We start from the raw sequence: 57,671 nt of genomic DNA, 5'->3' as shown, positions 1-57,671 counted from the left end.
CCTCATCGTCACTGGCATCACGCGCTTCTTGGCTGATAAGATCCTTTTCATCGATTTCAAGTGAACGAACGGCCTTTTGAATTGCCTCTTCGGCATTACGACCGATTGCCATGACTTCGCCTGTAGCCTTCATCTGTGTTCCTAAGCGACGATCGGCACGCGGAAACTTGTCAAACGGCCAGCGCGGAATTTTGGCAACCACATAGTCAAGTGCCGGTTCAAATTCCGCATATGTCGTTCCGGTAACCGGGTTGATGATTTCATCCAAAGTCAAACCAACGGCAATTTTGGCAGCCATCTTTGCAATCGGATATCCGGTAGCCTTTGAAGCAAGCGCACTGGAACGCGAAACGCGTGGATTGACTTCAATAACGTTGTATTCATAACTGTTCGGATCAAGCGCCAATTGAACGTTGCAGCCGCCTTCAATCTTCAAAGCACGAATCAGTTTCAGCGCACAATCGCGCAGCATTTGATATTCGCGATCGGTCAGAGTCTGCGTTGGTGCGAGCACGATCGAGTCTCCGGTATGAATCCCGACAGGATCGAAGTTTTCCATTGAGCAGACAACCATTGCGTTGTTTGCTGAATCGCGCATGACTTCATATTCGACTTCTTTATAGCCTTTGATTGATTTTTCAATCAGACATTGCGTTGCGGGAGAAAGGTCAAGTCCGTTTGCACAAATTTCTTGCAGCTGCTGCTTGTTGTCGCACATGCCGCCGCCTGTTCCGCCCATGGTAAATGCAGGGCGCACGATTACAGGATATCCGATCTCATCGGCAAATTTCAAAGCCTCTTCAACGGTATTGACAGTTTTTGAGGCTGGAATCGGCTCGTTTAAATCCTGCATCAACTCTTTGAATTTTTCGCGATCTTCAGCCTGATCGATTGCTTCAAGCTTCGTGCCTAAAAGTTCAATATGCAGTTCATCCAAGATGCCTGTCTTGGCAAGTGCAATTGCCAAGTTGAGTCCGATTTGTCCTCCGAGAGTCGGAAGCAGGGCATCCGGATATTCTTGACGCAAAATCCGTGAAACGGATTCCGTCGTCAAGGGCTCAATGTAGACTTTGTCCGCAATCTTCGTATCCGTCATGATCGTTGCCGGGTTGGAATTGACCAAAACGACTTCATAGCCTTCTTCACGCAATGCCATGCAAGCCTGCGTTCCGGAATAATCAAATTCGGCAGCTTGTCCGATGATGATTGGGCCGGATCCGATCACCATGATTTTATGAATATCTGTTCTCTTAGGCATTGCTCTTTCCTTCCTTTCTATGGTCAATCATATGCATGAAATCGTCAAACAAATCGTCTGCATCATGCGGACCAGGAGCCGCATCCGGGTGAAACTGAACGGTAAATGCCGGGTAGCGCTTGTGACGCAGACCTTCGACCGTATTGTCGTTGATTTCACGGTGAGTAATGATGAGTTCATTCGTATCGACTGATTCAGGCTTGACCGCATAACCATGGTTTTGCGAAGTGAAATTGATGCGGCCGGTCGCAATTTCTCTTACCGGATGGTTGAATCCGCGATGACCGAATTTCATCTTGTAGGTATCGGCACCGTTTGCCAAAGCAAAAATCTGATGTCCGAGACAAATGCCAAAAAGAGGCAGGTGCTTTTCGATTTCTTTGACCATTTCGATTGCAGAAGGCACGCTCTTCGGATCTCCAGGCCCGTTAGACAGCATCACGCCATCCGGCTTGAGAGCCAAAATTTGTTCTGCCGTCGTATTGTAAGGAACGACGATCGTATTGCAGTCACGTTTTGCAAGTTCGCGCAAAATGCTGTGCTTTGCGCCAAAATCTACCAAAACGATGTTGCGATTGCTGCCAGGGTTTGGATAAGGACGCTTGGTCGAAACCTGTGCCACGACCCGATCGCTGATTACGGTAGCATGAAGCTGGTCGAATGCATGCTTCAAATCATCAACAGGATCAATCAAACTGCCCTTCATTGTCCCATGAACACGCAGCTTTTTGGTCAATGCGCGCGTATCGATTCCTTTTATTCCAGGGATATTCATCTGTTTCAAGAAATTATCGAACGTATCCTGCTTGCGCCAGCTATCGGAAACGCGTGCGACTTCGCGACAAACGACGCCGCGACAGTTGGGCTGAAGCGATTCGTAATCATCAAGGTTGACGCCGTAGTTTCCAATCAGCGGATTAGTGAAAACCAAAATCTGGTTTGCAAACGATTGATCCGTCACTGCTTCTTGATAACCGGTCATCCCGGTCGTAAATACGACTTCGCCTGTCGTTTGGCAATCGGCTCCAAATGCCTCGCCTTTATAGACCGTGCCGTCTTCTAGAACCAAATAACGTTTCATCGGTTAATTCCCCCTCTTGTAAGCAATTTTGCCGTCAACCAAGGTCATTGCGGTCGAAGCATGAACGGTTTCTCCCGTAAACGGAGTATTGATTCCTTTGGATAAATATTCTGATTCTTTGATCGTCGTTTCGTGATTAAGATCGAACAAAGCCAGATCGGCTGGCTTGCCGGGCAGAATTTCGCCGGCTTTTTCAATCTTGAAAATTTCAGCCGGATTGATGCTCATCCAATTAAGCAGCTGTTCCAACGTAAATACGCCGGTTCTGACATAACGTGTATACAGCATGCTGAAAGCTGTTTCGCTCCCTGTAATGCCAAATGAAGCATTACGCATGTCGCCTGTTTTTTCGTCAACGCTGTGCGGAGCATGATCCGTAGCAATAACGTCGATTGTTCCGTCCAAAAGGCCATTAATCAAAGCCTGCTGATCATTTTTTGTTCTAAGCGGAGGATTCATCTTGTAGTAGCCGTCATTTCCGGGGATGTCCTCTTCATTTAAGAGCAAGTGGTGCGGTGCGACTTCGCAAGTCACATTGATTCCATGCTGTTTTGCCAAGCGAACGAGCTCGACGCTTTCGACGGTCGAAACGTGACAGACGTGATAATGAACACCGGTTTCTTTTGCCAACAAAAGGTCGCGCGCGATCTGCGATGATTCACTGATCCCCAAAATTCCGGGCAAGCCAAGTTCTTCGGCACGTTTGCCGGCATTCATCACGCCACCGAACAACAATGAGTTGTCCTCAACGTGCGCAACGATCGGCATGTCGATTTCAGCGGCAGCTTTCATCGCAAGATACATCGTGCCAGCCGTTTGAACGCCGCATCCGTCATTGCTGAAGCCGAATGCGCCGGTTTCTTTCAAAGCTTCATAATCAACGCGTTCTTCTGATTTCAATCCTTTTGTGATTGAAGCGTATTGCAAAACATGAACCGCACCGTCTTTTTCGTTCAAATCCAGCATGTGCTGAAGCTTTTCGGGCGTATCCGGAACGGGATCGAGGTTTGGCATTGCGCAAACAGTCGTATATCCGCCATGCGCAGCTGCCATGCTGCCCGTTTTAATCGTTTCCTTGTACGTGAAACCAGGTTCGCGATAATGAACGTGAACGTCTACCAAACCTGGGGCAACCAAAAGTCCTGATGCATCAACAGTTTCATCGATGTTATCCGTCAAATCTGCCAAATCTTTACCAAGAGCTTTGATCTTGCCGTTTTCAATCAAAATATCCTCATCAGTAAATTTGCCGGCTTGATAAACCGTACCGTTCTTAATAAGCATTTTCATTATTCCAAACCTCCCAGCTTGCGTCCGCGCATCACTGCCTCAATCATTGCCATTCTCATAAAAACGCCGTTTTGCATCTGAACTTTGAAACGAGACTTATCTGATTCGACAAGTTCTGACGCAAGTTCGACGCCACGGTTGATTGGACCGGGATGCATGATAATTGCATCGTCTTTCATTTTTTCATAACGTTCTTCGTTAATGCCGTATTTCTTATGATATTCTTCAGGATTAAAGGAACCCTCGTTTGAATCTCCGTCATGACGTTCATGCTGAACTCTAAGAAGCATCATCACGTCCATTTTTTCAACTAATTCATCGACAGGAAGATATTTGCCATATTTTCCGAATTCATCAGAATACCAGTATTCAGGGCCTGAAAAATACACTTCTGCGCCAAGCTGCGTCAAAAGCTCCATATTGCTTCTTGCAACACGGGAATTTGTCAAGTCGCCGATAATCGCAACTTTCAATCCTTCAATTCTTCCAAAATGGTCATGAATGGTCATCATATCGAGCAGACATTGAGAAGGATGCTGTCCGCTTCCGTCACCAGCGTTTACGATTCCGATATCAAGCGTTTGATTATCGGATGTTTCAACCAAATCGTTGTAATAATTATTTTCCTTATGGCGAATAACTGCTAAGTCCAATCCAATCGCGTCCATTGTCAAAAGCGTATCGTAAAGCGTTTCTCCCTTCTTGACCGAACTGTGTGCCGGATCAAAAGGAATAACGGTTAAGCCAAGTTTTCTTTCGGCCATCTCAAAACTCGTATGAGTTCTTGTCGAATCTTCAAAAAACATATTGACCGAATACACCGGATTCGTCAACGTCTCAGGAGTTCCGCCGTGCTTGAAATATTCAGCTCTTTCGATCAATGCTGAAACATCATCGTTGCTCAAATTTTCAATCGTTACAAAATGCGGTAATCTAACAGCTTTCTTTTCGATATTCATTCTTGTCTGTCCTTTATCTTTAATTTAATTTAAAAAAAGACCTGAATCCGCAATCAGATCCAGATCTGCAAAGGTTCGTCAAAACATACGCACTTGTGCATACACCAAGTGTTTCAACCTTTTTGCCCTCTCTGGAGTCAGTTAAATGGTTGCTGCTTAACTATTCTGAGTATCACGCAATTCAATGCCGTCTTTTCCGTCGATTTCCTCAACATAAACTGCGATTTCTTCATCAAGCGAAGTCGGAATGTTCTTGCCGACAAAATCTGCACGAATAGGAAGTTCGCGATGACCGCGGTCAACGAGCACCGCCAAGTTAATCGTTTTAGGACGTCCTTGATCCATCAAAGCATCAAGAGCCGCTCTGATCGTGCGTCCTGTAAACAAAACGTCGTCAACCAAGATCACGTGTTTGCCCGCAATGTCTTGGCCAAGTTCGCTGTCGTTAACGACAGGTTCTTTGAGATGCCCGTCTTTATGGCTGACATCATCACGATATAAGGAAATATCAATTGCACCGACAGGAATATCGGCACCTTCAAGCTGTTTCAATCGTGAAGCGATGCGTTGCGCAAGATAAACGCCTCTTGTCTTGATGCCGACAAGGACGATTCCTTCAATTCCCTTGTTTTTTTCAATAATTTCATATGTCATGCGCGTCAAGGCACGCTTCATTGCCATTGCATCGCAGATCTCTTTTGTCATGTCAGGATCCTCCTTAAGATTTCAGTCCAATAAAAAACCACTCAGCCTAAAACGTACTGTTTAAGGCTAAGTGGTAAACGAATTTCATCAGTACCGACACACTGATTCCATTGCTCAATCCGCACCTTCTTAGCCTCTCTGGACTAATTTTAAAGGACTTATCATTAACATACAAGTTACACTAAACGATTGTTTTTGTCAAGTTTTTCCAGGCATTCTTGAAAAATTTTCGGCAAAGGAGCTTCAAATACCAACAATTTTCCAGTCGTCGGATGAACGAAACCGAGCTTTCCCGCGTGAAGGAACTGACCGTTTCCCTTAATGGTCTTTTTCGGACCATATAGTGGATCACCGACAAGCGGATGGCCGATGTATTTCATATGAACCCTGATCTGATGGGTTCTGCCAGTTTCAAGAATGCACTTTACAAACGTATAATCGCGATATCTTTTCAAAACCTCAAAGTGCGTCACTGCATTTCGCCCATCTTTGACAACGGCCTGTTTCTTTCGATCTTTTAAACTTCTGCCGATTGGAGCATTTATCGTTCCCTCGTCTTCAGCAATTCTTCCGTGCACCAAAGCAACGTACTCGCGAATATTCGTTTTATCCTTAAGCTGTTTTGCAAGAGATCGATGCGCCTTGTCATTTTTAGCAACCATCAGCAAACCTGAAGTGTCCTTGTCGATTCGGTGGACGATTCCTGGTCGAAAGGTTCCGTTGATTGTCGACAACGGACAATGATATAACAAAGCGTTGACCAACGTATGCTCATCGTGTCCCGGAGCCGGATGAACAACCATACCTTGAGGCTTGTTGATGACGATTACGTCGTCATCTTCGTAGACGATATCTAACGGAATATTTTCTGGTCTTAATTCAAGCGTCTTAGTTTCAGGTTCTTCAAGTCTGATCACATCGCCTGACTTAACCTTGTACTTTGCTTTTTCGGTTTTGCCGTTAACGGTAATGTTTCCACCATCGATCAGCTGCTTGATTTGCGAACGCGAATAATCCGAAAAGATTTCGCTGCAGGCCTTGTCCAGGCGTCCGTTTTGCATTTCAACAACTGTTTCCTTCATAATTCATCATCCTTCAGCATTGCAATCAAAATCACTGCCACGCCGATTGTCAATGCGCAATCGGCGACGTTGAAAACCGGAAAATTGATAAAGTCAAGCTGGAACATGTCGACGACGTATCCTAAACGCAAACGATCGATAAAATTTCCAATTGTCCCGCCAATCATTAAGGACAGTCCCGTTAAATACAGAGGCCTGTTACGAAACTTCCAAAAAAAGAAAGCCATCACTGCCAAAGAAACGATCGAAATGATTACGAAAAACCAAATTTGTCCAAGCAGCATGCTCCAAGCCGCACCATAATTTCTGATGTGAGCAAGCGATAAAATTCCGTCTACTATGCTGATGCTGGCATTAAGTTTGATCGATCCGACAATCAGATGTTTGACCGTCTGATCCAATATGACGATTGCTGCTATTATTACAAAATATAGAGGCATCTTTTTCTTACCTTTCTGTTGAATGTCACTTAACACAGTATACACTAAAAAAACGGGGAATTAAATCCCCCTGTTTGTTAAGTGTTTTTTCATTTAAGTTAAAGTAACATAATATAATTTCTTAAGACGGATTCGGCAGCAAAAAAAGACCGAAAATAATCTGCTTTAGAGTCAAACACCACCGACTGGCGCATTAAAAAAACGGATTTTTTCGTATGAATAACAACCGCCTGCAATGATGGAAATAAAGCCGAAAAAAGTCTGTCGGCAAATTTGAATGAGATATTGGCTGAAATAGTTGAGCAGCGCTTCTCTTTAAAAAGATAGTTTTTTTCACATATAAAAATCAAAGAAAAGCCGGACAAATTCAATCGCAAATCGACCGCCTTTGTCCGACTTTTCATTTATTTCAAGAGGAAAAGGAGAATTTTCCCCCCAAGCCTCTTCAATAGAAATTTTTACTTTTGTCAGGCCCTATCAGTATAAGCCTTCAATTACGCCTTCGTCCGTCAGATTTATCCCCATGGCGGCCGGAACTTTAGGCAGGCCAGGCATCGTTAAAACATTGCCTGTCAACGCAACCAAAAATCCCGCTCCGAGCTTCGGCACGAACTCGCGAACATGAATCGTAAATCCTGTCGGTGCTCCAAGAAGGCTGGCATCATCCGACAATGAGAATTGGGTTTTGGCCATGCAGACAGGCAACTTGTCCCAACCTAATTTGTGGAACTGCACAAGCTGTTTTTTCGCTTTTGGTCCGAATTCGACTCCGTCTCCACCATAAATTTCCCTAACGATTTTTTCAATCTTGACTTCAACCTCATCATCTGAACCGTACAAAGGCTTGAATTCCGTTTTCTTGTCGCATGCTTCGACAACGGCGTCCGCAAGTTCCAAAGCCCCGTTTCCGCCTTTGGCCCAAACGTCGCAAACAAAAGCTTTGGTTCCGTCTTGTTCGCAAAGCTCTTGAATTTTTTGAAGTTCAGCGTCAGTATCTTGAACGAAACGGTTGAGCGCAACGAGAACCGGCAAGCCGTAGCGCTGCATGTTTTGCACGTGCTTTCTAAGATTTGCATAGCCTTGCTCGACTGCTGCAACGTTTTCAGCATCCAGCTCTTTTTTTGAAACCCCACCGTTCATCTTAAGCGCACGGACCGTCGCAACGATTACTACGGCATCTGGCGTCTTGCCCAAAACCGGTGCTTTGATGTCCAAGAATTTTTCTGCCCCTAAGTCGGCACCGAACCCGGCCTCGGTAATCGTATAATCTGCCAGATCAAGGCAAGTCTTCGTTGCAAATACGCTGTTGCATCCATGAGCGATATTGGCAAACGGGCCGCCATGAATGACAGCTGGCGTATGTGCCAACGTCTGAACGAGGTTCGGCTTGATTGCGTCCTTCAAAAGAACGGCAATCGCACCGGTCACTCCAAGCTGGTCAACCGTAACCGGCTGCCTGTCAAAAGTATATCCGATGACGATGCGTCCAATGCGATTTTTAAGATCGGCAATGTCTTTTGCAAGACAGATGATGGCCATCAGTTCGGATGCCACCGTAATGTCGAAACCGTCTTCTCTCGGAACCCCCGAAGTCGGGCCGCCAAGACCGACAACGACATGGCGCAGGGCACGATCATTGATGTCAACCACGCGTTTCCAAATAACACGTCTTTGATCAATGCCAAGCTGATTGCCTTGATGAATATGATTATCGATCAAAGCAGCCAAAGTGTTGTTGGCAGCCGTCAAGGCATGCATGTCGCCGGTAAAATGAAGATTGATGTCTTCCATCGGAACGACTTGAGAATATCCGCCGCCGGTTGCACCGCCCTTCATGCCCATCACGGGTCCAAGCGACGGCTCGCGCAAGGCAATCATCGTTTTCTTATTCCTGAGCTGCATCGCATCCGCCAATCCGACCGTGACCGTCGACTTGCCTTCGCCGGCAGGAGTCGGGTTGATTGCCGTCACCAAAACAAGTTTGCGTTTGGTCGGTTCGTGATCTTTAAGCGGCAATGAAATTTTTGCCTTGTACTTGCCGTATTGATCAATTTCGTCCTCCGTCAGACCGGCACGTTTTGCAACCTCGCCAATCGGTTCCATCGTGCATTTTTGTGCAATTTCAATATCTTTCAACGCTGAACTTCCTTCCTTGTCATGAATGATTTAAGTATATCTCATATGACGGCAATTGTCAGCAAAATCTTCTTTTTTTAGTCATTTTATAATTATTTTTGCATTTAAAACGTCTTAAACACGAACTTTTTCGGGATTATTTAAAATTTTGTACAGTTTTTTGGCATTCTTGCATTTCATCATGACCGATAATTTCTGATATTTGGTCGTGAAAGCAAGGCCATGTTTTTCAACTTCAACATTTAAAATGTCGTCATATGAAATCTTTTTTGCATTCATGGAAAATACAGTCTTTATGGCCACACCGTCATTCTCAAGCACAATTTTTCTTCGCGCAATCTGCAAAATTGCGGCAATCAAAAAAATCACAAAAACAATGGCAGTGTAGACTTGGAAGACGGTGATTTCAAGCCACAAAAGCATACTGAATAAGAAAGCCATCCCAGTGTACGACCAACACGTAATTGAGGTCGGCAAATCAGGTTGATAATAAAAACGTTTTTCCACAAAAAACATCCTTTCAATAATAACTGTCGGTTACATTATATCAAAAAAACAACGGCGATATGCTATAGTATATTTAATAATAAGTTAAGAAGAGGTCCAAAATGATCAAACTGTATACCGATGCCGCATTCAAAAACGGAAAAAGCGCGGCAGGAATCCTTATCGTCAAAAACGGACAGCAGTTCCAGCAAAAGTTTGCGTTGAATGAAAAAGACAATCACGCAGCCGAATTTGCCGCTGCAGCCAAAGGTTTTGAGCAAATAAAAAAGATTGCTCAAGAAGACGAAGCAATCTTTTTTTATACCGACAGCAAAATCGTTTTTGACAGTTTGAGCAAGCATTACAGCAAATCCTACCAAGAACAGCTTACCCGTTTGGAAGAAACGATTCGTCCGTTTTCTTTGATGATTCCGAACCAGATTTCGGATAAGGAAAACCGCGGAGCTCATGAGCTCGCGCTGCAAGCTCTGCATTAGGCGCGCGGTTTGCGCTTGCCCCAATACTGAAACAAATCAGTTCTCAATGACCCGTTATAAAGCTTGCGTTTCTTTGTCGCTTTTTGACCATACCATTCTTCAAATTTAAGGTCGCTCGTCAAAATGTACTTGCCCCACGTTTCAAGCGGGCGATAAATCTCTCCCATTTGCCGATAAAGCTTGTGAACTTCGTCTCTGCTGCTCAAACGTTCCCCGTACGGAGGGTTGGCAACGATTACGCCATATTCCTTATCGGTTTTAAAATCTTTCAGAGCCATCTGCTTTAAATTAATGCTTGAACGAACTCCGGCTGCAGCAGAATTCCTTCTGGCAATTTCGACCATTCGTCCGTCAATGTCATAGCCCCAAATGTCGAGTTCGCGTGACATATCAGCCCTTGACCGTGCTTCTTCGCGAATTTTTTCTTCAATACCCGTTTCGGCAAGTTCCCATTTTCCGCAAGCAAATTGTCGATTCAAGCCGGGCGCAATGTTATGACCGATCAAAGCTGCCTCGATTGGAATCGTCCCAGACCCACAGACAGGATCGACGAAGGTATGTTCAGGATACCAGTGAGAAATCAGAACCAACGCTGCAGCCATGTTTTCCTTAAGCGGCGCCCCGCCCTTTTCGGTCCGATATCCGCGCTTGAACAGGCTGCTTCCGGTCGTATCAAGCGTAAGCATGACATTATCCTTGTTGATTGCGCATTCAATCGGATAAAGCGCCCCCGTTTCAGGAAGCTGCGTCCGTCTAAAATAAACGGTACACATTTTATCAACAATCGCCTTCTTGACGATAGACTGTACGCTCGGAACATTGTGCAATTTTGATTTTTGAGATTTTCCTGAAACCGGAAACTCTGCGTCAAGCGGAAGAAACTCATCCCACGGCAATGCCTTGGTTTTTTCGAACAGCTCGTCGAAAGTCCTCGCCTCAAACTCCGCCACAACAATTTTGATTCTGTCAGCCGTTCTTAACCATAAGTTTGTTTCAAAAACATCTTTCATCGTCCCCGAAAAACGAACTCTGCCGTTTTCAGTCTGAACGTCATATCCAAGATGTTTCAGTTCGTTTGCAGTAATTGCTTCAATTCCGGCTGCACAAGTTGCAATTAAATTGAATTTTTCCATGTTATCCCTCACAGATTTGTTTAAAAATTTGTTTTCTACGAAAAAAGACCAGGGATAACACCCTGGTCAATCCTGGAATACAGTCCTCTATAAGCCACGTTCCGTACGTCATTCGGTTCAGGAATCCGAAATCGGTGGTAATCATCTATCTCCGAGTCAAAGACTCGCCCCCATGATTAGTTCATTTCCGTCATGAAGCGCCCCTACCAAAGTTTGGGTTACCTGCTCGCGGGGTTTACCTCGTTCCACCAGATGCGTTTCCGCATCCGTTCGTCTCTGTGGCACTTTTCAAGACTACTTAAGCTTAGCCGAAACCTTAGCCAGTTCATCTGCCGTTACCATAAAAGGTACCTTGCCTTATTTTTTCAGCAAGCACGATCACTACAGGCATCTCAGCCTGTGCAAGCTTGGACTTTCCTCAGCCTATATAAAATAGACCGCGATTACCCGAAAACTGTATTGCTATATTAACATATTTTAGAAGCGATTACCTTGATCGCCATTATCGTTGAGCTGCGCACCAAACACATGACGTTCCAAATTGGAAAGACGTTTCAACACATCCATGTTGGTCATGTTCGTCTGAGGACGTGCAGTTTGCGAATTCCCGCCGACGCTGACCTGCTTGGTCAACTCATCGACGCGACTGCGCAACTTCTCATTGTCAGCCTGAAGTTTCTGAATCTCAGATGTAAAAACCTCATAATCTTGAATGACGGCATCCAAAAATTCATCGACCTCTGTCGGATCATAGCCACGCATCTTCGGTTTGAAGTTTTTGTTCACGATGTCCTTAGGGGTAAGATTTACATTTTCCATAGAAACTGCACCTCATTTACTATACAGGAACTTAACTCACAACACATTTTATTATAGCAAGCTATCGTCAGAATGTAAACCATAACTTTGAGTTTCTTGATATTGTTCGCTCGCATCCTGCAAATCGAACATGTCGATCGTTTGAAGAAAATAATCGTTGTTCTCCTGATGACGCAAAATCGCTTCATAATCATAGCGCGATTTTCCTTCATTTTCTTTGTCGTACAAAAGCAGACAGCCTTCGGTATGCTCAAGCATGAATCGTTGATAATTTCTCAGCTGCTGCGGCGATTCGTAAGGCCTTGAACTGACCTTTGCGCTAAAATCGCAATTTTCTTCCAATTCTTTGAGCTTGATTTTTTTGTCTTCTTTCCAGTTGCTGCCAAATTCAGAGAACGGGTACATCAATGACGTTTTCAGCTCAAAATTAGTCATTGCAATCTTTTCGGCAACTTCCAATGCCCACTGCTCAGTTCCCAGCTGCCCGCCCGTGATGACCCACTCGAGTCCCTTTCCCAATAAGGAATTCAGGTTGTTTTCCAAACAGTACTTGATTACGGCGACTTTCGGATCGTTATCATTAAAGATTCCGAGCTCGTAGCTGCGATAACCGGTTATCCAAAGTCTCATCTTTTCACCCCCTTATCTGATTGTACTACCTTCTTTGCTAATTTGCGCATAACTTGTTATAATTAATCAGATGGGAGTTGATACTCTGTGGTAATTAATTATCCCAACGGCCAGCCTTTTAAGGAAAGTCATTCGGCTTTAAAGAAGACGCGGACCCAAAATACTATTTACGGAAACCGTGGCATGTCGCTTGAAGACGAGATCAACGAAAGCAACAAGTACTACCTCGAACACGGAATCGCCGTTATTCATAAAAAACCGATTCCAATCCAAATCGTTGACGTTTCTTATCCGAAACGAAGCGCCGCGGTTATCCGCGAAGCATATTTCAAACAAGCATCGACGACTGATTACAATGGCGTCTATCATGGAAAATACATCGATTTCGAAGCAAAAGAAACAAAAAATAAAGTTTCTTTTCCGCTAAGCAACTTCCATAAGCACCAAGTTGAACATATGCGTGCCTGTCAAAAACAAGGCGGGATATGTTTTACGATTGTCAGATTCGTTTTAAGCTCTGAACTTTTTTTGCTTCCTGCCGATATTATATTTGAGTATTGGGACAATCAGGAAAGCGGACGAAAGTCGATTCCCAAAAAAGTCATCAAGGACAAAGGCATTGAGCTCGACTACGGATTGGAACCTCGCATTCCTTACTTGGAAGGCGTCGATTGCTTGATTTCAAATCATAAGTTTTAACACGTATCAAGGAGGATATGAGAGAATATATGGGAAACAATAATCCAAAATATTCGCGTACCGCTAAAAAACATGAACAGCACCACAGTTCGAAAAATCATAACGGTCCACGCAAACGTCCAGTCAGACGCCCTAAGAAAAAGATGTCTCTTTTTTCAAAAATTCTCTTAGGACTTGCATTGACGGCACTTGTCTGCATCTGTTCCGGGGCAACGTTGTTCTTCATGTGGGCAAAAGATTCACCAACGTTGTCAGAACAGCGCCTCGCCAGTGCAGGCTCAACCATGATCTATGATTCCGACGGAAACAAGATCATGTCGCTCGGAACCGAAAACCGTTCCTATGTCAACGGCAAAGATATCCCTCAAAAACTGAAGGATGCCGTTACCTCTATTGAAGACAGGCGTTTTTACAAACATATGGGCGTTGACCCGTTCCGAATCGTGGCCGCCGCGCTCTCCAACGTCAGCGAATCTTCGGCCGGTCTTCAAGGGGGAAGCACGCTTGACCAACAGTTAATCAAACTTTCGTTCTTTTCAACCAAACGCTCAGACCAAACTTTTAAGCGCAAGGCTCAGGAAGCCTGGCTCGCTTTGAAACTTGACAAGACATACAGCAAAGATCAGATTTTAACCTATTATGTCAACAAAGTCTTCATGGGATACGGCTGCTACGGAATGCAGACGGCCGCCAAGTATTATTACGGCAAAACGCTCGACCAGCTTGATATTGCACAGACGGCTCTGATTGCCGGAATTCCGAATGCCCCTTCCCAATATAATCCGTATTCGAATCCGACGTATGCCAAAGCAAGACGCGATGAAGTCCTAAACGCAATGGTCACAAATGACAAGATTTCATCGCAAGAAGCAGCTTCAGCCAAAAACGAAGATGTCAAAAACGGATTGCTTCAGTCTCATCAGAAGCAAGGGACTACTGAAAACGAAAAAATTGCCGACCCTTATATCAAACAAGTCATCGAGGAAGTCAAAGATAAAGGGTACGATCCATACAAAGGAAGCTTGCAGATTTATACGAACCTGGACATGAACGTTCAAAAACGACTCTACGAAATCGCAAACACCGACTCATATCTGAGTTATCCAGATGACGAGCTGCAAGTCGCATCGACCGTTATCGATCCCAAAAACGGAAACGTCGTTGCGATGATTGGCGGTCGTAAGAACGGCAACGTTACTTTTGGCTTGAACCGTGCCGTTCAAACCAATCGAACAAACGGCTCCACGGCCAAGCCTTTGATGGACTATGGTCCTGCAATCGAGTATCTTTCATGGGCAACGTACAAACCCATCAAAGATACAAAGTACATTTATCCAGGGACAAACATCCAGTTATATGACTTCGATCATAAAGAAAAAGGCACGATGACGATGCGCAATGCTTTGATTCAATCGCGAAACATTCCGGCCATTCGTGCTTTGGAAGCAGTCGGCATCACCAAGTCTCAAGCTTTCATCGAAAAACTCGGGTTTAAATATAAGAAGACGCTTGAATTCCAAAACGGCATTGGAATGCCTTCTTCGACCTTGCAAAATGCTGCCGCCTATGCTGCATTTGCCAACGAGGGAATCTACCATAAGCCGCAATATATCAATACGATCATTACGGCTGACGGCGAATCGAAAAAATTTGCAAGCTCTGGCAAACAAGCGATGCAGCCTTCGACCGCCTATATGATTACAGATATGCTGAAACAGGTAATCACGGAGGGCACCGGCACGAGAGCTTCTATCAGCGGACTTTATCAAGCCGGAAAAACCGGGACGAACGCCTATCCGTCTGACATCGCTTCGAAGTTCCCTTCGAGTGCTTCCATGGATTCATGGTTTAACGGTTACACCAAGCATTATTCCGTTTCCGTTTGGGTCGGATATGATCATCAATACGAAAACGGCAATTATCTTGACCGCTATTCTCAATCATTGGCATCGCTTTTTTACAAAGCTGCCATGACTTACCTCTCACAAGGAAAAACAAATACTGACTGGTCGCGTCCAAGCAACGTCTATGTCAAAGAAGTTAACGGTGTCCGTGAACTTTATCTTGCAGGCTCTTCAAGTCAGACGGTCAAGGACGAAGACGGTGATTCTTCTTCAATCAGTTCTCTTGAAACGACTTCAAGCGTTCTTTCATCAACATCATCATCTTCGGCTTCAGAAGAAACGCCGGCATCCTCCAGTGAATCTTCTTCTGACAACGTCAGCACGTCGTCATCATCATCTTCGGCAACCAATTCGTCTCCGACTAGCAGCACGTCATCAACCGGGAAGACAAACACCGAACAAAACGGAAACCCCGACAATTCTGACGCGGGAAAAACAAATCCTTAATAACAAAATGAAGGCAACAAAAAGCAGCATCCAAACCCGGATGCTGCTTTTTTGCTGCTATCAGCCGTTTATTTCTTTGAAATATTTGCACTCAAAACTCAACGGACACGTTTCGCACTTCGGTTTTCGCGCAAGACACTGATTCCTTCCCCATGCAATCAGCAAATGATGAGCTTCGATCCAGCGACTTTCATCGACTTGTTCCATCAACTGACGTTCAATTTCTAAAACGTTTTTTGTCGGCTCGACCAAAGCAAGCCTGTTGGCAACGCGACTGACATGGGTGTCAACGGCAAATGCAGGAATTCCGAAACATTCGGCAAGTTCCACGTTGGCAGTCTTTCTGCCGACGCCGGTCAAGTCCATCAACTCTTCGCGCGTCTTTGGAACTTTGCCATCGAAACGTTCGACCAAATCTTTTGCGCACCCGACCAGATACTTGGCCTTATTGTGATACAGTCCGATCGTTTTGATGTATTTTTCAACTTCGCTCGGATCTGCCTGAGCCAAATCAGCCGGCGTCGCATATGCTTTAAAAAGTGCAGGCGTTGCCTTATTGACGGAAACATCGGTTGCCTGTGCGCTTAAAATAATCGACAGCAAAAAGTGAAAAGGATCGGTCTTTTCAAGGGTCGTATCCGCTTTTGGAAAGCGTTCCTTCATCGTATCAAGAATTTTTGAAACCTGTTTTTTCTCAAGCATCTTTGTCAACTCCAGACCAGTGACTCAATGGGATTTTTGGACGATTGGCATTGCCTTTTTTCTTTTTCCGATTCGTTTTTTTCTCTTCGCGCTGATCCTTGACTCGCTGAACGTCCATTGCCGAATGAACGTTTTGCTTTTCCCATGAAATAAGAATTCGGTCAATATATTTGAAGTTGTATGCCTGACTCAAAACTGCTTCTTTCAATGCCAACAGGATAATTTCCGGTGAATAGCCGTCTTCTTCCATCCAGCACCTGATTTCTTCAAGCTCAATGCTTGAAAGCGGTCGTCCGAATTCTTTTTGAAAACTGTCAAAAACTTGTTCTTTCGTTGCAGTTTCTTGTTTTTGACTTCGTGTCCGCAACTGATTTTTAACGATTTGAACAAGCTTTTCGTACAAAAACGATAAATCGTAACAATCGCGCTGCCTGCCCGAAGCATCAATAACTGTTCTTAACTCAACGACCTTTTTGACGATCAAATTGTTGAGCAGAGTCCCGATTTCGGCATCCGTCTTGCCCATCATCTTAGACAAGGCTTCCAAATCAACGTCTTCTTTTTGCTGGTCGAATTTCATCAGCATCAGCAGCAATAAGAATTCACCGTCATTCAGACCCAAATCCGTATAATTTTCAAGCAGCAGATTTGAAATCGAAGTTTGACCTTTCTTTAACATAAACACTGTTGCATCATCCATTGAAAACACCACTTTCACGTAAAAAAGGCCAGGAAACATCCTGGCCTGAGACTTTTATCAAGGATAAATACGGTTCAGCAAACGTGGGAACGGAATTGCTTCACGAATATGATCTTCGCCCGTCAGCCACGTGATGCAGCGTTCTAGTCCAAGCCCGAATCCTGAGTGAGGAACGCTGCCGTAACGCCGCAAATCCAAGTACCATTCATAATCATCCTTATTAAGACCAGCCTTAACTATTTGTTCTTCCAAATATTCAGGATCAGTTGAACGTTCAGATCCGCCGATGATTTCACCGTATCCTTCCGGTGCAAGCAAGTCGGCACAAATTACGACATCATCGCGCGTCGGGTGCGGCTTCATGTAAAACGGCTTGATTGCTTTCGGATAATTCATGACGAAAACAGGCTTGCTGAAATGTTCTGCAAGATAAGTTTCTTCAGGAGAACCAAAATCTTCGCCCCACTTGACGTCAGGAAATTCGCCGCTTTCCTTAAGCAAGTCAATTGCTTCGTCATAGGAGATGCGTGGATAAGGAAGTTCCGTATAACGTTTCAAAACGTCACGATCGCGTCCAAGAATTCCAAGTTCATAGTCGCAATGATCAAGAACGTTTTGAACAAGATATGCAATGTAGCGTTCCTGAATCTCCAAGCTTTCTTCTTGATGCATGAAAGCCATTTCCGGTTCAATCATCCAAAATTCGATCAAATGACGACGAGTCTTTGATTTTTCGGCACGGAACGTCGGCCCAAACGAAAAGACCTTTCCGTATGCCATTGCCCCTGCTTCTTCGTACAACTGCCCCGATTGAGACAAATATGCATCCTTGTCGAAATATTCAGTATGGAACAATTCCGTCGTTCCTTCAGGTGCGCTGCCCGTCAAAATCGGAGCGTCAAGCTTGATGAAACCTTCTTTGTTGAAAAATTCGTACGTTGCACGAATTACTTCGTTTCTGATCTTCATCACGGCAAACTGACGCTTGGAACGAAGCCATAAATGGCGATGGTCCATCAAGAAATCCGTGCCGTGCTCTTTTGGCGTGATAGGATAGTTCTCGCTTTCACCTACTACTTCAATGTCTTCGATCTCAATTTCATATCCGAAATGAGAGCGCGTGTCTTCATGAATCGTTCCGACCACGTACATGCTCGTTTCCTGCTTAAGTTCCTTTGCAAGCTTAAACGTTTCTTCAGAAACATTGTTCTTTACAACGACTCCTTGAAAATATGCCGTTCCGTCACGAAGCTGCAAAAAGGCAATCTTGCCGCTTGAACGCTTATTGGTCAACCAAACTCCGATTTTTACTTTTTGATTGACGTAATCTTTGGAATCGATAATACTTATTGTTTCCAAACCAAATTCCTCCTACATATGTTTTTCTACAAATTCTTTCATCCGGCTCATGGCCTTTTTCAAGTCTTCAAGACTTGTCGCATAGCTCAAACGCACATGTTCGCTCATGCCAAATGCAGAGCCCGGAACGACGGCAACGTGTGCTTCTTCCAACAGCTTGTCCGCAAATTCTTCCGTTGTTTCGAATCCGCAAAGAGAAACCGCCTTTTTGACGTTTGGAAACATGTAAAATGCCCCCTCAGGCTTGTTCTTCAATTCAAAACCAGGAATTTCGCAAACAAACGGATATATTTCGTTCAGACGTTTTTCGTATGCTTGACGCATTTCCTCAGTACATGCCTGATCGCCAGTAACTGCAGCCAAAGCCGCATATTGACTTACTGCTGCCAAATTGCTTGTTTCGTGTCCGATAACGGCTCCGATCTTCTTAATGATCTCTTCTTCAGCAACAACGTAGCCAATTCGCCATCCGGTCATTGCATATGCCTTTGAAAAACCGTTGACAAGAATCGTATTCTGTCTGATTGAAGGAGAAAGCTCCATCAATGAGACAAACTTATTTCCATTATAGACTAACTTGCTGTACATGTCATCAGCAACCAGATAAATATCGTGTTCGACTGCCCAATTGCCGATTGCTTCAAGTTCTTCTTTCGTATAAATCAAGCCTGATGGGTTCTGAGGCGAATTAACGATGACTGCGACGGTCTTTTCAGTCCGCATCTCTTCAAGTTCTTTGACCGTAACTTTGTGGGTTTCGTTATTTGCTTTGACAAACTTCGGAACTCCGCCGACAAGCTTGACCTGTTCCCCATAGCTCACCCAGTACGGCAACGGAATCAAAACTTCGTCGCCCGGATCAAGGATGGTTTGCGCGATTGCAAAAAGCGCCATCTTTCCGCCGGCTGCCACGGCGACGTTCTCCTTGGAAAATGCAGTGTTGCAATCATCATTGATAAATTTTGCGATTGCTTCCCTTAATTCCAAAATACCGGTTGCCGGAGTGTAAAAATCGGACTTTCCTTCATTTATGGCTGCAACAGCCGCATCCTTAACGTGGCGCGGGGTATTGAAATCTGGCTCTCCGATTGATAAATTGATCACGTCGATTCCGGAAGCCTTCATCTGTTTTGCCTTGGCAGAGAGTGCCAGTGTGGCCGAAGGCGTAATATTTTGCGCACGTTGCGATATCTTCATTTGAAAAAAACCTCCATCAAATGTTTTGAATTGTTTTGATAACATCACCATTTTTGAAAGCAATGATGTCATAGCACAAATTGCCGTAAGCGTTCAGATAGGTAACTTCCCAAACGGGAGTTTTTCCCCTCATACCCATTCCGACATTCGTAATCTTTTTGACGTCCTGCCGTTTTCTGACTGCTTTTTTGGCTGTTTCAGCAGAGATGCCGTCTTCTTGACCGTAGATGTTGATTTTTTTGCCGTTTTTCGAAACAACGGCGTAAATTTTTTGATTGTCCGCATTCGTTCCGAAAACAGTATAAAAAGTCTTATCTCTGCTATAACGATAAAAAGCATCCTCTTTTTTGAGATGCGCATATTTTTTCGCCAGGCGCACCGCTTCTTTGTGGGCTTCATTTTCTGGCTGCACTGATTTAAAGAAAATCCCTAAAACAGCAACTATTGCCAGCAAAACTCCCATAAAAAGATACAGCTTGCCATGCTGCTTTTTTTGCATTTAATTAAAAACTCCCTTCATGCATCGTGCAGAATCGACTGAAAATAAAACACATGCTTTATTATACCAGTCTTTTCTCGTCAGCGGCACCTAAAACCCAAAATCTTTTTCGGCATCACGAATAATTTCGGGAATGTCTTTCATTTCGACGCGATCAATTCGCAAATTTTTCGGCAACGTGTCGGTAAACTCATGAGCATAACGCTTATTGACGATGCGCGAATCCAACACTGCCAAAATGCCGTGATCGTCTTTTGTTCTGATCAGCCTTCCAAAACCCTGCCTGAACTTTAAAGCTGCTTCGGGAAGCGAAACGGCCGAAAAAGGATTGTGTCCTTTGGCTTGAACGTTACGATAACGCACCTTGTTGATCAATGAATCAGGAGACTGAAATGGCAGACGCGTAATTACCAACAGTTCAAGCTTTTCTTCCGGAAGATCGATTCCTTCCCAGAAACTTCCCGCTCCAAGCAAAATGCTTTTTGAAGACGTCAAAACGAACCGTTTCTTCAATTTTTCGGGAGTTCCGTTCACTCCCTGAGCCAAAATCTCTCTTTTCTTATTCAGTCCGCGAACCGAAAGTCCATTGTAAACCGCTTCGATATCCTCCAAAGAATTAAACAGAACCAACGTTTGCAAAGAGGTTTTTTCAATAATGTCTGCTAACGCATCCGTTAAATATGCATGATATTCAGCCTTGCTGAGCATTGACGAAAGATCGGGCGAGTCCGTCGCAAAGACTGCTCTTGCCTGATGAGCATAGTCAAACGCGCTTTGATATCGTTTTGTCAAAACGTCGTTATCCAGCCTGAGCTGATCCTTCGTATAATCTTCGGTCTTCTTCGTGAATAAAAGCGCCCCGCACATCACGATATGCTTAAAATATCCGTAAACTCTTTCTTCAAGATATTTTCCGGCTTCAAGTCTTGAAAAGCACAGGCGCAAATGCGTTTTAGGATTATTTGGCGAGTATTTCATCCAAACCAGCGTTGTTTCGTCCATTTTTTCGAGTTCGGAAAATTCCAGCAAATGCCACTTCTCCATTGATTCGACAAGCTTTTCGCAATCAATAAACCAATCAGTCAGAAGATTTACGGCCTCGTGATCAAGCGTCCCGGCATCAAGTGCTCTGAAAAAGCGCTGCTTCATTTCCGTCATCTGCCCTAAAAGTTCGGTATACGCCTTGGTCGTCTTCAAAAAAATCGCAAAATTTTCTTTTAAAAGGCCTAAAACTTTATTTGGAGAAAGCAACGTTTCAACGAATTCTTTTTTTGATCCGCTCTTTGTTCTGACGTATCGTTCCCAAAACTTCTCTCTGATGAACGGCACGGAATGGTCGATTGTCTGAATATTGCGCAAAATCGTTCGATATTCGTTTTTCGTCAGAAAATGCTGCCTGATCAGTCCTTCAAACGAAAATGAAATGCGCGACTCCATCGAAACGAGCAGCGTATCTGAATAAATTTTGACCAAATCAAAATCAAAAACGGACCCGCTCTGTTCCATTGCAACGCTCGGAATATTTTGGGCCTCATCCAAAATCAGATTGGCCTTTCCCTTGCCGATTTCTTCGGCATGGCGCACCAAATAAGAATGATTGGTAAAGACGAAATCCGCAAATTTGACTCTGACGTCCCTCAGCCTCACAAAATCAAGCCCGTAAAATGCGCTTTTATCGGACAATGACCCGACTCCCGCATGTTTAATCATTTTAAACAACTGAGCTCGATAGGTCGTCAGACGAAGTTCATCCATATCACCGGTCGTCGTTTGCCAAAGCCAAGACAAAATGCGCATCTGAAGCAAACGCGTCTGATTGTTCATCGGAATCTTGAGCGTATGACTGAATTTTTCAAGATCGATATAATGTCCGCTGCCTTTCATGACTTCATACGTGAAATCGAACGGAACGATCTTTTTAAGCAGCGGCACGGATTCCTTGACAATCTGATCCAGCAAAGCAGTCGTCGACGTTGAAACCACGGTTGAATCTCCTTCTTGAGCCTGATATGCGCCCGGCACGAGATACCCGAGCGTCTTGCCCATGCCCGTCGGAGCCTGAACCAAAAGCATCTTTTCAGCACCATTGAAATGCTCATGGATATCGTTCATCATTTTCGCTTGTTCTTTTCTCCAGTCGATAACTCCCGAAAAAAGCCGGGACTGCTCAGCCTCAGTTTTCGGAAATTTATCGTTAAAGCCCTTTTTGACCTCAAAACGAGGTCGTCTGAGCACGATTCCCTCAACTTCGATGTGCTCTTTGTCCAACATTTCATATTGTTTTCGCTTATTTTCATATGCCTGCAAAATGCACTGCTTCGTTTCATAAAGGAGCGCATCAGAGAGCTTGAGCAGACTTTTCAGCAAGGCTTCCGGCATTGAAGCAAGTTTCTTTTGCAACAGGATGAAAAGTTCGGCCGTTACGAAAGCATCGCTGTCCGCATGATGAGGATGCTTGTGCTTGAATCCCCAAAAATGTGCAAGATCTCCCAAACGGTATGAAGCAAGCGTCGGGAACGCGATTTGCGCAAGCTGGACGGTGTCGATCCCTTCAAGGTCAAGTTTCGGAAATCCGATGCGTTCAAATTCGCTGTTCAAAAAACGGTAATCAAGTTCAATATTGTGCGCAACAAAAACCGTGTCGCTTAAAAGCGCATAAATCGTCCCAGCGACTTCATCAAACGTCGGAGCATTTTTAACGTCCTTATCCGTGATGTTTGTTAAATTCTGTACGTCTTCCGGAATTTTTCTCAGCGGATTGATTAAAGTCGAGAACGTATTGACGATTTTGTTTCCTTCCGTAAAAACGCAGGAAAACTGTATCAAGCGCTCACTGCCGTTCGGATTGGTGCCCGTCATCTCGAGATCGACGACAGCATATGTTTGCAAATTAGACATTTTTTTCACCAATTTCGTTTTAAAATTTGCCGAATCGCCCAAAAATTCGAGGCGATGCTCTGCATTTCGTTTCTGATTGCTTACCTTTAAGTTTACCACATCTTATTGCCTGATTAAACTTCCCTACTTGTAGGCAAAAACAAATACTAGTATAATTAGTCTGATTGCAAAAACACGGAACGGAAAGGAAGCAATATATTTGGAAGAAGAATCACGTTTCGGCTTCGGTGAAAGCCACGCGAAAGTCATCTTAATCGGTGAACATTCCGTAGTCTATGGAAGACCAGCAATTGCGATTCCGCTCAAAACAATTAAGGCAACATCCACGATAAAATCTCGAGAAGACGGGCAGATCATCATTCACAGCGAACGTTTCGACGGTTTGTTGGCTGATGCTCCGTCCGATATGACGGGAATCAAAAAATTGATTCTGGATGCTGTCAGAAAACAAAATTACCAAAAAGGACTTGAAGCAACTCTTAAAAGCATGGTGCCAATCGCACGAGGAATGGGATCTTCGGCATGCGTCGCCGTTGCTTTGGCACGTGCGCTGTTCAGTTTCTTTTCTCTGCATTTCAGCGAAAAAGAACTGCTTGCGGCGGCAAACATCGAAGAAGTTGCCACGCACACCAACCCGAGCGGGCTTGATGCCGCAACCTGCGCGTCAAACACGCCGATTTGGATGATGGCCGGCAAAATCAAGCGCATCCCGATCAACTTGGACGGCTGCCTTTTAATCTGCGATACCGGCATCAAGGGACAGACTTCTGAAGCAATCGCTGCCGTTAAAAAGCGGCTCGGAAGCGCTGCAAAAGAAACAAATGCCCTGTTTGACAAGCTGCAAGAGCTGACTCTTGCCGCCAAAAAACAGTTGGCAAAAAACGATCTGCTCGGCTTGGGTCAGACGTTTGATGCCGCACAAAGCGTGCTCAAGACGCTTGGCGTAAGCTGCGACGAACTTGACGAGTATATTTCCGTCGCCAAAGACAACGGCGCGCTTGGTGCCAAGCTGACCGGAGGCGGACGCGGCGGATGCTTCATCTGTCTGACGAAAAATGCAGCGCAAGCAAACGAATTGGCTCAAAAACTTAGTCTGACCGGGGTAAGACAAACATGGATCGAACCGCTCGCTGACAAGGAGGAGAAAAACGTTTTATGAAAAAAACAGCAAGAGCTCACACGAACATTGCGCTTGTCAAATACTGGGGCAAAGCAGATGAAGAACTGATCATCCCTATGAATGGGTCCGTTTCGCTAACGCTGGATCACTTTTATACGGATACGACGGTCGAATTTGATCCTGCCTTGACGGAAGACATTTTTTGTCTTGACGGCAAACAAAAGCACGACCCCAAAGTAGCCAAATTCATGAATCTGGTCAGAAACTTGGCAAAAAAAGAAACTTTTGCAAGAATCGATTCGATCAATCACGTACCGACCGCTGCCGGACTGGCCTCTTCCGCATCGGCCTATGCTGCCCTTGCGCTTTCCGCCACCAGCGCCGCCGGACTGAATTTGACAAGAAAAGACCTTTCAAGACTCGCAAGACGCGGATCAGGGTCTGCCACGCGCTCAATCTTTGGGGGGTTCGTCGAATGGCACAAAGGCACAGACGACCTGACGTCTTTTGCCGAGCCGATTGAAGAAGAAACGGACTGGGAAATCTGCATGATTGCCATCGTCATCAACGGTCATGAAAAAAAGATCAGTTCCAGACACGGAATGCAGCAAGTCGTCAAGACTTCCCCCTACTACCACGAATGGGTCAAAACGGCCGAAGAAGATCTCAAACTGGTCAAACAGGCCATCAAAAACAGAGATTTCAGCTTGCTCGGCGAAGTTTCCGAAGCAAGCGCCATGAAGATGCACGCTTTGAACATGAGCGCCAAACCGCATTTTTCATATTTTATGCCGGAAAGCATCCTTGCGATGCAAAAAATCGAAGAATTACGAAGTCAGAACATTCCCTGCTATTACACGATGGATGCGGGTCCAAACGTCAAAGTCATCTGCGAAAAGCAAAACGTTGCTTTCATCATTGACGAATTATCAAAATTATTCGCAAAAGAAAATCTTTTGGTCGCAAACCCCGGACCCGGCGCAAGACTTATCTGATTTCTCGATGGTTCCCGCTGAATCAGGGGGGACTTTTTAATCATTAATCATTGAAAGGATTTGAAAAAATTGATTAAGGTCAAAGCACCTGGAAAACTTTATATTGCAGGCGAATATGCGGTCGTTGAAACCGGATGCCCCGCAATTTTGGTCGGGCTCAACAAATACGTCTACGTTTCAATCGAAGACAGCAAGGATTTTGGCACGATCATTTCAAAACAATACGAAAATTCGACCGTCGTTTGGAAAAGACGCGGCGAACACATGGTGATCGACAATCGCGACAATCCTTTTGAATATATCCTGTCAGGCATCAGAATCACTGAACAGTATGCACAGGAACTCGGCAAAAAAATGCGCTGCTACGATTTGAAGATCGACAGCGAACTTGACAGTCCGAGCGGCAAAAAATACGGTCTCGGATCATCTGCGGCAGTCACCGTTGCAACCGTCAAAGCTCTTTGTCAATACTACGGTCTGAACGTGACCTTGGATCAGCTTTTCAAACTTGCTGCCATTGCTCACTTCGAAGTCCAGGGGAACGGATCCTTGGGAGACATCGCCACCAGCGTTTTCGGCGGCTGGCTCGAATATCATTCGTTTGACCGTCAGTGGCTCAAAGCGGCCCGTCACAACTATTCTTTGAGCGAACTGCTCGCTAAAACCTGGCCAGGTCTCAAAATCATGTCCCTCCCTGTATTTGACAAACTGAACCTACTCATCGGCTGGACGGGATCGCCTGCTTCAACCTCGAATCTGGTCGACAAAGTCGAACTTTCAAAAGAAGAACGCCGCAAAAAATACCTGGAATTCGTGCATGAAAGCAGCAAATGCGTTGAACAAATGGAAGCATCATTTCAAAAACACGATTTGCCAGGCATTCAGCAATGTCTGCGCAAAAACCGCAAACTTTTGGAAAATCTGCATGAAATTACCGGCGTCGAAATTGAAACGCCGACATTGAAGTATTTGATCGAAAGCGCTGAGCGTTTCGGCGGTGCCGCTAAAACGTCCGGTGCTGGCGGCGGCGATTGCGGCATCGTTTTGATTGATTCTTCGATCGACACGACTCCCCTGCTCGATGAATGGACGAAACACGACATCATCCCGCTTGATTTGAGCGTCCATTACAACGACTGATATGTCCAAGGAGGCCAAAATGAATCTTCATTCGCACAGAAAAGACGAGCACGTCATGATTGCAGAAAAACTTTACCGCCAAAAAAGCACAAACGGGTTGGAACGCATTCGCCTCATTCCGGCCAATCTGCCGGAAATATCATTGGATGAGATTAGTCTTTCAACGACTTTGGCCGGAAAAAAGCTTGAAGCTCCCTTTTTCATCAATGCCATTACAGGCGGAAGCCAAACGACAGATGCGCTGAACGAAAGTCTGGCAAGGGTTGCAAACAAGACCGGGGTTGCCATGGCCGTCGGATCTCAGAGCGTTGCCGTCAAAAACGCGGATTATGCCAAAGGTTTTGAAAAGCTTCGCCGGTTGAATCCGAACGGAATCATGCTGGCCAATCTTGGCGCAAACCACCCTTTTGAAAATGCAGAGCGGGCTTGCAGCATGATTGATGCCGATATCATTGAGATTCATCTGAATGCGGCTCAGGAACTCGTAATGCCTGAAGGTGATGCTGAATTTTATTGGCTTGAAAATCTCAAACGCTTAAACGAAAAACTGCAGGTTCCCCTGCTCGTCAAAGAAGTCGGAACGGGCATGACGCCGCAAACGCTCAAGCTCTTGGCCGAAAACGGCTTTTCTTACGTCGACCTGGCCGGTGCGGGCGGAACAAACTTTGCCGCAATTGAAAATGAGCGTCGCAAGAACAAGGAAACGCTCGCTTTCATGCAAGAACTCGGCCTGACGACTGCCGAATCGCTTTTGGGTGCTCAAAAACATCGCAATGAGCTTGGCAGAATTAAGCTGACGGCCTCAGGCGGCATCCGCGATGCTCAAGACATCGTCAAGTGCCTGGTCCTGGGAGCAGAAAACGTCGGCATCTCCGGCATGTTCCTTCACGTTTTGCTAAAAGACGGCGAGGACGGCCTGGCTGCAAAAATCGAAGATCTCAAAACAGGTATCAGAGCTTTGATGGCGCTGCTCGGATGCCGCAAAATTTCCGAACTGAAAGACGTCCAAAGAATTTTGGATCTTGAATTGAAAAACACGGTGGATCAGCTGTAAAAAAATCCCGTTTCTAATTTGAATTAAATAAAATGCCGAACAAGGACGGTCGTCTTAAGACTGTACTATGTCCTGTCAAGTATACAGTTCAAATATAAAATTTTAACTAACAAGATACGGCTTGATTGCGGAACTGTTCTGCGGTCAGGCCGTTTTGGGGTCTATACTAAATGGTGTTGATGATGATTTTTCAACACCATTTTTTGTATTCACAAAATATCTTCGCAATGCTATAATTTGAAAAAACACAAGAGAAACCGACGGGAACAAAAAAACTCCACTCCATTTCTGAAGTGAAGTTTTCGAGGCCATCAACACCATTTGACAAAGACCCTTTATCATCAAAATATTCGAAGTCCTTTCGGAAAGAAATTCTTGACCGTCAAATCAACGACTTTTCCGAATGCAAAGGCCTTGTCTTCGCATTCAAGCAAATACCAGCCGTTTCCTTGCGCAGGGCGTTCTTTTAACGAAATGACATTTCCGGCAACGTATTTTTGCCAGTCTTCTTTTTCAACGGCAAGTTTTCGCTGACATTTCGTTGGATCAAGCGCAAGCGCAAGTCCATAAGAAGGCTCAAAGCGCTTTTTCTTGAACGTTCCGAGCAAAAATCCCGGACGAATGAATTTCAAACGCGAAATGTCGGGCCAAGATTCCTGATAAAGATACAGATGATCGCCCAAGACCTTCAGATTGCTTAGCGAAAATCCTTCCAGTTCGAATTCTTTGGCAAAGTTTTGCCAAAGCTCGACTTGTTCCGAACTCATGGCAGCCTTTTTGCCGTGTTTTTTCTTGCCCTTCTTCTTTTTAGAAACGTTTTCACCCACAGGACGCATATCCTTCAGCTTGGCAATAAAATGCCCTTCGCCCTTAAAATGGTGCATCATCAGCCTTACGCAGCCTCTGAGCTCCTCATTTCCGTCAGAAAATGCAGGGCGTCCCTCATCCATTCCGGAGTACTTTTTAATCGGAACGAGTTCCAGATACGGGTATTCGTTCAAAAGCCACGTTATTATCTGCTCATCTTCTTCCGGTGCAAACGTACAAGTCGAGTAAACAAGCGTACCGCCTTGTTTCAGCATCTTCATGGCATCGGCCAAAATCAGCTTTTGCCTTGCGGCGCATTCATTTGGATAGTCCTTATGCCAGTATTTTGTCGCAGCATGGTCCTTTCTGAACATCCCTTCGCCCGAGCATGGCGCATCGACAACAATTTTATCGAAAAACTGCTCGAACGTTTTTAAAAGTCCGGCCGGATCTTCGTTGGTGACGATAACGTTTCTTGCCCCGATTCGCTCCATGTTTTCAGCTAAAACCAGCGCACGTTTCCTGTTGATTTCGTTTGAAACCAACAAGCCTTCATTGTTCATCAAAGATGCCAGGTGACTGGATTTTCCGCCCGGTGCCGCACACAGGTCAAGAATTTTTTCGCCCGGCCTTGGACCGCAGACTTCACCGACATACATTGCGCTCAAGTCCTGACTGTAGACATATCCGGTCTGATGCTCAAGCGAGTTGCCGCTGACGGATCCGACATACCCGACTGCAGAATAATCAACCGGATGTTCCAGATTCAAAGCAACGTTTTGATAATTTGATTTCAGCGGATTCAATCGAAAGCCCTTTTGAGGTTCGGTGTCAAAACTTTCAAAAAAGGATTCGGCCTCATCTCCAAGCAGTTTCGTGTATTTTTCAATAAACTCATCAGGTAGATTCATGATCAACAACCTCTTCTAGTCTTTTTTCATCTGGCGCTTCAACATCCAGTAAAACAGGCCGCTTGAGCAGACAAAGAGTCCGCCCAGGAAGCAAAGCACCAAAACATAAGAATTAAGATTGTAGAAGAGCGTTCCGGCAAGACCGCCCAAAATCAATCCGAGCGCAATGCAGACGCTGAATGCTCTCCATTCGGCAAAAATAAAACGAGGAACGTCAAACTTTAAAAACATCGTTTCATCATAGTTTCGCTTGGAAGAAATAATCCAAAAGACGATTTCGCCGATCATCAAAACGATGACCAAAACAATCCCTAAGGCTTGTGCCCAGTGCGAAGCAATCCACGATTCATCAGAGACGATAAAGTGATTTGTGACCTGACGCTTGACTGAATTGGCATCAAGGGCCGTCTTGATCTCGCTTGGTTTCAAGTCTTGCGAGCTGTCGAGCAGGATGCGATAATTATTCGAATATGCATCTTGAAGCTGAGCAGTCGAAAGAGAAATGAACACCTGGTTATCGAGCTCAGAATTATAGTTGTCGCCCATAATGCCGATTACGGAAACATATTTATCGTTCCACTTCAAATAAGCCTGGTCTTTTGGACGATACAGCTTGTTTTGCCAATTTTTACCTACAACCACCGTCGCTACGTTTGATTCAAAGTCGCTGTCCGAAAAAAAGTGCCCTGAAAGCATCGGTGGAGCGGTGAAGCTGCCCTTGCCGTAAAAATAGGTCACGTGCTTGTTTTCACAATCCTGGTAATGAACCTGAACGTTGTTCAACAAATCAGTTTTTCCGATTTTCTGGTTAAGATCATACAAGGTCACGTTCTGCTTCAGCGTCACGCGATACGTGTTCGGTGAAAGATTATGATTATTAAGCCGAATGATCATGTCTCGTTCCTGAATCTTAAAACACAGATAAACCGAAAAAAACGCGACTAAAAAGATATAGAAAAATACGTAGATGCGCTTTTTAAACAAAATCTGCCAATCCTTCCGTTAGTGGATGCCCAATGCCATTTTGGCATAACTCGTCATGCGGTCCGTCGTCCAGGCCGGTTCCCAAATGAACTTGACATCGACTTTTTTAATTTCTTCAACGTCTCCTAAAGCATTCGTCACAAGATCGGCTAAAAGATCGGTCAAAGGACACCCCATCGTAGTCAAAGTCATGGAAACGACGCATATTCCGTCTTCAGTAAGATCTATCGCATATACAAGGCCCAAGTTTACGATGTCGACGCCAAGCTCCGGGTCGGTCACCATTTCCAATCGATCCAAAATTTCTTCCTTGATTTGTTCATTCGTACGTTCTGACATTTGATCTACCTCGCTTATCTGTTTTCGTAATATTCAGCAAATTTTTCAGCCATCTCAACCGTCGTTTCATATGAGACCTTGTGCACGGCCTTTTCCGTCGTCGTAAAAGTCGTCTTTTGAGCGTAATCTTCATCCTTGATCCGATCGTAAAAAGCCTTTGTCGGCTTATACGGTACTATCTGATCGGCCGTTCCGTGCCAAAAATGGAACGGGCGTGCGGCAATCTTTTCAGGCGCAAGCGACAAATCAATCGCGCGCAAAGCCTGAAGCTGCGAATCAACGTATTGCTGCGGAACGTTTTTGACCTCCGGCATCGAAGCAATCAGTTTTTTCGCAAATTCAACAGGACACGGGGAGCCCATCAGGCAAACTGCAGAAGAAATCCAATCATAAGAAGCCATTAATGCGCATGTCGTGATGCCTCCCATTGAAAGGCCGCTGACACCGACAAAATCATCTTTGATCCCGGTCGTTTCTTCATAGTAATCGACAATCTTTGGAAATTCAGCAACCGAATCAGCAATAATCTGCCAAAATTCCAGAAAATGCGTTTTAGCAGGGCCACCAACCATACGTTCTCCGTGGTATTGAGCATCAGGCATAATCACTCTGAAACCGCGTTTGGCTATTTCATAGCCTTGCGTCAAAACTTTTTCTTTGCAGCCTTCCCAACCATGGTAAAAGAATGCGAGCGGCAGCGATTCATCTCGCAAATTGCTGTCATTAAGCTCCAAAACTGGATACTCTCCCGCATGTTTGCATGCAACTTCAATCATCAGAAAACCCCCATCCGAAATATCTGTTCTAATTATACACTATTATGGCATATTTCGCCTTTTACCGAAATCGAAATTTAATGATTCATAAACGTTAGTTAAAGTAACAAGGTATGCTTTCTCAAAAATCATCGCATTTGCCGAGAATATGTCTGATTTTCCGCAAGGATACGGGTGCATCTTCTTTTTTATGGTATTCGACGGACTCGATCTGTCCGATTTCATCAATTCCTTCGACATAAACGCAATCACCGAATTCGTATTGATCCTCATCTGCAAGGCACACGATTGCCGAGCCGCTGTCATCAAAACAGACGTTGCAAAAAATCAGCTCGTCCTTGCAGCGCAGCACCTTCTCATAGTTGAACGGGTTGAGAATTTCGCCGGCGACTCCGTAATAATAAAGCAGATAATTCAATTTTTCAGCAAACTTCGGCCAATCGACGGGCAGACCGCGCTTGTCAAAACTGCCCTTGACCTCTTTTTTTCTGCCGAATTTTGTTTCAAGTCTGATCAGATAATTTTGCTCTCCGGCAGGATTTTCGCAAACGTCAGCGGGATTGCCTTCAACCCTTGAAAAAGCATTCACTGAAACATCATCCAAAAAATTAGATACGATGCCAGCAAGCTGCACGTTGCTTCTCACCTTTAAACGATCAAACGTATTTCTCTGCACGACGATTGACTCGGATGCGCGATCAATCACGATTCTTTCGCTTGAATCGACGATTTCTTCGTCTGAAAAATTCAGGCACCGGTTGAACAAAAGCTCGATTCTGTCGACTTTGTCGGGATTTCCGTCAAACACCAGCAGATCATCTCGCTTGAACATGGAGCGAATCATATCAGAGATGGACGAGAGTCGTCCGCTTTTTTGCAGTGCCCCGTGCGTTTCGAACTCTTCCCCTGCTTCATTTACGAAAACGAGCTTCCAGTCGTCACGACCTGATTTTTCAAAAAACGTTTCGTAAACGTCTTTCAAATCTCCCATGACCCCGTCAAAAGCAGGATTCGGAAAAAGATACTCGTCCCCCATGCCGGGCGGATTGTGATTGACGATTTCGATCGTTGCCTTTTCATCATTCAATTCCAAAATCTGCTCAAAAATCGTGCTTCTCTTCTTTCTCGAATAAAGCGTGACTTTCTTGATTTTGCCTTCAAGCGGACGATGCGTTTCAAAATCATTTTCCATTCTGATTCCCCCTAAAAATGCAGTGCTCTGACGCACCTTTCCCTGAATTTCCTGTCACTTTTTCAAAAACGGTTTACTTTCCTGAAGTAAGATCATAACTCATCCTGACCAAAGATTTGAGTTTTTCGTCTGAAACCCCGCCGTCAAGATCAACCGTAACCCAATTTTCCTTGTTCATGTGGTATGCCTTGAAAATACCGTGCTCTTTTTGTAAAGAACCGACGAGTTCCTTGTCACATTTGAGATTGACAACGTCAACCATCCCGTCTTCGTCTGAACCTAACCACTTTTTTTGAACGTTCATCACCAACGCAAACCATTTTTTGCTATCCTTATGCCTGAAGACCTCGTTTCTAGGCGATTTCTTCCATGGATAATCAAAACTTGCATCGTAGTTTTGGATGACGAACTTTTCAAAATCATCCCTGTTCACCAAAATCCCTCCTCTTAAACGAATTTTTTCACCGAAATCAGACTGCCCGTTTTAAATTTTCCAAAATATGATTTTCGATAATTATATCACACAAACATTACGAATGCACGTTCGATTAACGTTTAAAAAACCGCTCGTTCAAATCAAAACGAGCGGCAAATTTTTAACTCCAAGCAACATTTACAAAATATCGCTGAGATACTTTTTTATTCCCTCCTCTGAAGAAAAATCATACTCTGCATTTTTTTCGATATAATAATTTTTTATACTTTCCTTAGTGATGATTTCATTGGAACGAATATCATCCGCATACCCTTTTCTGGCAAGTTTCCATGGTGTCTGCTGATGTGTTATTTTTTCCAAAACTTTACCGCCGTATTCGCCAAAAACGTCCAAAGCCAAATCGATGATCTGTCGATCGCATTCGGAAAGCTTATCATCTGCGCCTTCAAAAATCGCAAAACGAGCATCGTCAATAGGATTATATTTAAAATCCCTGAACATTTCATACACTTCAGGATACACCGGTCCGTGAACCCATGCTTGGCAATCTTCTACAAACATCGGTTTTCCGTTTACGGAATATGACTCTCCTTGAATTAAATACAATAGCTTTTGCAACATAAGAGGCGTAACTTCTTCAAGCTGATTGAATATGCGCGAAATAACCCTTAGCATCTTATCAGAAACAGAGAAGAGATTTTCCAATTGCAAAGCCGAATTCATTGCTTTTTTATATGCTGTAGCAGAAATTTTTTCTTTGTTTTCACTAAGTTTTTTTATCATAAACTTTGGGGAAGACAAGGCTGATTTGATAACATTCGAATATTCTTTTGAAGGGACCTGTCCTAAAAGATACCTTGCGATGGTTACCTGGCCAAAGCCAAGCGCAAGCGACAACGGATCCTTTCCGATTTGATAAACATCCATCAACTTTTTGACATCATCGATGGAAACTATTCCCTCATAAGCCCTGTACTGTTCGTCAACTTCCTTAATATTCCTATCAATCAAGCCCGGAATGCTCATTTCTTCACCGCATTCATTGCATATCGCAACCGTGATATTAAACAAGTACTCAATCCCTTTGACTGTTTTTGCGACACTCTTTTTTTGCAAGGCGTAATCTGTTTCTTTTCGGCATTCTATGCAAAAAACTTTCTTTCTCATCGTAACATCCTCCTAATTAAAGAACTACTATTTGAAATAATAACTAATCGGATATTTCTGTTCATGTAACGATATAACAACCACATAGCCATCGTCCAGCCTGTTGAATTTTATATATAAATGTACCAACTTTTCATCGCTGCCAAACCTTTCCAAAAGTCTTACATCTTTCCCGAAAACATACAGAAATTCATTTTTATACCCTCTGTGCTCATTTTGCAATATTTCTGAAAAGTCATATGCCGTCAACTCAAGCAAAATTTCCTTTGCCATCTTTTCATCAATTATATAGTCCCAAAAAAGTTTTTTGTTATCTTTGCGTCGAGAGTTGTTAGCAATTTGATAGTTGTCTTTTTTGATTGCATCCTTTACCTTGCACAAATATGCGTCAAATATCATGCAATTTTACATTCACTGTATTTCCTCCAAATACATATGCCTTTCTAAATATTATTATATTGAATGATGGTATTTTTTCAATATTAAATCATCTACTTTTTAGAATAAAAGGACGCCAAATTGCAGTGAGAATCTGATTTATCATGCTTTCGTTGCTTGTCCTGTTTTCACGTCGTACACGTATCTTTCCGACTCTCCTTCGCCATTCGGGCGATTGTCGGCTTGAACTTCTGAAATTCTTACTTTAAAGTTCTCTTTTGCCGTCATTTCATAAGCAAAATTTCCGCTCATGTTCTGCACCTGCTGTTTGCTTGGAACGTATCTGAACGTCATCGTGCGTTCATTTTTTCCTCCTTCGTTCCTTTTTTAATCGCATTCGTTTCGTCTAAATACTCTTACGCTGTTCTCGCAAACGCAAATCAGATCCGTTGAACGACGATCTCGAAGAACAAAAAGCTGCTCAAAATGAGAATTTCATCACAGAAAAAAATAACCCGTTCCCTTCATTTTTTCGGGAACGAGTCTTTTTGCATGAAACAAACGGAGAAGAAGGACGGGAAGCAAATTGACGCCCCGCTCTGAATTTGGCATTACGTTCAAAAAAGCGCCTCTACGACAAATTATGTTGCCAGTTCTGACCAGAAAAAAGAGACTGTCGCAATAAAAAAATTTTGTTCTAAGGTTTTGGCATATCCATGTTTGCTGAAAGTCAAACCTCTTTTAATTCTGAAAAAACGTAAACATCCTTTGGCCCTTTTTTCAAAAAAGTCCATGAATATCCGTATGCTTCATCTCGCCGATGAGCAAGGCACTCACAGATGTCTCTGACGGCCGGAAGCTTCAATTTCTCTTTGGCGTCTTCAACATTTGCAAACTTTTCCTGAATGCCTTCTTTGGGGTCGAATGCTGATATCGGGACCTTGCTCTTTTCGATAGATCTTGCCCTGAACGATACCCATGCGAGGTTGTCCGCACTGTTGAGTCCTTCTTCAACTGAAAGCGAATCGTCGATGTATGTGACAAACTTAGCCTTATCCGGATAACGATTTTTTATGAACGCTTTTGCAACCAATCGCGTAATCAGTTCAAAATGCAATTTTCCGTCAAGTCCTTTAAGCCTGATGCAATATATTCCGCTTTTCATTTTGGAAACCTTTAACTCTTCCCCGCCTCGAGGAACACCGTTGACCAGTCTTCTGATGCTTCTTATTCGACCGTCATTTGAGATTTCATAAATTCCTTCATATTCTTCAATCGTTCGCCATTCTTGCTTTGACATTTCTGACAATCCTTTCCGCGCGCTTTCATCCAAATCGTGCAAGACGCAACGTTTCAACTGCTCCGATCAGAGTAATTTTTGCTTTTAATCAATGGCGTTCTTTGTCTTCGGTAAGCCCTAAAAGATAATCCACTGAAACATCGTAAAAATCCGCAAGTTTTACAAGGTAATCGGCCCTTGGCATGCGTGAACCGTTTTCGTATCGGCTCACGAGAGACGCCGTACATCCCAATACGCCTGCGATTTCTTTAATGGTGTAAAGATTTTTAAGCCTTAATTCTTTTAATCGTAATTCGATGATAAACACCAACCCTTCTTTTTTAAGATATTGATTTTGCAATCGTCGCATTTCCGCAACGTCGTCTTCGCAGAGCTCAGTCTTGAGCTGAGCAACAGATTCTTTCTTCAAGATCCTATCGAGGTCTTTTCGGAACAAGCACAAAAACAACAGACCGAAAAGAATCTGATTTACGATATATATTATATACCAAAAACTAGTTTTTATCAATATTTGCACTGATTGCTCTCATTGCTGCATGCCTTGAACCGGATATCAAAGAAAGTCACGATTGCAGCAAAGACCATGATTGGTACAAGTCGAGCCTTCATCCAGTACTGCGTTTTTTCATAAGCGTTTGGCAACCATCATCGACCTCTTCGCTTGAGAGTCATTGCAGCACGTGAACTACTCGGCCATAAATGACCGAGCTTCTGGGAACACAAAGTAGTATTCAGGATGTTGCGCTGGTATTCCAGCCACCTGACTTACAGAACTCCGTTATTTTACCAAGGCCAGTCCCTGGCCAATGGCTTTTAACCCTTTGTGCAGGATGTTAACTGCCGCATTAACATCCCGGTCGTGGTGAATGCCGCACTTCGGGCACGTCCATTCGCGGACTTCCAGCGGTTTTTTTCCGCTGTTAAAGCCACAGTTCGAACAGGTCTGACTGGTGTAGTCAGGCTTCACTACAACTAATTGTCTGCCGTACCAGGCGCACTTGTATTCCAGCATTGCGCGGAATTGATACCAGCTGGCATTGGCAATTGACCTGGCCAGGTGGTGATTCTTCTGCAGATTCTTGGTTTTCAAATCTTCGATTACAATCACGTCATAGTTCCTGATCAAGTCAGTTGTCAGCTTATGAAGGTAGTCTCTGCGCTTATTGGCAATCCGTTTCTGGCAGCGGGCTTTATTGACCCTTGCACGCTGCCAGTTGGAATAATCATCAAGCTCTTCCAGATGATCAAAGCGGTTATGATTCCACTTCCACACCTGGCATTGAGCAAGGTAACGACGTCTGGCATACTTACGTTGCCACCTAACGGCTTGTTTTTCCAGCCATTCTGCGTTAAAGGTACCGTACTTGACACCGTCAGAACTAATCACCAGATCGGCGAGGCCCATGTCCAGACCTACCGACTGATGCATCTCAGGCAGCTGATTAACCTCAGTTTCAACCTGCAATGACAGATAGTAACGACCTGTCGGTTCATAGCTGACGGTGTAACGCTTGATTTTAGCATCACCGACAAGACCAGTTTTGCTTGTACGAATGCCGCCCAGTTTGGGCAATTGCATTCTTCGCCGGGCGAGCACCTTACAGGTCGAACGTCCTGTATAGGACTGGCGTAAGGAGTGCCGGTTCTTGAAATGCGGATAACCGCCCCGATGCCTGAACAGCATTTTGAACGCCTGAGCGAGATTGTGGTTCACCACCAGGAAACTGGTGGAATCACTTTCCCTGAGAAAAGCATACTCGCACTTGAGCTGTTTCAGAAGATAGTTCATGCCATACTCATTGACGAAAAGACTGTTTGGATTGTTCTGATAGCGTTCCTTAGCCATTCCCAGCATCTGATTCCAGACAAAACGGTCGTTGCCGAACATTTGCCATAACTGTTCCCGCTGGGATTGATTGGGGTACAATCGCAGCTTAATCCCCTTAATGACTTTGTTCATTTCAAGTTCACCACTTTTCGACGCTGGTCATCAATATACCTGGCAACAGCCTGTTCATTGACTGTGCCGATGCTTTCAACATAGTAACTCGGTGACCACAGATGACGATCCTGCTTCTTCCGGTGACTGGTTTGCAATTCCGACATTCTCTGAACAATTGCCGCGCCGAAATTTCCTTCAGCCAGCGCATAATATTCGTTACCGACAATTCAGGCAGTGCGCTCACCAATAAGTGAATGTGGTCATCTTTTCCAATCTCCATGTGAGCCATCGTAAAGCCGTATTTTGAAGCAATTTCATATAAGGTTCGCTTCACTGTTTCGACGTGTCCTTTCAGCACTTTATTGCGATACTTAATTCCCCAAATGAGATGATAATTAAGATTGTAAACCGATGTTTTACCATACGTAAGTCTGTTTATATCCTTTATATCAATTATTATAGCACATATGTTCGTGTGTCATAAGGACAAAAAAACAGGCAATTCATCACGTCCTTAAAAGAACGTGTTTCCTTGCACGCTTTCAAAAAAATTCTCACCGCGTCAAAGCACAGCGAGAATCTGATTGATCGTTCTAAATTTCTTGTCTTTTTTATCACAAAAGCCCTTCATCAGTCTTTCAATCGAATTTTCTCAGAATATGCTTGATCTTATCAAACGGGTACGGTGCTTCTTCTTTGACATGATACTCAATCGATTCGATTCTGGCAATCTCTTCATGCCTGTCCTCTCCGACCGGAACAATGACAAAATCGCCCGGCTCAAAAATGTCTTCATCTGCAAGGTACCAGTACTGATTACCGTATTCTCCAAACGTGACGCTGCAAAAAATCAGTTCATTGCGCCGACGTCTGATTTTCCCGTATTTTCTTTCGTCCAACATTTCGCCCGTTCCGTAAAATGAAACAAATTCCAACAAACTTTCTATAAACTCGCTCCAATTCATCGGAAGGTCCTTTTTGTCAAACGTTCCGGTGATTTTTCGACATTTTCCGCGTCTTGTCCTGATGTCAATCTGGTAGTACCTTGATTCAAGCGAATCGACATAAACGTCAGTCGGATTGCCTTCTTTTTTTGAAAAGACGTCAGCATCGAGATTGTCAAGCAGCTGCGACACGCCCCCTGACACGTGATATTTATGACAAACATCGCACTCCTCTGCGATCTGGCGGAAATATTCGATCGTTTCCGACTCGCGATCAACCACGAGCTTTTCGTGATAATCCCAGATCACATAATCATCTTCTCGATCTTTCATCATGATTTTGGTGTTTCTGTCATATTTTGCCTCGATGCGATCAATCGGATCATAATTTCCGTCAAATAAAAGCAGGTCGTTTCTTCCGAGCTTTTCGCGCATAAACTCAGACAGTGATCTGAAAGTTGATTTTCCGAACATCAGACCGCTTATCTTGACAATCCTGTCTTCCGTATCGACAAGTTCAAGCTGCCAGACTTTAACATGAAATGCAAGTGAAACATCATAATCCTTGAATGAACTCGAAAAAGCCTGCATGATGCTTTCCAACGTTTCTTGATCTGTCGCTATCTTTTCAACAGCCCATGGAATCTCTGCATTTCCGATGGACTTATAGCGTTTCAGCCATATTCCCCCGTCAGAAGAAACGGTCAGAACCTGCATTGCGTCTTCATCGTCTGTTTGACCCGATTCCTTGTTCAAATCTCCCGAAACCAGTTTGAACCGTTTCAGCTTTCCCGTCAGAACAAACGGATTTGTCTGCTGCTCGTCAGTTATTGTCGCAAGCCGCGCAAATGCTATGATAAACCACGTTCTGAAATTCAGTTCGTAAAAATCATCTTGTTCCACAGCCGTCCACTTTGAAAAAATGGCGGAACCAAGCAGATGAACGTCTGTTATGTCATCGCTGATTTCGTCAAACCCTTCAGCATCCCACACGTTCTCATCAGGATATTCGCGCTCCAATCCTTCACCATATTTCATTACCTCAAACCCCAGGGTGAGACACTCGTCAGCAAACGTTTCCGTTGCTTCGCCAAACGTCGCCTGCGGATTCATGTAAAGATTATAGTATTTGATTGCAAAGGCTTGGATCTCTTTGTTTGTTGCCATTATGTTTCACCTCGATCGTTTTTGGGGATAAATGCAGAGCAAAAGGCTGTTTTGGTTATTATTATGACACATTATGCGCTTGAAAATCGCTTTTTCTTGTAAATTCTTCCATAACGCTCCATGAAACGCACTTAGCCCGGAAGCAACGTGGCTTCCGGGCTTTTGGGCGATTTGTGAAAAATCTGGTGACACGATGATGCTATGTCTTGGAAAAATTTCCAGGAATCTAAAAACCGTTACTAATCTTGAAAATCCTATCCTAACACGATTTTCTTAACTTCCTCAAGATAGTCATCTTCATATTCGGGAACAAGCATCGGTCCTTCAATAGCATCCATCATTACTTGTTCCTTTTCCTTTAACCGACGATAAACCTTTTCATCGATGAATCCTTGATGAGCAGAATCACCTTCCGTCATCAAATAGTGGTACCTTGTGTACTGATTATCGGGTAACCCTAAACGATTAATCCTATCACGAGATTGCAGCATAAAAGTCAAATTGAAGTTGTATTCAAAATAAACAGCATCATGCACGGTTTGGTGAAGGGAAATTGATTCACCCAATGTGTTTGGATTTGAGATTAATACTTGAGCAGAACCATCACGAAATTCATTAATCAATCCTTCGCGATTTTTCTTAGGTGTTTCTCCATATACAAGAATTGTCTTTAATCCTTTTTCCTCAAGGCATCGCTTAATTTTTTGCATCGTCCCGACAAACATTCCCCAGACTAAAACCTTCTTGCCTTCCGCAACCAAGTCAGTAATCAGATTTATCCCGTAATCGAATTTAGGCGTTTCAATATCTTCTAAAGAAAAGTTCTCATATGCTTTGACATCACTTTGATTTGCTTTTTTAATCTTAGCTTCGTCTTGGCTCCATGTATATGAATCACCGTCAATCAAACCTAATTCTCGATAGTTGATATTGTACTTCAACAATTCCGGATTAGTAGATGCCTGCAACAAACGAATAAACAATGCTAGAGCACCATTTTCATTTTCATAGATAGCGTCAGCCAAAATTTCTTGTTTTTCTGATGGTTCAACTTTAATAATATTATCCGGATCAGGTTTTGGCACATGGAGGTCTTCTTTATTGGTTCTCCAAAAGAACGGTGCCAGCTTGCGGTTAACATCCTCTGGATCGATACTATTCAACTCATTTAAATCCCAAGCAAAGAAAGTCGAGTATTCGTCCGGATACATCAAATGCAAAAAATTATAAATGTCCCGAAAGCCATTCGGAATTGGAGTTCCAGTCAAAACATAGCGATAACGCGGTGCTTGACTTAATTCCAGTGCCGCCCCTGCCCTTTGACCGCCAATACCTTTAATTCGATGAACTTCATCAAATACTAACATGGTCTTGCTGTCAATCAAATCATTTAAGACTGAAATTTTGCTCTTCAATGCTTCATAGTTGATTGTTATCACGTCTGATCGTACCCAATCATGCTTAATAGAACCAGGATCATTATTATACTTGTTATCCCGTAAATTCATATAGTGCAATTGACGCTTAGAACCAAAGACCTTTTCAAACTCAGTCCTCCAAGCCTCAAAAGCGTTCAATGGTGAAATGACCAACAGTTTATCAACTTTATCCTGTTCCAGACTTGATAGATAAGCAAAGGTTCCATACATCATCGCTGTCTTTCCTGCACCAGGAACGGAGAAGTTAGCGGCCCGTTTCATAGTCGCCAAAAAGAAGCTTGCCTTTTCTTGTTCCGTTTTTAAAGGACGACTAATCTCTCTGCTTACCGCTTGTCTAAATTCGTCAAATTCGTTTTGCCATCGAGGATCGCTATCTTTGATCGTCAAACCTGCTTCACTCTGTTCTTTGATGTAATATTGTCTTTCTTCAACAAACTCATCAAAATCATCGCTAGTTTCAACCTCTAGCAAGCCTTTTCTTGCAAGCTTATGATTCAGTTTACCCACCAGATTTACCAACTGAACATAAGTCAATTCAGGCTTAAATATCATTTGAGCTGAATCCAGGAAATAAGGTTCAAATATCTTTAAGCCGCGTTGAGCATACTTAGTCTGCAAAGTTTTCCGGCTATCGTCAACCATCTGAAAAAATCCATCTTCATTTTTGATGATTTTTGGATTATCGAACTTCACTTCCATATTTTTCAAATAGCTCCTTGCTTATAAGACTCAAATCACGCATATATGACTGCAATTCCTTAAGTTGGGAATTAGAGACCTCATTATAGCGCAAACTGCCCGTTAAACCGTTATTATCATTGATTGTCCTTATCTCTTTGACAATATCCTTGACCGATTTAATGAACTTATCAACTGACTCCCCATTTTTGGCAGCCCGCATATGTGCATCGTAACTTTCTCCAAATTCTTTAATCAAGTCGTTTTCATTAGAAAGTTCTTTGCTCAATTCCGTGTAATTTTTAACATGAGCATCTTGAATTGCATAAGATAAATCATCAACAACGTCAATCACTTCATCGTTGAAATCGTTGTTTCCGGATGATTTGACAATATACTTGCCAAAATCACGAACCTGATTTCTAGCCGTATTGCCGGTAACTCCAACATGCATTTGATGAAGGATAATTCCAAAGTAAGACTGCATTGTTTCATTCTTCTTAACTTGTGCTTCATCATCATCGCCAAATTCATTGTTTAAGACTTTGCCCATAACTTGAAATTGCGTCCACGTCTTGCTTTCCTTGACAATATTATAGCTGGTTTCAGGTGCTCCTATAAACTCTAAAAACTTCTTAACATACATTGCGCCAAGATAGTATTCATGGAGCTTTGCTTTGCTCATCCCTGAATTTTTACCATAATCTGCTAAAGTCATAATTGGATTTTTTCCGCCTGTAGTTTGGTAAATATCAATAGCAAGGTCTACCGGATCGTAGCTTTCACGTTCTTCGATACCCATCTGTAAAGCTAATTCAAGCTGCTTAATCTTAACACGCTCACTGTTATTCTTATATGAAAAAGGCAATAAAACAGCTTCAAAATAAATAGTCTGACCTGTTTTCTTTTGAATATTGCGCAAAGCAGTGAAACGCCGATTACCATCAATTACACGTCCATCATCTAAAACCCAGCCATATACTTGCTGACCGGATTCTTCAATCGATTTTTGAGTTCTTTTTAAGTCAGAAGCACTGCCGTTTTCAATGATCTTCGCTATAGTTTCGTTATATTCAGGATTTTCATTATCGTAAGCTGGATGAACTTCTTCCCCATACTCAGCAATTCCAGTCGTAATCCGTCCGTTTTGGTCATTGTAATACAGGTATTTCAAAGGAATCTTGTATACATCCAAAGTTTCTGAACTTACACCGTCAACCTTAATCGGCAGTTTAGGTTTAGCACCTGTCGTTTCAATTTTGCCTTCTTGAGCCAGTTTAATCAGTGATATCATTTGTGTCCCCTTCTCCATTTTCAAGCTTATTAATTAAGTCATGTACTTCCTGTTCACTCGTGGCCATTTGGTAGTAAACACCGCTTTCCTTAAGCTTATCAAAATAAGTTTTCTGAATAACCCTAATCGTTTCATCACCCAGGCGCATATTCGCTGCCTTGGTTTCAATCACCAAATAGATTGGTTTGCGTTCACGTTCAATCTTGAAGATGAAGTCCGGTGTCGTTGTTCCATTGTCATATCGCGGAATTTTAACAGCTCGCTTAGGCAGCTTTCCGAAGGCAACAATTTTATTGTCGTAAGTACGTTTTAAAATTTTGAGTTCTGGATTAGCACTGTCATAACGTAATGGAGGCCGGTCGTACAGGTACTTGTCATCGTTAATTGCACTCTCATCACTGTAAAAGCCCAAATCATTAGCAGAAATCTCGTCAACAAATTCCTTCTTTTTAGCATCATAAATTGACGTGGAAGCGGCAAATTTCAACGGTTCATAACTATACGAATTTTTGATTCGTTCATTGAAACGCTTGTTAAATTCACGAACCAGATTATCTAGCGTTCTTTCATTGATATAATCTTTATTGCCATTTAAACGTTTGATTGCTGCAATCATTTGCTGATGTAAGAAGTTGACCGGCAAATCAGTCTGCATTGCTAATTTTTTCAGAAATGATCCGTACTTCATCGTTAAATAGTTATTTTCATAATCAGTTGGAGATTCCTGAATTACAGCTTGATTATTCTTAGTAACAACTTTTTGCTTAATCATCTGCGGCCGCTGACGAACAAAGATTTTATTTTCATTATCTTTGAAAATTTCTTCTGCAACTGTCTGTGCCAAATCGTTAACATCATTATCAAACTTAATCATTTGTCGTTTGGATAATTGTTTCCATAATTCTTCCAACTGCTTCCAGTTAGACTTACGCAACTTGACTTTTGTAGTCGGCTGGTTCTTATGATCTCTAACCTTTTCAGAAGAGACTTTAGTCCGATGTTCCACTTCCGGATAAAAATAAATCAAAGCTTCATATCCTGACATTTTACTTCCGTCTATCTCAACATCCGACTTAAACTCATTGGAACGAGTAATGATGTTATGGGCATCCAAATCTTTAAGCAACTTATCTTTGTCAAATGACTTATCTGACTTTTGGCGTTCCTCAACGATTAACTTAATCATTGCATCCGTCAATTCATCATGGTTCAGTTCAATTGGTGCATCTTCATTAATCTGATTGACCAACGTTTGAGCAAAGTCACGTTCATCATAACCAATCAGAAAGGCTAAGCGGCTCTCGAATTCGTCTTGTTGCACCCGATGACCGGTCTCATCGACCGGCAGCCGCAAACCACGACCTACTTCTTGTATCTTGCTGATTTCTGATCCAGAAGTCCGCAATTTGGCAATGACAAAAACGTTAGGGTTATCCCAGCCTTCACGCAATGTCCACTTAGAAAATAAGAAGCGACGGGTAATCCAATTACCGTCTTTATCTTTGAAACTCAATAATTTTTCCTTATTCTTCAGGATATCATCAACTTCAGCTTGAATTGCTTCATCCCCACTGCCACGATCTTCGCTAAAATAGCCAGCATAAACTTGTTGGTGTTCTGCATTCAAATCACGTAAAGTTGCCTGCAAAAATTCACAGTATTCCTTTTCCCGAGACTCAATGGACATTTCATATTTTTTGATAAGCTGCTTTAATTTTTTAGTCAGCATTTTTTCAAAGTGCTTAGCCAACCACCCCTTGGTATGTTCAGGTCCGCGGAAACTAGCGATGCTGTCAATAAAGAAAAGCGAAAGAGTTTTAATCTTAGGGGCATTGCCTCCGCTTTCCGACCGCATGAAGTTTCGCACTTCAGCTTCAAAATGCCGATCAATTGCTTGTTGAATAATTTCATCCTGATAGTTTTGCGAGAACGTTCCCGGAATCAATTTCATATCAGGTTGAAGTTCAAGTTCGTTGGAAAGCTTCTTGCCCCCAGCATAGGTAATTTCTCCGGCAAAACCTTCATCTACATCAGCCAGGTTTTCATTTACATTTACAGGATAGTCTTTGCCATTACGTGATAAGACCAATTGCTTAGCCTTAACACTCTTAACCTTGTATAAACGACTCGCTTCTTCTTCGGTAATCTCAGGATAATTGATATCAATAGCTTTGACCAATCCTTGGTTAAAGCTGTCAATGGCATTCAAAGTGAATTGAGGCTCGCCACGGTAGTAATCGATAATCGTCCGTTTATTCTTTCCTTTTCCGGTCATAGTCTGCGGGAAAGTAGCCCCGAAACGAACAATCAATTGCGGTTTCATTTCTTCGATAGCCTTGTAAGTAACCTTATTCCGTGGAAAACGGTGCGGTTCATCAATGATGATAACGGGTCTCGTTGCTGCAATCGCCTTAATCGGATTTGTTTCACCGCCAAGCAGAGTTTGATCATAGTCACTCTTGTGCATTCCGGAATTCTTACTAAGCATCCCTGAATTAATCAAAAGAACTTGGATTTGATTAACATTTTGCCTGGTTGCTTCGACAAATTCAGACAATTGTGCAGGAAAGTTTCTCCTCCCTCTCTTATTCTTGAAATCACCAGCATTAATGGTATTTAACTGAATTTTGACATTTTCATAGCCTGGAACCCCGAAGAAATACTGCCGAGCATAATCACTGGTAATAAAATTCTTAGTTCCTTCCTTAATGCTTGGAGTGGGAACAACAATCACAAACTTAAAGATTCCTTGTTTGTGCATTTCATACATCATTTGAGTGTAAACGAAAGTCTTCCCAGTCCCGGTTTCCATCTTAATATCGATGTAGGACTTTTCATTGCCGGCGTAATTTAAAATCGGATTAGCATATATATAGCCAGCGTCCGGATTTTTAGTATTGACATCGACACCTTTAAATGCCTGATTAATGGCATCAATCGCAGCCACTTGATGAGGCAATCGTTCTAGTTGAATTTTCATATTAGTACCTCTTCAGCAAGTTGATGTTTACATCAAGCTGCTTTAAACCAATTTCTAATTCCCTCAATTCTGCAATATTAAAGGAATATCCAAACAAGACAATGGTTTGAACTGTCAATTGATGCGTACCAAGCTTGTTTAGCAGATCTTCAGTATTTTTACTGGTCCATCCGTCATTAATTAAGTACAGACGACTGCCTTCCACCAAACTTGCTTCATAACCAGCAAAATCAACCTTCTTGACATCCGCGTCAAATGAATAACCGTCCTTTGCTAACCAGGTAGTACGGATGGTTTGTTCGCCACTGGCATTCCCTAAAACATTCAATGCATCACTAGAAAATGACGAAACCATATCATTAAACAAATCTGTGTTATTTATATCAAAATCTTCAATTTCTTCTAGGGTTTGCCTGGTTGGTTCCACTACTCGATAGTGTTTAAAGCTGCCATCAAAGTCTTCAGAAAGATTATTGTCTTCTCGAATTTTTGTTGCTGAACGTTTGATACGCTCACGAGATAATTCATCAATTGACTTAAAGCCCGCTTTATATGCATCCTTTCCCCCGCCAGTTGGCACCTCTTTTCCATCAGAATTTACAGTATAGGTTTTTTCAGGCAGCTGAACCATAATAAACTTGCGGCGTCCACCATCCTCAGCGTTTAACTGCATAACGGCATCAGCAGTCGTAGATGATCCAGCGAAAAAATCTAAGATTAAAGAATTCTTTTTTATGGTAGCATATGATATAATTTTTTTTATAAATCTAACTGGCTTAGGACTAGAAAACATATCCATATTATCAAAAATCTCATCACGTAAATATTTTGTGCCATATTGATTCATATATATATTATCAATTCCAAATAGCGAATTTACTTTCTTGTTTTCACTTTTTAATTCCTTAACATACCTTTTGACAAAAAAACCACGTTCATTGTCTTTATGACTTTTTTTAAATACAAATTTTCCACTATCAATCCACTCATTCATTGTCTCTTTCGAAAATGACCAATATCTTCCTTTCGGAGGAAGGTCTTTTTTCCCTGTATATGGATTTATAATTTCAAAACTAGTGCTTATCGATCCACTTTTAGCACTTGGATCTGATGTTGTCCATTCCCCATTTGGATCATTATCAGGATTTTTATAATTATCAAATTTCTTAAGATCACCTGTCATTTTAAAGACAGACGCGTTTTTTGCATAGATATACAAAAATTCATGTTGATTATTAAAACCGTTGATGACATCATTTGCTGATGAGCGAGTTTTCCGTATAACTTGTCCAATAAAGTTTCTCTCACCAAATATTTCATTAAGGAGCTCGTTAAGATTAATGTCTTCATTTTCATCAATTGATACCATGATGCAGCCAAAATTGTCTAATAGATTTTTAGCTAATGACAACCTTGGGTACATGAATGTCAACCAAGCAGAATGACTGGACTTTCCTTGAATACTTTTGAGACGCTCAACTTGTTCATCATCCATCCCAAACATTTCTTTAAGCTTTTCATCAGAATATTCAAAACGATCTGGATAAACGAAATCATTTTGTCCAGTGTTATATGGCGGATCAATATAAATAACATCCACTTTACCCGCATAATTCGTTTGCAAGTGACGCAACACTTCCAAATTGTCTCCAGTAAAGAACAAGTTTTTGCTGTTTTTCCCCTCGCCATTATTTTGAATTTCATCAGGAACAATTACCGTGCTCGGCATTTCCCCGGCTTGTCGGCGAGCATAGTCTTTACCGATAAAGTTTAGCTGATATCCGTCCTTTAATTCATCAATGTTGTGTTCCTGCAATTGCGACTTGAATTTATCCAAGTCAAATTTTCCGTCTTTACTGAAAAAATCCGGCAGCTTACTTTTCAAATTTTCAAGAAAGAATGTGTTGGGTTGGACAGATTCATTATATTTTTCATTATCCGTTTTCATGCCCAAACACCTTCTTTTTTTAAAGATGCAAAAAAGAATCCACTTACCCTCTGTATAAGCGAATTCTCTTTAATTTTTATTAAATTACCAAAAAAAGTCTTGACAAATAAGAATCGGTCTAAATAATCTGAGTGAGTGAGTGAGTGAGTGAGTGAGTGAGTGAGTGAGTGAGTGAGTGAGTGAGTGAGTGAGTGAGTGAGTGAGTGAGTGAGTGAGTGAGTGAGTGAGTGAGTGAGTGAATGAGTGAATGAATGAATCTCATAATAATAATTCCTTTCCGCTAGAAATTCGATAGCAATCTTAAATTCATAAAACTTTCCGTCAAGAGATCGCTACGTACATATATTACGTCCATTATATTCCCTCTCGCTATTAATGGACAAGACTGTTTTTATCAATCTTCTTACCCTTTAGCGAGATTTTCTTCTAAATTGACCAACATATTTTCAATTTTTTGAAATAACTTTCCTGGACATCCTCCCCCTCAAAATCTTCAAACACCAATTTAAAAATTGCCACCGCCCCCTTTCTGTGTTACCTTTGAGTAAGCAACACAAACGGAGGGAATCATGAAACGCAAACTGATCGCACTGGATTTGGACGGAACAACGCTTAACGGCAAAACGCAAATCACGCAAAAGACAAAAGAAATTTTGAACAAGGCTCAACAGGCGGGACACGTCGTTTCAATCGTCACCGGACGGCCCAACAGAATGGCCGTGGGCTATTATGACGAACTGAAGCTCAAAGGTCCGATGATCAACTTCAACGGAGCTTTGGGATACATCCCGCACAAGCAGTGGGAGCACGAGTATCAGACGACGTTTTCCAAAAGCATCGCCTTTGACATTTTAGAGGCAAAACACCGCCTCGGAATCAAGGTCGTTTCGGCGGAGGGCAAGACGATGGCGCTGTCAGACGTGCCGAACACGCTGATCGACGGTTTCTTTCCGGCGGCTTTGCGCAAGGATCAGGTGCTGAATCGAACGAATCTCAAGCACGATCCGGCCGCAATGACCATGCTTGTGGATCAAAACAGCAAGGCAGACATCGTCAAAAAGCTTGAAAAAGCGTTCGGCAGCAAAATCAACGTCGGCGTCTGGGGCGGACCGAACCCGATTCTCGAGCTGTCGCCAAAAGGCATCAGCAAGGCTCACGGCGTTGAGTTTTTGGCCAAAACCTACAAGATTGACCGCAAAGACATCATCGCCTTCGGAGACGAGCACAACGATGCCGAAATGATCGACTATGCCGGGCTTGGCGTCGTGATGAAGAACGGAACCGACAAGCTCAAGCGAATCGCAGACGACGTGACCGAATTCGACAACGATCATGACGGCGTCGCAAATTATCTGCAAAAAGCTTTAGGCCTGTAACATAATTTATTTTAAATGCTCCTTAACAGACGTTGCATTTGACAAAATCGCTGTCGTTTACGGACACGTCGATGAAAATTGAGATTTTGTCCGTAAACGGGCTGCTCGAAAAATAGCGATTACGGACAAAATGGTTAAAAATCGCTGTTTGTCCGTAAGATTTTGGAAGTTTCGACCCGAGTTTTACGGACAAACGCTCCAAAAAGCCAGCTTTGTCCGTAAATTTGAACGATATCTTGTTCAGATAAATTGAGCAGCACTGTATCTTATAAAATAAAAAATGTCGAACAAAGTCAGTCGCAAATCGACCATACTTGTTCGGCATTTCATTTGATTCAGGATGGTTCCCAGACTCTTTTTAGTCTTCCAAGCCTAGTTCGCACGCCATCATGTCGGCATACGTTTCTCTTCTGACAACGAGTCTTGACTTGCCGTCTTCGCAAAAAACGACGGCAGGCCGCGGATTGCGGTTGTAGTTTGAGGCCATCGTATAACCGTAGGCACCGGTCGACGGCATGGCCAGGATGTCTCCCGGCTTGGTGTTCGGCAAGGCGCAGTCATGGACCAAAACGTCGCCCGACTCGCAGTACTTGCCGACAACGGTGACCATCTGCTCGCGCAACGCGTTCGGCCGATCGGCAAGATATGCCTCGTAATGCGCATCGTAAAGCGCAGGGCGGATGTTGTCGCCCATTCCGCCGTCAACGGCCAAAAAGTGGCAGACGCCGTCGACGTCCTTTCGCGAACCGATCGTGTAAAGCGTCGTTGCGGCTTCACCGACCATGGCGCGACCGGGTTCGATGATGATTTCAGGCATCTTGAGCTCGTATTTTGCGACCAGTTCCTTGACGCGTTCCACGATTGCGGATACGAATTCTTCGGCCGGAAGCGGCTGATCGAAATCGTTGTAGCGAATGCCGAACCCGCCGCCAAGGTTCAAAACGTCTGCTTCGTAGCCGAAACGCTTCTTCCAGTCGGCCAAAACTTCGACCAGCTTTTCTGCCGCCATCAGGAAACCGTTGACGGCAAAAATCTGCGAGCCGATGTGGCAATGAATCCCCATCAGGTTCATCCGCGGATTCTTCATCAGCTGCTGCAGCGCCTCTTCTGCTTGACCTGAACGGATGTCAAACCCGAATTTGGAATTCGACTGCCCGGTCATGATGTACTGATGCGTTTCGGCTTCAATGCCTGGCGTGACGCGCAAAACGACGCCGATGTTTGCATGCTTGCGGCGCAAAATGTGATCGAGCAGTTTGATCTCGCGGAAGTTGTCGACGACGATTGTGCCGATTTTTTCATCGACTGCCATTTCAAGCTCGTCTTGAAGCTTGTTGTTTCCGTGAAATTCAATGCGTTCAGGCGGCATCCCACCCTTTAATGCCGCATAAAGCTCGCCGCCGGAAACGATGTCGCAGCCGAGCCCGTACTTGTTGATCAGCTGATACATCGCAAGCGCGGAAAAAGCCTTGCTGGCATACGAAACCATGTATTTGACGCCGGCATCCTCAAAAGCCTGTTTGAATCCGCGAATCTGCTTTTTAATTTTCCTGACGTCGTATGCGATCAGCGGAGTGCCGTACTTTTCGGCCAATTTGACAGCATCGACCCCACCTATCAACAAATGTCCCTGTTCGTTTACTTCAACTGAATCTGCCAACTGCACTCTTCCTTTCCCGACGCTGAATTTGTCATATATAACGAAAAAGCCGCGGATCTTCTCCCCGGCTTCACGTATTGCTTATTTTTCGTCGCTCTTGAGCACGCCGCCGACCGCATAGCGGTCCTTGCGCATCTCGCTCAAAATGACGTGCACGTGTTCTGCCGGAGCACCAGTATTCTTAGTTACGGCATCCGTAACGTCTGCAACAAGATTTTTGAGCTGCTCTTGCGTGCGACCTTCGATAAGTTCGATATGAATAAGTGGCATTTAAAACATTCCCTTCTGTTCACTGTCTATGTTAACATTATTGCATAGATAGAGATTAAAATGCAATTAGAATTTGGCCTTTTATGCGTTTTTTTCAAGTTTTGTCAAAGACAGATAAGCTATAATCTAATTGCAGAAGAGACTAAAAAAGGACGTGAACAAGCAATGCTGCAACATAATTTTGAATTTTCCGCCTGCACGAGCATCCTCGTCGGCAAAAAAGCCATGGCCGACGGTTCGACCGTCATCGGCCGCAACGAGGACTCAAAAAGCGCCTGGCCAAAACATATGGTCATTCATCCGCGCCAGACGTTTGCTGAGGATCAGGCCTTCGTTTCAAAGGACAACGGCTTTGCGATGCCGCTTGAAAAGACTCGGTTCAAATACAGTGCCACGCCGGAGTGGACGGACGAGTTCGGTCTGTTTGAAGAAGACGGCATCAACGAATACGGCGTCTGCATGAGCGCGACCGAAAGCGCCTATGCCAACGAGCGTGTTTTGGGCTTTGATCCGCTGGTTGAAAAAGGCATCGGCGAAGAAGCGATGGTTACCGTCGTCTTGCCGTACGTCAAGACTGCAAGAGAAGGCGTCAAACGGCTCGGAGCCATCGTTGAAAAATACGGAACCTGCGAATCAAACGGGATTCTTTTTTCGGACAAAGATGAGGTCTGGTACCTTGAAACGGGCTCCGGTCACCACTGGGTCGCACAACGCATCCCTGACGACTGCTATGCCGTCGTGGCCAACCAGCTTGCCATCCAGGAAATCGCCTTCGATGATCCGGACAACTTCATGTTTTCTGCTTCCATTCAGGAATTCGTTTCAAAAAATCATCTCAATCCGGATGAAACGTGCTTCAACTTCCGCAACATCTTCGGAACGCACACGCTTTCTGACGAAATTTACAGCACGCCGCGCGTTTGGGACGGCCAGCGAATTCTTTCTCCAAGCCAAAAACAAGATCCGATGAGCGAAGAATTGCCTTTCATTCGCAAACCCGATCGCAAGCTTTTCATGGACGACCTGGAATACGTCATGGGCGCTCACTTCCAAAACAGTCCGTACGATCCGCTCGGCAAAGGTCCTGACGATCTTAAGCACAAGTTTCGTCCGATCAGCCTGGCCAAGACGCAGGAATCTCACCTGCTGCAGATGCGCCCTGAATTTGCCCCGGAAATCGCCGGTCTTCACTGGCTTGCAATGGGCGTGACCTGTCAAAGCGTCTTCGTACCTGTCTACGCTGGCACGACCGACGTTTTGGACGCATACAAGCATGGCGAAAAGACCTACTCCAAAGACTCCGCCTACTGGGCATACAAGCTCCTGGGAATTTTAGTCGATCCGCACTATCCGCTCTTTGGAACGAAACTTCACGATCTTCAAAAAGAATGTGCAATCGAATTCAAGCAAAAGATTCTTGAAACAGATAAAAAAGCTAAAGAACTCAAAGACGAGGCGCGTTTTGAACTGCTGACGAAGGCTTCGCTCGAGATGCAGAGGCTTGCTTTGGACAAGGTCGAAAAGCTGACGGCCGAACTGATCACCGAATCAACGGATCTTTCGCCGCTCAACTTCAAAACCGATGCCAATCTGTAAGAGGTGAACGATATGGAAAACATCTGTCTTGATCCGACGGACGCAAGCGAGATGCACGAAAAAGACCATGTCTTCTTTACGCATCTGACGACCGAACTGATTCATCTGCTGCCCGTTTTGCCTGAAAAATGCACAGCGTTCACGACACAAGAGATTTACAAGCTGCTTCAAAAACTGAATCGGTACTGCGAGCTTGGACTTGATTTTCCAAAAAACCTGAAAATCTTGCCTTACGACTATCCGCTGAACCTTAAAAATCTTCGCGTCACTGCCAAAGCAAGCGACGACGGCTGGTTTGGCGCATGCGTCTTGCTTTTGGAAGACGAAAACGAAAAGATCGGCTATGCGAAACGCTTCGTTGCGCACGGCCTGCATAAAAAACGAATCAAAAAATGGAAACAGTTCTTCAGAGATCAAGCTTTGAGCTCATTGATCCTCGGCAAAGATCTGATTGAAAACAAGGACTCGCTCTTGCCTGATTTCAAAAAGATCGCAAAAGAACTCGAGAATCTTGAAGAAGGCGCTGAAGTTTCAACGAATTTTTCTCTTTATGATCCGGAATCTTTGGCCAAGCTGAACGATTTGTGTCAAAAAACAGGACACCGGCTGCTTTTGACTCCTCTTCAAACAAACATTGCCAAGTCCTTCTTTCCGTTTGACGATTTCGAAACGGGAACCGACAGCGACGTGCTGATCGCCGACTTGCGCCAGACATTTGACGTCGTGTGCGAAACGCAAAGCCCAAGCGAAATCGACGACCTGATCAAAATCATCGTTCCAAGAGAAGTCAGATATTGCTAAGCAAAGTGTTTCAATTGTGACAAGTTAGGTGTTATACTTGAAGCATGGAAAATTTAAATGACATCTATAACGAAATCAAGTCCGACCCGGAAAATGCAAAATATTCCGCAAAAAACATCGATCCGCTCTACTATGCGACAAAAAACGCTCGTATTTTGATTATTGGGCAGGCTCCCGGAAAAAAAGACCAAGATACGGGCATCGTCTGGAACGATCGCAGCGGAGATCGCTTGCGTAACTGGCTCGGAATTGACAGGAACGTTTTTTACGAATCAGGCAAAATCGCCGTTTTGCCGATGGACTTTTATTTCCCCGGAACTGGCAAGTCTGGTGATTTGCCGCCGCGCAAGGGCTTTGCCGCCAAATGGCATCCCCGTTTGCTCAGCGCCATGCCGGATATTCAACTGACTTTGCTCGTCGGAAGCTATGCGGTCAAGCATTATCTTCATTTGAAAAGCTCACAAAAATTGACGGACGTCGTAAAAGACTACAAGAGATTTTTGCCGAAGTATTTTCCGCTCGTCCATCCTTCGCCGAGAAATCAGATTTGGATGAAGAACAATCCGTGGTTTGAAGCAGAGGTTTTGCCGGATCTTCGCGAAAAAACGGCCGATATTTTGAAATAGCTCAATCGTTTCAGGTTGAGCTATTTTTGTAAGCTTGATTCTAAAAAAAAGAAAACCCGCCTTGGTTTTTGGACTGTATTTTTCAAAAAAGTTAAAGTAACCTCCTATCGTTGTCATTTGTGCAAATTACTGCTATACTTAAACCGAAACAATCAGAAGCGAGGCGATAAAATGGCTTTCCCCTATGAAAAACAGTTCCGGCATTATCTGACCAACAAACGCGTTTTGGCCGACAGCACCCAACAAGACATCTGCAGCGACGTCGAACGGCTTTTTACTCATCTCAGGCAGTTCAATCTGGTCTATCGCTTGAACCCGAGCCTTTCAAATATCGAAGAATCTGACGTGCGCGATTATCTCAACATGCTTCAGGTCAAGCGCGAAATCAAAAATTCGACCTACAACAAGACCTTGACGCATCTGAACGTTTATTTTACTTTCCTTTTCACTCATAAGCTGTCGACTTCTTTGCCGACGATCTCTTTAAAAGGATTGAAAAAGGAAACGGAACAAGTCGTTCCCTTGAACTGGGCCGACGGGCTGGAAGACTGCTTAAAAAATCAGCAGCTGACGTTGTACACCCGCATGGTTTTGCTTTGTCTTTCACATTTTTATACGATTTCGGAAATCATTCAGCCAGGATTTTACAAGGTCCTGGCTTCTGAAACGTTCAATTCCTTTGAGCAGACGTTCATTGACGAATTCAACCGGGGAACTTCCGAACTGAAGCGTCGTCAAAACTGCGAAGATCTTTTTTTAAAGCAAAGAATCAACCTGCTTGAACCATGCGTGACTTTGCCCGGGATTCACAAATACCTGAAAAAAGACCAGAAGCTGACGGATTTGCGCCTGATACCGCAAAAGCTTTATCAGGCAAACATTTTGAACTTCATTAAACAAAACCAACAGCTTGGCGATGCTGATCTGTGCAAAGCGATGCGTCTTGCGCCTGATTCGCTGAATTATTACCGCATGAAGCTTTCAATGCTTGAATCGACAAAAGAGGCTGGAAAAAAGTCCCGTTTTCCTCTTGAATTAAATTAAATGCCGTGCTGCTCAACCAATCTATCCAAAATCTCACTCAATTTTACGGACAGAAGGACAATTTTACTAAATGTGTCCGTAACCGGCAGAGCTTTTGCCAAATGCAGCGCCTGATAAATCAGCGCGACAAACTCTCAGTCAAATTTACCGCCAAACTATTTTTGGTTATTTCCATCATAGCAAGCATCATGCATGCAAAAAAACCGGATGATTTGCGATTGACTGCAAATCATCCGGTTTTTCATTTTGAGACATGGTTTCTTCCCAGCCTCTTTTTTAAAACTCCAATTCTTCTTTCAGCATTTCAAGTTCATAGTCTTCGCTGAAGGTTTCCAAGGCTTTTTTCGCACACGCCAAAGCGCGCTTGCGTTCGCCGGCATTGCGATAGAAGTAGGCTGCATCCTTTAAAAATTCAGGATTTTCACCTAATTCGCGCTCTGCTGCCACATAATACCGCAATGCTTCGTCATATTTGTCAAGCGAAGCGCAGGACTTGCCCAAATTCCAGCAAAGCTCAGGATCTGCCTCATCATTTTCAAGATATTTGTTGACGAGTTCGATATTTTCTTCGTGAAGCCCTGATTCGACAAGCAATCTGCTCAATTTGAGAACCACGTTCAAGTCTTCTGGATCGATCTCATTGGCATGCTTGAGGTACTCGAGTGCCTTTTTTGGTTCTCCGCATTTTGCGGAAAGCTCTGCCGCCTTTTCATAAAGCGCCATATTGAACTCATCGACTCCGAGTCCTTCCTGGGCCGTCCTCAAAGCCTGAGCCAAGTTGCCGTCATGCTCATAGATTGCGGTCAGGTACGGATAAAGCGTCGAATAATCCGGATTCGTGTCGCGCAGCTTTTCGAAATTCTTTTGAGCATTTTCAAAATCCTTTTGCTGAAACTGGATGAACGCCAACTGAAACCGCGTGTCCGAATCAAGTTCTTCTTCCGGAATCTGTTCCAGATATCCAATAGCCGTTTCGAGTTTGCCAAAGCCCGCATATGAAAGCCCGAGTCGGCTGACGAGGTTGACTTTTGAGAATTCCAACACGCCTGATTTGACCAAATCAAGGTAGCACTGGGCAGCTTTGCGGTATTCTTTGACGTTGAAATACAGTTCGGCAAGGCCAAACAAAATCACCGTTTCATCCGGGGCAAGCCTTCTTGCCTCAAGCAGTTTCTGTTCGCTGACGTCAAACATGCCCTGTGTCTGATACAAATCGGCCGAAACAAGCAACGCTTCCAGATATGAATCGGAATCAGGCGTAATCTGCGCTAAAAGCTCAAGCGCACGATCATCATTGCCGTCGCTGATTTCAATATCGGCCAGTGCCGTTTTGATGCCATCTTCATCCGGATAGCGTTCAAGCAATTTTTCATATGCTCGCTTGGATTGTTTGGAAAATCCGAGCGAATAAAGCTCTTCTGCAAGACTGTAGATCATCTGATCGTCATCTTTTCGCAAAGCCCAGCCAAATTCTTTTTTTGCTTCCTCAAGCTGTCCTTTTTCGAGCAGCTCAAGCATTTTTTCTGAATGAGTCATTTAAGTGATGCCTTTCCGTCCAAAAAACGGCCCAGACCTTCAGCCTCGCTGATGCCCGTGCCGTTTTTGAATCAGTCTTTGAATTGTTTCTTCAGTTTTTCAAAGAATCCTTCGCCAAACGACTTTTTGCCGGAGGCTTCCGCAAAAGCCTTCAAAGCAAGCCTTTGCTTTTCATTGAGATTCTTTGGCGTCACGATGTTGACCGTGACCTGCTCGTCACCGTTGCCGGATCCGCGCAATTTTGGCGCGCCCTTGCCTTTCAAGCGGAAAGTCGTGCCGGTTTGCGTTCCTGCCGGAATCTTGAGCTTGACGTTTCCGTGGACGGTTTTGACTTCGACTTCATCGCCCAAAGCCGCCTGAACGAAGCTGATGTCTTGATTAAAGTAGATTTCGGCACCGTCACGACGGAACTCTTTGCTTTGCTCAACGACAAAGACAATAAACAGGTCACCGTAAGGACCACCGTTAAAGCCGGCTTCGCCTTGTCCTTGCAAGCGCATCTGATTGCCGTTTTCAACGCCGGCCGGAACCTTGACTTGAACGGCATGCTTCTTTCTGACATGACCTGCGCCGTGGCAAATCGTGCATTTTTCTTTGATTTCTTTGCCGGTGCCATGACAAACGTCGCATTCCTGCTGAGTCATTACGCGGCCAAGCGGCGTTTGACGCTGAACCTGGATAAATCCGCGTCCGCCGCAGTGAGAACAGGTAACGGGACTTGTCCCAGCCTTGGCACCGCTGCCGTTGCACGTTGAACACGTTTCTTCTCTTGAATACTGAATTTCAGTCGTTTTGCCGAAGATGGCCTCTTCAAACGTCAAGCGCATCTCGTATTGAAGATCGCGTCCCT

Annotated in this window: 51 protein-coding genes, 1 other RNA gene and 1 pseudogene (2 of these 53 only partly in view); 12 read left to right on the top strand and 41 right to left on the bottom strand. The window is 43.8% G+C overall.

The window, feature by feature from the left end; all coding sequences use genetic code 11:
• The 9 genes from carB to LRC_RS04905 all read right to left on the bottom strand — a co-directional run.
• Positions 1–1,258, bottom strand: partial view of a carbamoyl-phosphate synthase large subunit gene (gene carB, locus LRC_RS04950; RefSeq protein WP_041819970.1) — the beginning only. The gene continues 1,928 nt to the left of window position 1, outside the view; the window shows 1,258 of its 3,186 coding nt (coding positions 1–1,258); its start codon is at positions 1,256–1,258; the stop codon falls past the left edge of the window.
• Positions 1,251–2,339 carry a carbamoyl phosphate synthase small subunit gene (locus LRC_RS04945; protein WP_014073416.1) on the bottom strand — a complete coding sequence of 363 codons (1,089 nt, stop codon included), beginning with the start codon at positions 2,337–2,339 and terminating at the stop codon, positions 1,251–1,253. Before LRC_RS04945 ends, carB begins: the two co-directional genes overlap by 8 nt.
• Positions 2,340–2,342: 3 nt before the next feature.
• A complete protein-coding gene (locus LRC_RS04940) occupies positions 2,343–3,629 on the bottom strand; it encodes a dihydroorotase (protein WP_014073415.1) in 1,287 nt (428 codons plus the stop codon).
• On the bottom strand, positions 3,629–4,588 hold the full coding sequence (locus tag LRC_RS04935; RefSeq protein ID WP_014073414.1) for an aspartate carbamoyltransferase catalytic subunit: 960 nt from the start codon (positions 4,586–4,588) through the stop codon (positions 3,629–3,631). The genes LRC_RS04940 and LRC_RS04935 overlap by 1 nt, the downstream gene beginning before the upstream one ends.
• 156 nt (positions 4,589–4,744) lie before the next feature.
• Complete coding sequence (pyrR, locus tag LRC_RS04930; RefSeq protein WP_014073413.1) at positions 4,745–5,293, bottom strand: bifunctional pyr operon transcriptional regulator/uracil phosphoribosyltransferase PyrR; 549 nt, start codon at positions 5,291–5,293, stop codon at positions 4,745–4,747.
• Between the two features lie 176 nt (positions 5,294–5,469).
• Positions 5,470–6,375 carry an RluA family pseudouridine synthase gene (locus tag LRC_RS04925; RefSeq protein WP_014073412.1) on the bottom strand — a complete coding sequence of 302 codons (906 nt, stop codon included), beginning with the start codon at positions 6,373–6,375 and terminating at the stop codon, positions 5,470–5,472.
• Positions 6,372–6,839 (bottom strand): signal peptidase II, encoded by a 468-nt coding sequence (gene lspA, locus LRC_RS04920; RefSeq protein ID WP_305775243.1) that lies wholly within the window; start codon positions 6,837–6,839, stop codon positions 6,372–6,374. The genes LRC_RS04925 and lspA overlap by 4 nt, the downstream gene beginning before the upstream one ends.
• Positions 6,840–7,292: 453 nt before the next feature.
• Positions 7,293–8,951, bottom strand: coding sequence for a formate--tetrahydrofolate ligase (locus LRC_RS04910; RefSeq protein ID WP_014073409.1), 1,659 nt, complete (start codon positions 8,949–8,951; stop codon positions 7,293–7,295).
• Between the two features lie 114 nt (positions 8,952–9,065).
• Positions 9,066–9,467 (bottom strand): EbsA family protein, encoded by a 402-nt coding sequence (locus LRC_RS04905; protein WP_241531259.1) that lies wholly within the window; start codon positions 9,465–9,467, stop codon positions 9,066–9,068.
• A gap of 92 nt (positions 9,468–9,559) precedes the next feature.
• Here LRC_RS04905 and LRC_RS04900 point away from each other — a divergent pair, with 92 nt between their 5' ends.
• Entirely contained in the window at positions 9,560–9,934 is a 375-nt protein-coding gene (locus tag LRC_RS04900; RefSeq protein ID WP_014073407.1) for an RNase H family protein, read from the top strand.
• Here the strand turns inward: LRC_RS04900 and LRC_RS04895 are convergent.
• From LRC_RS04895 to LRC_RS04885, 4 genes are all read right to left on the bottom strand, one after another.
• Positions 9,931–11,067 (bottom strand): THUMP domain-containing class I SAM-dependent RNA methyltransferase, encoded by a 1,137-nt coding sequence (locus tag LRC_RS04895; RefSeq protein ID WP_014073406.1) that lies wholly within the window; start codon positions 11,065–11,067, stop codon positions 9,931–9,933. The two genes, LRC_RS04900 and LRC_RS04895, sit on opposite strands and share 4 nt — an antisense overlap.
• 85 nt (positions 11,068–11,152) lie before the next feature.
• Positions 11,153–11,522, bottom strand: an RNA gene (rnpB, locus tag LRC_RS10555) — RNase P RNA component class B.
• Between the two features lie 22 nt (positions 11,523–11,544).
• Positions 11,545–11,886: a cell division regulator GpsB gene (gpsB, locus tag LRC_RS04890; protein ID WP_003693975.1), complete on the bottom strand. Its 342-nt coding sequence runs from the start codon at positions 11,884–11,886 to the stop codon at positions 11,545–11,547.
• 51 nt (positions 11,887–11,937) lie between these two features.
• Positions 11,938–12,516 (bottom strand): SLOG family protein, encoded by a 579-nt coding sequence (locus LRC_RS04885; protein ID WP_014073405.1) that lies wholly within the window; start codon positions 12,514–12,516, stop codon positions 11,938–11,940.
• A gap of 87 nt (positions 12,517–12,603) precedes the next feature.
• On the opposite strand from LRC_RS04885, the gene recU reads away from it, so the two are divergent.
• Together recU and LRC_RS04875 are read left to right on the top strand one after the other, a co-directional pair.
• Positions 12,604–13,215 carry a Holliday junction resolvase RecU gene (recU, locus tag LRC_RS04880; protein ID WP_014073404.1) on the top strand — a complete coding sequence of 204 codons (612 nt, stop codon included), beginning with the start codon at positions 12,604–12,606 and terminating at the stop codon, positions 13,213–13,215.
• Between the two features lie 17 nt (positions 13,216–13,232).
• On the top strand, positions 13,233–15,566 hold the full coding sequence (locus LRC_RS04875; RefSeq protein ID WP_014073403.1) for a transglycosylase domain-containing protein: 2,334 nt from the start codon (positions 13,233–13,235) through the stop codon (positions 15,564–15,566).
• A gap of 60 nt (positions 15,567–15,626) precedes the next feature.
• On the opposite strand, the gene nth is transcribed toward LRC_RS04875, so the two are convergent.
• The 6 genes from nth to LRC_RS04845 all read right to left on the bottom strand — a co-directional run bounded on the left by nth (position 15,627) and on the right by LRC_RS04845 (position 22,921).
• Positions 15,627–16,268: an endonuclease III gene (gene nth / locus LRC_RS04870; protein ID WP_014073402.1), complete on the bottom strand. Its 642-nt coding sequence runs from the start codon at positions 16,266–16,268 to the stop codon at positions 15,627–15,629.
• Complete coding sequence (locus LRC_RS04865) at positions 16,261–16,968, bottom strand: DnaD domain protein (protein ID WP_041819964.1); 708 nt, start codon at positions 16,966–16,968, stop codon at positions 16,261–16,263. The genes nth and LRC_RS04865 overlap by 8 nt, the downstream gene beginning before the upstream one ends.
• 57 nt (positions 16,969–17,025) lie before the next feature.
• Positions 17,026–18,327, bottom strand: a complete 1,302-nt coding sequence (gene asnS, locus LRC_RS04860) for an asparagine--tRNA ligase (RefSeq protein WP_014073400.1) — start codon at positions 18,325–18,327, stop codon at positions 17,026–17,028.
• 12 nt (positions 18,328–18,339) lie between these two features.
• Positions 18,340–19,524, bottom strand: a complete 1,185-nt coding sequence (locus LRC_RS04855) for a pyridoxal phosphate-dependent aminotransferase (protein ID WP_014073399.1) — start codon at positions 19,522–19,524, stop codon at positions 18,340–18,342.
• 16 nt (positions 19,525–19,540) lie between these two features.
• Positions 19,541–20,023, bottom strand: coding sequence for a cell wall elongation regulator TseB-like domain-containing protein (locus tag LRC_RS04850; RefSeq protein ID WP_014073398.1), 483 nt, complete (start codon positions 20,021–20,023; stop codon positions 19,541–19,543).
• Between the two features lie 90 nt (positions 20,024–20,113).
• Positions 20,114–22,921 carry a helicase C-terminal domain-containing protein gene (locus LRC_RS04845; RefSeq protein WP_258414838.1) on the bottom strand — a complete coding sequence of 936 codons (2,808 nt, stop codon included), beginning with the start codon at positions 22,919–22,921 and terminating at the stop codon, positions 20,114–20,116.
• Positions 22,922–23,120: 199 nt separating this feature from the next.
• On the opposite strand from LRC_RS04845, the gene mvk reads away from it, so the two are divergent.
• The 4 genes from mvk to fni all read left to right on the top strand — a co-directional run bounded on the left by mvk (position 23,121) and on the right by fni (position 27,230).
• The gene (gene mvk, locus LRC_RS04840) at positions 23,121–24,080 is read left to right on the top strand and encodes a mevalonate kinase (protein WP_014073396.1); all 960 of its coding nucleotides are present in this window, start codon (positions 23,121–23,123) and stop codon (positions 24,078–24,080) included.
• Positions 24,077–25,036 (top strand): diphosphomevalonate decarboxylase, encoded by a 960-nt coding sequence (gene mvaD, locus LRC_RS04835; protein ID WP_014073395.1) that lies wholly within the window; start codon positions 24,077–24,079, stop codon positions 25,034–25,036. The genes mvk and mvaD overlap by 4 nt, the downstream gene beginning before the upstream one ends.
• Positions 25,037–25,105: 69 nt before the next feature.
• Positions 25,106–26,176 (top strand): phosphomevalonate kinase, encoded by a 1,071-nt coding sequence (locus LRC_RS04830; protein ID WP_014073394.1) that lies wholly within the window; start codon positions 25,106–25,108, stop codon positions 26,174–26,176.
• 19 nt (positions 26,177–26,195) lie between these two features.
• A complete protein-coding gene (gene fni / locus LRC_RS04825; protein WP_014073393.1) occupies positions 26,196–27,230 on the top strand; it encodes a type 2 isopentenyl-diphosphate Delta-isomerase in 1,035 nt (344 codons plus the stop codon).
• A gap of 341 nt (positions 27,231–27,571) precedes the next feature.
• On the opposite strand, the gene LRC_RS04815 is transcribed toward fni, so the two are convergent.
• The 18 genes and pseudogenes from LRC_RS04815 to LRC_RS04725 all read right to left on the bottom strand — a co-directional run bounded on the left by LRC_RS04815 (position 27,572) and on the right by LRC_RS04725 (position 47,912).
• A complete protein-coding gene (locus LRC_RS04815) occupies positions 27,572–28,948 on the bottom strand; it encodes an RsmB/NOP family class I SAM-dependent RNA methyltransferase (protein ID WP_014073392.1) in 1,377 nt (458 codons plus the stop codon).
• 15 nt (positions 28,949–28,963) lie between these two features.
• Entirely contained in the window at positions 28,964–29,932 is a 969-nt protein-coding gene (locus tag LRC_RS04810) for an ABC transporter permease (protein WP_014073391.1), read from the bottom strand.
• Positions 29,933–29,950: 18 nt separating this feature from the next.
• Positions 29,951–30,271, bottom strand: coding sequence for a metal-sulfur cluster assembly factor (locus tag LRC_RS04805; RefSeq protein WP_003693995.1), 321 nt, complete (start codon positions 30,269–30,271; stop codon positions 29,951–29,953).
• A gap of 14 nt (positions 30,272–30,285) precedes the next feature.
• On the bottom strand, positions 30,286–31,047 hold the full coding sequence (locus LRC_RS04800) for an alpha/beta fold hydrolase (RefSeq protein WP_014073390.1): 762 nt from the start codon (positions 31,045–31,047) through the stop codon (positions 30,286–30,288).
• Positions 31,048–31,168: 121 nt separating this feature from the next.
• The gene (locus LRC_RS04795) at positions 31,169–32,239 is read right to left on the bottom strand and encodes a hypothetical protein (RefSeq protein WP_049780073.1); all 1,071 of its coding nucleotides are present in this window, start codon (positions 32,237–32,239) and stop codon (positions 31,169–31,171) included.
• A gap of 73 nt (positions 32,240–32,312) precedes the next feature.
• Positions 32,313–32,672, bottom strand: coding sequence for an MmcQ/YjbR family DNA-binding protein (locus LRC_RS04790; protein WP_014073388.1), 360 nt, complete (start codon positions 32,670–32,672; stop codon positions 32,313–32,315).
• A 180-nt stretch (positions 32,673–32,852) separates the two neighbouring features.
• Positions 32,853–33,842 carry a type II toxin-antitoxin system antitoxin SocA domain-containing protein gene (locus tag LRC_RS04785; RefSeq protein ID WP_014073387.1) on the bottom strand — a complete coding sequence of 330 codons (990 nt, stop codon included), beginning with the start codon at positions 33,840–33,842 and terminating at the stop codon, positions 32,853–32,855.
• A 27-nt stretch (positions 33,843–33,869) separates the two neighbouring features.
• Positions 33,870–34,241: a hypothetical protein gene (locus LRC_RS04780; protein ID WP_014073386.1), complete on the bottom strand. Its 372-nt coding sequence runs from the start codon at positions 34,239–34,241 to the stop codon at positions 33,870–33,872.
• A gap of 141 nt (positions 34,242–34,382) precedes the next feature.
• Positions 34,383–34,574: a hypothetical protein gene (locus LRC_RS04775; RefSeq protein WP_014073385.1), complete on the bottom strand. Its 192-nt coding sequence runs from the start codon at positions 34,572–34,574 to the stop codon at positions 34,383–34,385.
• A gap of 376 nt (positions 34,575–34,950) precedes the next feature.
• Positions 34,951–35,520, bottom strand: a complete 570-nt coding sequence (locus tag LRC_RS04765) for an NUMOD4 domain-containing protein (RefSeq protein WP_014073383.1) — start codon at positions 35,518–35,520, stop codon at positions 34,951–34,953.
• Positions 35,521–35,608: 88 nt separating this feature from the next.
• The gene (locus LRC_RS10245; RefSeq protein WP_225354933.1) at positions 35,609–35,929 is read right to left on the bottom strand and encodes a helix-turn-helix domain-containing protein; all 321 of its coding nucleotides are present in this window, start codon (positions 35,927–35,929) and stop codon (positions 35,609–35,611) included.
• A gap of 369 nt (positions 35,930–36,298) precedes the next feature.
• Positions 36,299–37,480: an RNA-guided endonuclease TnpB family protein gene (locus tag LRC_RS04755; RefSeq protein WP_014073380.1), complete on the bottom strand. Its 1,182-nt coding sequence runs from the start codon at positions 37,478–37,480 to the stop codon at positions 36,299–36,301.
• Positions 37,477–37,910, bottom strand: a pseudogene (gene tnpA / locus LRC_RS04750) (IS200/IS605 family transposase). Before tnpA ends, LRC_RS04755 begins: the two are co-directional and overlap by 4 nt.
• A 190-nt stretch (positions 37,911–38,100) precedes the next feature.
• Positions 38,101–39,573, bottom strand: coding sequence for a hypothetical protein (locus tag LRC_RS04745; protein WP_014073378.1), 1,473 nt, complete (start codon positions 39,571–39,573; stop codon positions 38,101–38,103).
• Between the two features lie 254 nt (positions 39,574–39,827).
• A complete protein-coding gene (locus tag LRC_RS04740; RefSeq protein ID WP_014073377.1) occupies positions 39,828–41,711 on the bottom strand; it encodes a DEAD/DEAH box helicase in 1,884 nt (627 codons plus the stop codon).
• Positions 41,692–42,984, bottom strand: a complete 1,293-nt coding sequence (locus LRC_RS04735; protein ID WP_014073376.1) for a hypothetical protein — start codon at positions 42,982–42,984, stop codon at positions 41,692–41,694. The genes LRC_RS04740 and LRC_RS04735 overlap by 20 nt, the downstream gene beginning before the upstream one ends.
• Complete coding sequence (locus LRC_RS04730; protein WP_014073375.1) at positions 42,968–45,964, bottom strand: type III restriction-modification system endonuclease; 2,997 nt, start codon at positions 45,962–45,964, stop codon at positions 42,968–42,970. The genes LRC_RS04735 and LRC_RS04730 overlap by 17 nt, the downstream gene beginning before the upstream one ends.
• A 1-nt stretch (position 45,965) precedes the next feature.
• Positions 45,966–47,912 (bottom strand): site-specific DNA-methyltransferase, encoded by a 1,947-nt coding sequence (locus LRC_RS04725; protein ID WP_014073374.1) that lies wholly within the window; start codon positions 47,910–47,912, stop codon positions 45,966–45,968.
• Between the two features lie 569 nt (positions 47,913–48,481).
• Here LRC_RS04725 and LRC_RS04720 point away from each other — a divergent pair.
• Positions 48,482–49,288, top strand: coding sequence for a Cof-type HAD-IIB family hydrolase (locus LRC_RS04720; protein WP_014073373.1), 807 nt, complete (start codon positions 48,482–48,484; stop codon positions 49,286–49,288).
• A 358-nt stretch (positions 49,289–49,646) separates the two neighbouring features.
• On the opposite strand, the gene lysA is transcribed toward LRC_RS04720, so the two are convergent.
• Together lysA and LRC_RS04705 are read right to left on the bottom strand one after the other, a co-directional pair.
• Positions 49,647–50,954 (bottom strand): diaminopimelate decarboxylase, encoded by a 1,308-nt coding sequence (lysA, locus tag LRC_RS04710; protein WP_014073371.1) that lies wholly within the window; start codon positions 50,952–50,954, stop codon positions 49,647–49,649.
• A gap of 75 nt (positions 50,955–51,029) precedes the next feature.
• On the bottom strand, positions 51,030–51,218 hold the full coding sequence (locus tag LRC_RS04705; protein ID WP_014073370.1) for a 2-hydroxymuconate tautomerase: 189 nt from the start codon (positions 51,216–51,218) through the stop codon (positions 51,030–51,032).
• Between the two features lie 165 nt (positions 51,219–51,383).
• Here LRC_RS04705 and LRC_RS04700 point away from each other — a divergent pair, with 165 nt between their 5' ends.
• The 4 genes from LRC_RS04700 (at position 51,384) to LRC_RS04685 (ending at position 55,285) form a co-directional block, all read left to right on the top strand.
• The gene (locus LRC_RS04700) at positions 51,384–52,814 is read left to right on the top strand and encodes a C69 family dipeptidase (protein ID WP_041819959.1); all 1,431 of its coding nucleotides are present in this window, start codon (positions 51,384–51,386) and stop codon (positions 52,812–52,814) included.
• 12 nt (positions 52,815–52,826) lie between these two features.
• Positions 52,827–53,615 carry an MBL fold metallo-hydrolase gene (locus LRC_RS04695; RefSeq protein ID WP_014073368.1) on the top strand — a complete coding sequence of 263 codons (789 nt, stop codon included), beginning with the start codon at positions 52,827–52,829 and terminating at the stop codon, positions 53,613–53,615.
• 44 nt (positions 53,616–53,659) lie between these two features.
• Positions 53,660–54,241: a uracil-DNA glycosylase family protein gene (locus tag LRC_RS04690; protein WP_014073367.1), complete on the top strand. Its 582-nt coding sequence runs from the start codon at positions 53,660–53,662 to the stop codon at positions 54,239–54,241.
• Between the two features lie 171 nt (positions 54,242–54,412).
• On the top strand, positions 54,413–55,285 hold the full coding sequence (locus tag LRC_RS04685; RefSeq protein ID WP_014073366.1) for a site-specific integrase: 873 nt from the start codon (positions 54,413–54,415) through the stop codon (positions 55,283–55,285).
• A gap of 276 nt (positions 55,286–55,561) precedes the next feature.
• Here LRC_RS04685 and LRC_RS04680 read toward each other — a convergent pair whose 3' ends face one another.
• Both LRC_RS04680 and dnaJ read right to left on the bottom strand, forming a co-directional pair.
• Positions 55,562–56,821 carry a tetratricopeptide repeat protein gene (locus LRC_RS04680; RefSeq protein WP_014073365.1) on the bottom strand — a complete coding sequence of 420 codons (1,260 nt, stop codon included), beginning with the start codon at positions 56,819–56,821 and terminating at the stop codon, positions 55,562–55,564.
• 71 nt (positions 56,822–56,892) lie between these two features.
• Positions 56,893–57,671, bottom strand: the 3' portion of a protein-coding gene (dnaJ, locus tag LRC_RS04675; protein ID WP_014073364.1) for a molecular chaperone DnaJ. It continues 367 nt past the right edge of the window; the window shows 779 of its 1,146 coding nt (coding positions 368–1,146); the start codon falls outside the window, past its right edge — the gene reads right to left on this strand; it ends in the stop codon at positions 56,893–56,895.

It is taken from the genome of Ligilactobacillus ruminis ATCC 27782, from assembly GCF_000224985.1.
Taxonomy (GTDB): Bacteria; Bacillota; Bacilli; order Lactobacillales; family Lactobacillaceae; genus Ligilactobacillus; species Ligilactobacillus ruminis.
This window is presented reverse-complemented; position numbering and strand designations above follow the sequence as displayed.

Coding starts and splice junctions, on each gene's coding strand:
- LRC_RS04945 (WP_014073416.1), bottom strand. CDS start 2,339: ATGAAACGTTATTTGGTTCTAGAAGACGGCACGGTCTATAAAGGCGAG.
- LRC_RS04940 (WP_014073415.1), bottom strand. CDS start 3,629: ATGAAAATGCTTATTAAGAACGGTACGGTTTATCAAGCCGGCAAATTT.
- LRC_RS04935 (WP_014073414.1), bottom strand. CDS start 4,588: ATGAATATCGAAAAGAAAGCTGTTAGATTACCGCATTTTGTAACGATT.
- pyrR (WP_014073413.1), bottom strand. CDS start 5,293: ATGACAAAAGAGATCTGCGATGCAATGGCAATGAAGCGTGCCTTGACG.
- LRC_RS04925 (WP_014073412.1), bottom strand. CDS start 6,375: ATGAAGGAAACAGTTGTTGAAATGCAAAACGGACGCCTGGACAAGGCC.
- LRC_RS04905 (WP_241531259.1), bottom strand. CDS start 9,467: ATGTTTTTTGTGGAAAAACGTTTTTATTATCAACCTGATTTGCCGACC.
- LRC_RS04900 (WP_014073407.1), top strand. CDS start 9,560: ATGATCAAACTGTATACCGATGCCGCATTCAAAAACGGAAAAAGCGCG.
- LRC_RS04895 (WP_014073406.1), bottom strand. CDS start 11,067: ATGGAAAAATTCAATTTAATTGCAACTTGTGCAGCCGGAATTGAAGCA.
- gpsB (WP_003693975.1), bottom strand. CDS start 11,886: ATGGAAAATGTAAATCTTACCCCTAAGGACATCGTGAACAAAAACTTC.
- LRC_RS04885 (WP_014073405.1), bottom strand. CDS start 12,516: ATGAGACTTTGGATAACCGGTTATCGCAGCTACGAGCTCGGAATCTTT.
- LRC_RS04875 (WP_014073403.1), top strand. CDS start 13,233: ATGAGAGAATATATGGGAAACAATAATCCAAAATATTCGCGTACCGCT.
- nth (WP_014073402.1), bottom strand. CDS start 16,268: ATGCTTGAGAAAAAACAGGTTTCAAAAATTCTTGATACGATGAAGGAA.
- LRC_RS04865 (WP_041819964.1), bottom strand. CDS start 16,968: ATGGATGATGCAACAGTGTTTATGTTAAAGAAAGGTCAAACTTCGATT.
- LRC_RS04855 (WP_014073399.1), bottom strand. CDS start 19,524: ATGAAGATATCGCAACGTGCGCAAAATATTACGCCTTCGGCCACACTG.
- LRC_RS04850 (WP_014073398.1), bottom strand. CDS start 20,023: ATGCAAAAAAAGCAGCATGGCAAGCTGTATCTTTTTATGGGAGTTTTG.
- LRC_RS04845 (WP_258414838.1), bottom strand. CDS start 22,921: ATGTCTAATTTGCAAACATATGCTGTCGTCGATCTCGAGATGACGGGC.
- mvaD (WP_014073395.1), top strand. CDS start 24,077: ATGAAAAAAACAGCAAGAGCTCACACGAACATTGCGCTTGTCAAATAC.
- fni (WP_014073393.1), top strand. CDS start 26,196: ATGAATCTTCATTCGCACAGAAAAGACGAGCACGTCATGATTGCAGAA.
- LRC_RS04815 (WP_014073392.1), bottom strand. CDS start 28,948: ATGAATCTACCTGATGAGTTTATTGAAAAATACACGAAACTGCTTGGA.
- LRC_RS04805 (WP_003693995.1), bottom strand. CDS start 30,271: ATGTCAGAACGTACGAATGAACAAATCAAGGAAGAAATTTTGGATCGA.
- LRC_RS04800 (WP_014073390.1), bottom strand. CDS start 31,047: ATGATTGAAGTTGCATGCAAACATGCGGGAGAGTATCCAGTTTTGGAG.
- LRC_RS04795 (WP_049780073.1), bottom strand. CDS start 32,239: ATGGAAAATGATTTTGAAACGCATCGTCCGCTTGAAGGCAAAATCAAG.
- LRC_RS04785 (WP_014073387.1), bottom strand. CDS start 33,842: ATGAGAAAGAAAGTTTTTTGCATAGAATGCCGAAAAGAAACAGATTAC.
- LRC_RS04780 (WP_014073386.1), bottom strand. CDS start 34,241: ATGATATTTGACGCATATTTGTGCAAGGTAAAGGATGCAATCAAAAAA.
- LRC_RS04775 (WP_014073385.1), bottom strand. CDS start 34,574: ATGACGTTCAGATACGTTCCAAGCAAACAGCAGGTGCAGAACATGAGC.
- LRC_RS04765 (WP_014073383.1), bottom strand. CDS start 35,520: ATGTCAAAGCAAGAATGGCGAACGATTGAAGAATATGAAGGAATTTAT.
- LRC_RS04755 (WP_014073380.1), bottom strand. CDS start 37,480: ATGAACAAAGTCATTAAGGGGATTAAGCTGCGATTGTACCCCAATCAA.
- LRC_RS04745 (WP_014073378.1), bottom strand. CDS start 39,573: ATGGCAACAAACAAAGAGATCCAAGCCTTTGCAATCAAATACTATAAT.
- LRC_RS04740 (WP_014073377.1), bottom strand. CDS start 41,711: ATGGAAGTGAAGTTCGATAATCCAAAAATCATCAAAAATGAAGATGGA.
- LRC_RS04735 (WP_014073376.1), bottom strand. CDS start 42,984: ATGATATCACTGATTAAACTGGCTCAAGAAGGCAAAATTGAAACGACA.
- LRC_RS04730 (WP_014073375.1), bottom strand. CDS start 45,964: ATGAAAATTCAACTAGAACGATTGCCTCATCAAGTGGCTGCGATTGAT.
- LRC_RS04725 (WP_014073374.1), bottom strand. CDS start 47,912: ATGAAAACGGATAATGAAAAATATAATGAATCTGTCCAACCCAACACA.
- LRC_RS04720 (WP_014073373.1), top strand. CDS start 48,482: ATGAAACGCAAACTGATCGCACTGGATTTGGACGGAACAACGCTTAAC.
- LRC_RS04705 (WP_014073370.1), bottom strand. CDS start 51,218: ATGCCACTTATTCATATCGAACTTATCGAAGGTCGCACGCAAGAGCAG.
- LRC_RS04700 (WP_041819959.1), top strand. CDS start 51,384: ATGCTGCAACATAATTTTGAATTTTCCGCCTGCACGAGCATCCTCGTC.
- LRC_RS04695 (WP_014073368.1), top strand. CDS start 52,827: ATGGAAAACATCTGTCTTGATCCGACGGACGCAAGCGAGATGCACGAA.
- LRC_RS04690 (WP_014073367.1), top strand. CDS start 53,660: ATGGAAAATTTAAATGACATCTATAACGAAATCAAGTCCGACCCGGAA.
- LRC_RS04685 (WP_014073366.1), top strand. CDS start 54,413: ATGGCTTTCCCCTATGAAAAACAGTTCCGGCATTATCTGACCAACAAA.
- LRC_RS04680 (WP_014073365.1), bottom strand. CDS start 56,821: ATGACTCATTCAGAAAAAATGCTTGAGCTGCTCGAAAAAGGACAGCTT.